This window comes from Streptomyces sp. NPDC002130, from assembly GCF_040296465.1.
GTDB lineage: Bacteria > Actinomycetota > Actinomycetes > Streptomycetales > Streptomycetaceae > Streptomyces.
Window position 1 is genome coordinate 1 of record NZ_JBEOXI010000028.1, and the last position, 49678, is coordinate 49678.

Consider the following 49678-nt stretch of genomic DNA (forward strand, 5'->3'; position numbering starts at 1 on the left):
GAGCGGTCCCGTGTCAACCGGCTGTGGGCCAACGGCTTCGCGGCGGCGATGGACAAGGCCCTGGCCGGCTTCCCGAAGCGGCCGTTGACGAAGAGCAGCCCGTCACTGGTCGCGCCCTCGCCCGCCGCCAGCACGGTGCCGATGAAGATGGTGTGGTCGCCGAACGCGTGCGACTCGGTCAGCTCGCACTCCAGCCACGCCACGGAGTCGTCGAGCAGCGGCGCACCCGTGTGCTCGCCGGGGCGCCAGTCGACGCGCTCGAACTGGGCGGCGCCCAGGGTGCGGCTCTTGTCGGCGAAGTGCCGGGCGAGCGGCTCCTGGTGGGCTCCGAGTATGTTCACGGCGAAGCGCCCGGCCCCGGTGAGCGCGCCGTGCATGACCGCGCTGTGGCCGACGCTGCACAGCACCGACGGGGGGTGGAGGGAGACCGAGCTGAAGGCGTTCGCCGTCATGGCGTGCAGGTGCTCCCCGCCCACGGTGAGGACCGTGACGCCGGTGGCGAAACGGGACATCACCCCCCGCAATCGGTCCGGGCGTACCGGTTCGTGCCCGGAACGCACGGCAGCGTGATCGAGTTCGGCGGACGCGGAATTCATGCCACTCTCCGATGGGTCACGGGACACGTCTGTGCCGTCCGCACGGAAGGGGCAGCCGGCACGATCAACGTAGTCGTGGCGTCTCGCGGTACCTTCATGCGCGGGTAACCGGTGGGCCTTCTGTGACCGGCCGTCACCGATGACCTTTCAATGACCGGACGTTTACCCGCCCATCGGACCCTGAGGGCATGACTGAGACCTCCGCCGCAGCCGCGGAACGCGAACTCGCCGAGCCCTATCTGCGCCAGGTACTCGACACCGCGGGACTGGCGGTGGAATACGTGCGCGCCGAGGGGAACACCCTGTACGTACGGGACGACGACGGCACCGAGTTCCCGGTCGTGGACTTCGCCGGCGGTTACGGCTCGGTGCTTCTCGGCCACCACCACCCCGAGATCACCGCGTACGCCCGGCGGCTGCTCGCCGAACATACACCGGTCCACGCCCAGTTCTCGCGCCACCCGTACGCCAACCGGCTGGCCGCCGAGCTGAACCGCATCATCGCGCGTGAACTCGCCGATGGTGAGCCTTATTACGCCATCTTCGGAAACAGTGGCGCGGAAGCGGTGGAAGCCGCCGTGAAGCACGCCGAACTGGACCGGGGCATGCGCGTGTCCGAACTGCTCGGCTCCGTCGACGCCGAACTCGCCCGGGCGCGGGCCGCGGTGGCCGACGGGTCCGCCACCGTCCACGGGGAGGCGGCCGCTCGCCTCGGAGTCGCCCTCGCCGCCGACGACAACGACACCGTCCGCCTGCTGGAGGCGGCGATCAGGCGCCGCAACGACGAGACCGCCGCTGCCCCGCCGCTGTTCCTCGCCCTGGAGGGCGGCTTCCACGGCAAGCTCGCCGGCAGTGTGCAGCTGACCCACAACGAAGGCTACCGGCTGCCCTTCAAGTCCCTCGGCGCACAGGCGCGGTTCGTCCCGCACGACAGCCCCGAGGACCTGAACGCGGTCTACGCGCGTGAACGCCGGACCCTGCTCGGCCTGAACACGGAGAACGGCAGGGTCACGGTGACGGAGCACGGGTTCCCGGTGTTCTGCGCCTTCCTCGTCGAGCCCATTCAGGGGGAGGGCGGAATTCGCGTCCTGTCCCGCGAGTTCGCCCGGGAGATCCAGGAGTTCTGCGCCCGGATCGACTGCCCCGTCGTCGTCGACGAGATCCAGAGCGGAATGGGCCGCACCGGTGCCCTGCTCGCCGGCTCCCGGATCGGCCTGCGCGGTGATTACTACACCCTGGCCAAGACCCTCGGGGGCGGCATCGCGAAGGCGTCCGTGATGCTGGTGCGCGAAAAGCGCTACCGCCGGGACTTCGAGATCGTGCACAGCTCGACCTTCGCCAAGGACAGTTTCTCCTGCCACATCGCCCTGAAGGTCCTCGAACTGCTGGAGAGGGACGGCGGCGCGGCCTACCGGCAGGCCGAGGAGCGCGGTGCGGCGCTGCGCGCGAAGCTCGACGCGCTGCGGGCGGAATTCCCCGACGTGGTGGAGGACGTACGCGGACACGGGCTGATGCAGGGCCTGGAATTCCGCGACCAGTCCGACGCGTCCTCGCCGGAACTGCGGCAGATCGCGCAGAGCGGCCTGTTCGGCTACTTCCTGGCGGGCCATCTGCTGCGCCGGCACCGGGTGCGGACGTTCCCGACGGCCAGCGCGGTCGGCACGTTGCGTTTTGAACCCTCGATTTTTGTCACAGACGCCGAACTGGAACAGCTGTACGCAGGACTGCGTGACGTGTGCACACTGTTGCGCAAGCAGGCCGGCGACGAACTCACCGCCGCGGGCCGCTGATCGACCCCTGGGTCCGCCGCCTCCCCCCACCGGCGGACTCCCAGGGCACACTCCGGCCGGGTGCCGGCCGCGACCGGGCCGGCCACCAGGGCGGAAGCAGTACGGGAAGCGGACCGCGTCGACGAGCCGTCAGGCGAGACACCGGTCCCGGGTGACGCAGCACGCCGGAGCAAGCGAGACGGGGGAGTTCATGCAGTTCCGCCTACTGGGGCCGCTGGAAGTCGAGCCTGTGGGGGGACCGCCGGGCAGCCTGGTGGACCTCGGCGGGCACCGGCAGCGCGCCGTGCTGGCGTATCTCCTGCTGCAGGCGAACAAGGTGGTGTCCACCAGCCAGATGCTGTCGGCCCTGTGGGCCGACGACGAAGCGCCCATGACCGCGCGCAAGATCCTGCAGAACGCCGTGTGGAAGCTGCGCGGCGTCCTGTCGCGTCCGCCGCGGGACGAGCAGAGTCCCGAGTTGCTGACCCGCGCGCCCGGCTATCTGCTGCGGGTGCCCCAGCAGCGCGTCGACCTGCTCGACTACGAGCAGCGGGTGGTGACGGGCCGGGCGGCCCTGGCGACGGGCGAGGTGGAGCGTGCCCGCCGCTCGCTGGGCGAGGCGCTGGCCCTGTGGCGCGGTCCCGTTCTCTCCGACCTGGTGGAGGAAGGTATCTGCTGGCCGGAGCTGTCGGCCCTGCAGAACCGCCGGCTCGATGTCATGGAGGACCATTTCGAGGCCGCCCTCGCCTGCGGCCGGCACCAGCTGGTCCTGCCCGACCTGGAGAGCCTGGTGGCCGCCGAGCCGCTGCGGGAACGCGCCTCGGGGCAGCTCATGGTGGCCCTGTACCGGTGCGGGCGGCAGGCCGAGGCGCTGGCGGTCTTCGGCCGGGTGCGCACCGCGCTCGTGGAGGGGCTCGGGCTGGAGCCGGGGCGTGAACTGCACCGGCTGCAGCAGGCGATCCTCACGCAGGACGCGATGCTGGAGGTGCCCCGCGCGGTGGGCGGCCGGGAGCCGGTGAACCTCGCCCCGCTCCCCCGGACCGCGGCGGCCCTGCCCGAACCGGCCGCGGACCCCGCCGCCCCGGTGGCCCTCGCACCGGCGGCAGCAGCGTCGGCGTCCACGCGGGCCGAGCACACCGAGCCGCGCACACCTGCCGAACCGTCCCCGCCCGCGAGCCGGGCCCCACGCACCGAACCGTCGACACCCGCGAGCCGGGCCCCGCACCACCGACCGCCCGCACCCGCGAAGCAGGACGCACGCACCGAACCGGCCACGGCCGCCGTCGGGGCCCCACACCACCAACCGGCCACACCCGTCAGCCAGGCCCCGCACCACCGGGCGGCCAAGCCTGCGAACCAGGCCCCACGCAACCGACCGCCCGCACTCGTGAAGCGGGCCGCGTGCTCCGAACCGCCCGTGCGCGTCGAACCGGCCGCGACCGTGGAGCGGGCCGCTCCGGCCACCGAGGTCTCCTCCCCCGGCCGGCGCGAGTCCCGTACCGCCAGCGTGGTCATGTTCCGCTTCGGGCTCGGTGCGGAGCTGGGGCGGGTGCTGGCCGAGGACCGGGACCGGGTGCTCGACGCGCTGACCCAGATCGCCCGGGAGAAGACCGAACTCCACGGCGGCCGGGTCACGGCCGTGCTGGGTTCGACGGTGCTCTCCGTGTTCGCCGAGGGGACGGACCCGGCCGACATCGCCGAGCGCGCCGTCCGCACCGCGGCCGCCGTCCGCGACAGCCTGAGCGTCCCCACCGGCACGCTCGCACCGCCGCAGGCCGCCGTGCGCGGCCTCACCGTGCACGCGGCCGTGGCGTCCGGCGAGGCCCTGCTGCCGCGCCGGCCCTCGGACGACCCGCCGCCGCCCTGGAGCGGCGGCAGGCTCGTCGACACCTGCCGGACGATGCTGGCCCATGTGCAGGCCGGGGAGATCCACGTCTGCGAGGAGACCCACCGGCAGGTCGAGCAGGCGGCGACGTTCCGGCGCGCCTGCGCGTCCGCCCTGGCCCCGTGGGAGTTGCACGCGCTGCACGACGCCGTCACGGACCTGGCGTGGGGCCCGGCGGGAGCCGCCGCCCACGTCAGCGAGCTGGAGCTGATGCACCACACCCTGCTGCACACCCTGCAGCGTTCGACGGCACATCTGATCACGCTCATCGAGGGGTCCGGCCGGGCCCGGACGCGTCTGCTGATGGAGTTCCAGCGCCGGGTCGAGGAGAGTCACGGCGGCCCGGCGCGGGTACTGGCCGGCACGGTTCCCGCGCCGCACGCCGGCTCCGCCCTGTCGGTGCCGGCGGAGGTCCTCGCCGCCTACTGCGGCATCGGCCCCGGCAGTTCCGAGCCCCACACCGCGGCGCTGCTGCGGTCCACGCTCGACCGTCTCGGCGGCGACCCGGCCGTCGCGGCGGACCTGTACGCGCCGCTGGTCCGGCTGCTGTCGCCGCAACGGTCGGCGCACGAGCGGGAGATGCCCGGCGAGATGCTCCGGGCCTGGGGGACGTTCCTGGTGCGGGCGGCGCGCGAGCAGCCCCTGGTGCTGATCTGGGACGACCTCCAGCACGCCGACGACACGCTGCTGGACATGGTGGAGCGGCTGACGCAGACCCACGCGGGTGTGCCGCTGCTCACCGTCGTCGGTGCGGACTCGAGGCTTCCTGACCGGCGGCCGGGCTGGGCCACCGCGCACCCGCGCACGGTGACCCTCAGCCTCAGCCCGCAGACGGGCGACGCGCTGGACCGGCTACTGGAGTCGCTGCTTCCGCCGGTCCGGGAGTCCGAGGTCGCCTGAGCGTTTCCCGCCCGTGCCGGTAAAGCGGATGGCACGGGCGAGGGCGCCCAGCGCCCGTGTGCCGTCCGCGGACCCGTCGGGCAGGACGTCCGCGGCCGATTCGACCAGCAGGGACCCCGCCAGAGCCGCCCAGGGGGCCGTCGTGCCGGCGCGCACCGGTGCGGCGGACCCGGCCTCGCCGAGCACCCGCCGCGCCCAGGCGGTCATCCGGGTCCGTTGCGGCGCGGTGACACCCGGCACGGCCCTCAGTGCCCCACCGAAGCGGGCCAGTATCTCCGCCGTGTGCTCGGTGAGCAGGGCGTCCCGCTGCGCCACGGTGCGCCCGGGCGGGCGGGCGAGGGGCTCGGAGTCGTCCCGCCGCCCGGGCTCGGCCTCCCGGGGCCGGCCGGCCCGGCTCAGCCCTTCGTGCAGGGCCGCGGCGAACCGGGCCCCGACGAAGACGGCCAGCGGGGTGTCCATCTCGCCGGGGCCGGGGGCCCGCCCGGGCCGGGGTGAGGCGTGCGCCGGACGGCGGGTCTGGGGAGCTGCGATGTCCATGCGGACAGCACATCAAGTCCCGTCCACACGCCACCCATTCGCGACTCCTCGAACCGGTCATCACAGGAGCACGGCAAGCCCGGTGCTCCCCCGGCATCTGGAAGTCGCCACCCCGGCGAACACACACCCCGCCGCCCGGACGGGCGCCACCCTGCGAACACAACCCCACGACCGGGACGGCGCCACCCTGCGAACACCCCACGACCGGGACGGCGCCACCCTGCGAACACCCCACGACCGGGACGGCGCCACCCTGCGAACACCTCCCGGCATCCGGACGACGCCACCCCGGCGAACACACACCCCGCCACCCGGACGGGCGCCACCCTGCGAGCACCCCCCGGCATCCGGACGGCGCCACCCCGGCGAACACCCCCTGCACCCGAACGACGCCAACGGGCGATCACACGCCCACCAGGAGGCGCCACCCCGGCCGCCCCGGCCACGCCCACCAGGAGGCGCCACCCCGGCCGGCCCGGCCCTCACACCGCCCGGCGGCCGGGGCGTACCTCGACCGGCTCGGCTGTCTTGCCCCGGAACCCCGCGTGGATCCGGCCGGACGGTCTCGCCCGCTCCTCCTGCCGCCGGGGGCGGCAGTCCGGAAAGGGCAGCGTGCGCCGCGGCAGCGGAGCGGCGGCGGCCGGCTCGCGCGAACTGGACAGGGTCAGCCGGCTGGCGTGTTCGCAGGCGCTGCCCCAGATGGGCCGGCGTCGCAGCAGTTCGGAATGGCCGCACGCGACGACCAGCAGGGCACCCGTGCCCGAGCCGCCCAGCCTCTCCGCCCAGTCCAGCACCGCGTCGTCGGCGAGGTGCAGGTCGTCCAGGCAGAGCACCACGGGGCGGTGCCGTGCCTCGTGCTCGATCACCTCGCCCCAGGCGGCGAGCAGGTCGGCCCCGCGCCCGGGCGGGAGGGGGTGGGGTGCCGGTGCCGGGCACGGCACGCGCAGCAGCCGGGCCGCGTCCACGTCGGAGTCGGCGGCGGAGCGGACCACGGTTCTGATCCGCTGCTCCTGCGGCTCGAGCCGCGCCACGTGCCGCTGTCCCCACGCCTCCGTCAGTGCGGCCGCGACGGCGACGGCGTCGTGGCCGCCCCTCGCAAGGCGCGGCCGTACGACCCGCACCCCGTCGGCGTCGCCCGCGACGCGGTGCTCGAACTGGGCGAGCAGACGGGTCTTGCCTGCCCCGTGATCGCCGAGCACCGTCAGCATGGAGGGCACGCCGTGGTGGCGCGAGTACTCCAGCAGGTTCTCCAGCAGGGCGAGTTCGGGCCGGGGCCGGGTGCCGGTGCCGGGCCCGGCGGGCTCGTCCGGGTGCAGGGCCCGGGCCCTGCGGATGCCGGGGGTGCCGTCGGCGTGGGGCGACTCGTCGTAGCTCACCCACGCGCCGGTGTCGCCGGCCACGTCATCGCTCACGTACAACTCGCCCTCGGGGACACCGTAGAGCAGCCCGTGCGCCTTGTCCAGCAGGGTGCCCACCACCGAGACGGCGGCGTTCGGGTCGTGCGGGTCGTGCCGCACGATCGCCTTGCCGGAGATCACCACGGCCCGCATCACCATGCCCGCCCGCAGGGCCAGTTGTTCACGGGCCGTGAAGGCCGCGCGCACCGCGTTCAGCGACGCCTCGGGGCGTTCGGACCGCAGCCCGAACAGCGCGGCGCACAGCCCGCCCATGGAACCGACGACCGTCCCGGAGCGGTCCTCGACGCTCTCGGTGAGCACGGTGACCGCGTCGTGCAGGGAGGTGTCCAGCTGCTCGCTCCCCATGGCCGCCGCGTCCCCGGCGGACTCCGTGCACACCACGAGCACGCACACGTCCCGCCGCTCGGCGACCGCACCCCCCTCGGCGAAGCCGAAGCCCGTTGCCGAGCCCGGCTGTTCGACGCTGTGCGCGGCACCGACGGACAGGAGGGCGGCCGCCCGCACGGGTTCGGGTGCTCCGGCGTCCGGCCCGGCCGCCCCGGGGGCCACGGCGCCCGGCCCGGACGTCCCCGGAACCCCGGTGTCCGCGGTGATCCGGACGGACGTCCGCGCGGCCCCCGTGTCGCCGGCCGGGTGCCGTCGCGCGGTGCCCGTCCCGGGGGCGACCGGCTCCGGGCGGGTTTCGGTGGGGCAGGCCAGCGCCTGGTCATGGCGCAGGATGCGGTGCTGCAGGGTCTGCAGGGCGGCGGACGGCTCCAGGCCGTACTCCTCCACCAGGGCCAGCCGGACCCTGCTGAACACGCTCAGCGCCTCCGCCTGCCGGCCGCAGCGGTACAGGGCGAGCATCAACTGCCCGCACAGCCGCTCCCGCAGGGGTTCGGCCTCGGCCAGCGAGGTGAGTTCACCCAGCACGGCATGGTGCCGGCCGCACGCGAGCTCCGCCTCGAAGCGGTCCTCCATGGCGTCCAGGCGCAGTTGCCGCAGCGCCGTCAGCTCGGCCCACTCCACGCCCTGTTCGGCCAGATCCGACAAGGCCGATCCGCGCCACTCCGCCAGGGCCTCCCCCAGCAGGTCGGCCGCCTCGGCCGCCTCGCCCGCGTCCAGGCGTGCCCGGCCCGCGGCGACGGCGCGCTCGAAGCGGGTCGCGTCGAGCTGTTCGGGGTCGACGCGCAGGACGTAGCCCGGTGCCCGGGTGAGCAGCCGGGGCGGCTCGTACCCGTCGCCGTCACCGCTCTCCAGCAGGGCCCGCAGCCCCCATACGGCGTTCTGCACCATCTTGCGCGCCGTGACCGGCCTCGCGTCCTCGGGCCACAGGGCGTCCAGGAGCTGACTGGTGGCGACCACCTGGTTGGCGTGGAGGAGCAGCAGTCCGAGGACCGCTCTCTGCTTGACGCCGCCCAGCGGCAGACCGCGCCCGCCGCTCACCACCTCGAGCGGCCCGAGAACCTTGAACTCCACGCCTAACCCCCGTACGTCGAACACCCGTGATCAGTCATGGCAGGCGTCGTTGCCCGCCCGAGCGGCGCTCGCCGAGCGGACGCCGCGCAGTACCACCTCGGCCACGTCGTCGAGCCGCTGGTCCACATAGAAGTGACCGCCGGGAAAGACCCGCACCTCGGTCTCGGCGCGGGTGAACGCCCGCCAGCGGGCCGCCTCCTCGACGGAGACGACCGGGTCGGCGTCGCCGCACAGCACGGTGACCGGCGTGTGCAGCGGCTCCCGGGGTGTCCAGGAGTACGCGGCGAGGGCCGCGTAGTCGGCTCGCAGAGCCGGCAGCACCATTGCCACCAGCTCGGGGTCGTCGAGCAGGGCCACGCCGGTTCCCCCGAGCCGGCGTACGGCGGCCAGGATCGCCTCGTCGTCCGGGAGCACGTCGTGCGGACTGCGCCGCGGTCCCGGTGCCCCCCGGGCCGACAGGAAGAGCCGGCGGGGTGGCCGGGCCCCGCGCTCCTCGAGGATCCGGGCGGTCTCGTAGGCGATCAGCGCGCCCATGCTGTGGCCGAAGAACGCGAGGGGCGCCGCCGTTTCCTCGTCCTGCAGTTTCCGGGCCACGGTCGCGGCGAGTTCCCCGATGTCCGCCACGGGTGTCTCCAGCCGGCGGTCCTGGCGGCCGGGGTACTGCACGGCCCGCACCTCGACGTGCGGCCGGAGCAGCCGGGACAGCGGCAGGTACGCGCTGGCCGCGCCCCCCGCGTGCGGGAAACAGATCAGCCTGAGAGCGTCGGGCTCGGGATCGCCGAAACGTCGGAACCACTGGCCGTCCATCGCGCGTTGCGCTCCTGTCTGATCGTCTGCGGTACGTGGTAGCCGCGCTCCGCCCGGGCCCGGTGCAGCACACCGGCCCACCAGCTGAGGCGGTCGAACATCAGCCGGGCCGAGACGTCCCAGTCGTCGGGGGCGGCCAGGGTGCCGTCGGGCCCGAGGCGCTCCCAGTAGTTGTGGAAGCTCACGGTCTCGTGCACCGGGACGGCGTGGACCTCGCCGAAGACCTGGCGCAGGGCGGCCACCGCGCACAACCCGCTGGAGGGTCCGCCGTAGGAGAGGAATCCGACGGGTTTCGCGTGCCACTCCTCGTCGTACCAGTCGATCGCGTTCTTCAGGGAAGCCGGGAACGTCTGGTTGTGCTCGGGGGTGACCACCACGAACGCGTCGGCCGACTCCAGCCAGGGCGCCAGGTCCTTGACGGCCTGGGGCCGGGGCGCGGACGGGTCGGCGGACATCACGTCGGGCAGCCAGGCCGTGGCGAGGTCTATGACGTCCACGTCGAAGTCGGGTCGCAACCGGGCCCGCGAGGCCAGCCATTCCGCCGCGACGTGCCCGAACCGGCCTTTCCTGATGCTGCCGATGATGATCGCCAGCCGCAGTCGTTCATTCTCGGCCACCTGCCCCCGCCTTCCGCACCAGCGCCGAACCGCATTCCTCGGGGAACCCTGGCATATGCCCCTTCGGATTCGCTTCGGACGACTTCGGAAACGCTGCGGGAAAGCTCTTCGGGGCGGTGGCCGAGGCCTTTTCGTCGCACGTCACGCCGGTCGTCGGCCGGTTACGCTGAGATCATGGAATTCGGGGTGCTGGGGCCGCTGGAGGTGCGCACGGACGAGAGTCGTCTCGTGCGGGTACCCGAAGTCAAGGTGCGCATGCTCCTCGCCGATCTGCTCGCCCACAACGGGCAGGTCGTCCCGGCGGCGCGGCTGATCGAGGACCTGTGGGGCGGCTCGACGTTCACGGCCCGGCCGACGGCGTCGCTCCAGGCCAAAGTCTCCCAGCTGCGGCGGGCGTTGGAGGACGCGGAGGCGGGGGGCCGCGAACTGATCGCGCACCGGCCGCCCGGATACGTCCTGGACATCCCGGCCGGTGCGCTCGACGCCGGGCGGTTCCGCGAACTGGTCGCCCGGGCCAGGTCCGGCGCCGACCCGGTGACGCGGGCGGCGCTGTACACCGAGGCGCTGGCACTGTGGCGGGGCCCCGCCTTCGCCGAGTTCGCGGACCAGCCGTCCGTGCGGCCGACGGCGGCGAGCCTGGAGGAGGAACGCCTGACGGCGGTGGAGGAACACGCCGGGGTGCGGCTGGAGTTGGGCGAGCACAGTCTGCTGGTGGGCGAGTTGACGGAGCTGGTGGAGCACCATCCGCTGCGCGAGGGCCTGCGGGGCGCGCTGATGTGGGCGCTGTACCAGGCGGGGCGCTCCTCCGACGCGCTCGACTGCTTCAACGACCTGCGACGCCGGCTCGACGAGGAGCTGGGGCTGACACCGGGGCCGTCTCTGGAGGCGCTGCGGCAGGCCATCCTGCGCCACGACCCGGTGCTGGCCCGGCCGGAGCCGCCCGCGCCGTCCGCCGCGGTGGTGCAGGCGGGACCGGCACCGACGGGTTCGGCCTCGCCCCTGGTGGGCCGTGAGCAGGACGTCCCGGCGATCCGGGCCCTGCTCTTACAGCGCCGCCTGGTGACGCTCACCGGCCCGGGAGGGGTCGGCAAGACGCGTCTCGCCCAGGCCACGGCGGAGAGTCTGGCGGGCGCGTTCGGCGAGGGCACCTGGCTGGTGGAGCTCGCGGACGCCGGGGGCCTGGAGCGGTTCGCCGGTGCGGAGGCGCTGGCCGAGCAGGTGATGGCGACGCTGGGCATCCGGGAGAACACCTCCGACGACGACGCCAGGGGCCCGGTCGACCGGCTGGCGAACGCGCTGGCCGGGCGGCGGCTGCTGCTCGTGCTGGACAACTGCGAACACGTCGTGGAGGCCGTCGCGCACCTGGCCGGCCTGCTGCTGAGCCGGGCGCCGCACCTGCGCATCCTGACGACCAGCCAGGAACCCCTGCGCACCCGTGACGAGACGGTGTACCCGGTGGCGCCGCTGTCGCTGCCCCCGGAGAATCACCCGGACCTCGACGCTCTGACGAGCGCGGGGGCCGTACGTCTCTTCGTGGACAGGACCAGGGCGACGGACCCGGACTTCGTGCTGGACGCCACCACCGCGCCGCTAGTCGCGGATGTGTGCCGACGCCTCGACGGCATCCCGCTCGCCCTGGAACTGGCCGCCACGCGTGTGCGGTCGCTGGGCATCCGGGAGCTGCACGACCGGCTCGACGACCGTTTCAAGGTGCTCAACAGCGGTTACCGGGACGCCCCTTCACGCCACCGGACGCTGCAGGCCACGCTCGACTGGAGCTGGGGCCTGCTCGACGACCGGGAACGGACCGTGCTGCGCAGGCTGTCGGTGTTCGGTGAGGGGTGCGGGCTGCGGGCCGCCGAGGACGTGTGCTCCGGCGGTGGCGTGTCCTCCGCCGACGTCCTCGACACGCTGAGCCTGCTCGTGGAACGCTCCCTGGCCGTCCGCACGGAAGGGCCGCAGGGTCCGCGCTACCGGCTGCTGGAGTCGGTCGCGGTCTACGCGCGTGACAAGCTCGCCGAGTCCGGTGAGCACGCCGAGACCGCCGCCCGGCACCTGCGCCACTGCGTCCGCCTCGCCGAGCGGGCCCGGCCGCATCTGCACGAGCGGGAGCAGTCCCGCTGGTTCCAGTACCTGGACCTGGAGGCGGCGAACGTGCAGCGCGCACTGGCCGAGGCCGACCGGTCCGGGGCCGCGCAGGAGGCGCTGCGCCTGGTCAACTCGCTGACCTGGTACTGGTACGTCCGTGGCCGGCTGGGCGAGGCCCGCAGGGCGCTGGCGACGGCCCTGGACACGCCGGGCGAGGCCACGCCCGAGGAGCGCGTGGAGGCGGAGTTCTGGTACACGGGCATCCGGCTGCTGCTCGGCGAGCACGACCGGGAGTGCGACGCCCTCCTGGAGGAGGATCCGCCGGAGTCGACCCTGGAGTCGACCAGGGCCCAGTGGTTCCTGGCGCACGCGCAGTGGACGGTGGGGGCGCTGGTCAAGGGCGAGCAGCGGGTCGAGCGGGTGCTGGTCCGCTTCCGCACCCTGCGTGACGCGTGGGGCACCGCCGCCGCGCTGACCACGCGCGCGTGCTTCGCCCTGGCCCGCGGGGACCTGGAGTCGTTGCGCGGCAACGCCGAGGAGGCCCGCGCCCACTTCGCGGAACTGGGCGACCTGTGGGGCCGGCTGAAGACGACGGACGTGCTGGGCAGGCTCGCCGAGATCAACGGCGACTACGATCTCGCCGCCCAGCTGCACCGGGAGAGCCTGCGCATCGCCCAGGCCCTGGAGACCTGGCCGGAGATGTCCACGAAGCTGTCCGGTCTCGGCCGGATCGCCCTGCTCACCCAGCGCTACGACGAGGCCGACGACCTGCACACGCGCGCGCTGCGGATCGCGGTCGGGCAGGGCAACCAGCCGGCCGAGCAGTTCGCCGCGCTGGGCCTCGCGCTGAGCGCCCGCCGCCAGGGCCGGCTGGACGCCGCCGAGGAGTGGCTGCGGCCCTGGCTGGCCTGGAACCGCCGCCGTGGGGACGGCCCCGGTCTCGCGCTGGTCCTGGCCGAACTGGGCTTCATCGCCGAACAGCGCGGCGACGCCGACCGCGCCCTGGCCTGTCACCGGGACGGCCTCGCAGCCGCCGCGACGACCAAGGACCCCCGTTCGGTCGCCCTGGCCCTCGAGGGCCTGGCGGGCGCGTACTCCCTGTCCGGCGCGACGGAACGGGCGACCCGCCTCCTCGGCACGGCGGCGGCGACCCGGGAACGGGCCGGCGCCCCGCACCCCCCGGCGGAGCGGGGGGACGTGGAGCGCATCGCGGCCCGGCTGCGCGCCACGATGGACGAGGAGACGTACACGAGCGAGTTCACCGCCGGCACCCGGCGCACCCATGAGGCGGAAGTCCTGGCGGAGACGCACCCGCGGACACCGTGAGCGGGCAGCCCTCCACCCGGCCCCCTGGGCACGTCGCGATCATCGCGGACGTCCGTCGCCGTCGGCACCGCACCGCGCCCCGCGTGACAGCCGCCGGGAAGCGCTGCGCCACGTCGGTCCGGCCGCTGGATCCTTCATCGATCCATGGCCCTCGGCCGAAGCAGTGGCCGCTCGGAAGGATCCTCCGCCCTCGCGCGAACGGTGCCACACTGGATTGCGTGGCGGAGACGGACCGGCAGCTTGCTCAGCGGCTGGAGCAGGTCATCATGGACCTGCTGGAGCGACGTGCGGCCACTGCTTCGATCTGTCCGTCCGACGCCGCGCGCGAGGTCTACGAAGGCGACGACGGAGGCTGGCGGGCGTTGATGGAACCGGCCCGCCGAGCGGCCTGGCGTCTGGTGGCGGTCGGCAAGGCCGAGGTGACCCAGGCCGGCCGGCCCGTCGCGGAGACCGAAGCCCGCGGACCCATCCGCATCCGTCGCGCGGGGCGGTGACGGCCCGGCTTCGCAGGTGCCGGCCCCGTGGAGATCGGCGGGCAGACGGACGGTCGATCTGCGGTGGAGATCACGGCACACAGACCCGGGAGCGACCGCGCCCGCAGCGATAACCCCGCGATAACAGCGCCTCCTACCTTCTTCACTGTAGGAATGGCCGCACCAGAAGGGGGGTGCCCGATGGAGTTTCTGGTCCTAGGGCCGGTGGAGGCTGTACGGGACGGCGAACGGGTTGCCCTCTCCGGGTCCAAGATTCACACGGTGCTCGCCGCCATGCTGCTGGCGCAGGACCGGGTCGTGTCCGACGCGCGGCTCAGCTCACTGCTGTGGGGCTGGGATCCGCCGGCGACGGCGAGCGCGCAGATCTACACGTACATGTCCCGGCTGCGCAAGCAGTTGGGCGACGAGGCCGAGATCGTACGACGGCCTCCGGGGTACGTGCTGCGCGCTCCCGGCGCCCTGGTCGACCTGGTCGAGTTCCGGCGGCTGGAACGGGACGGTCGGCGGGCGCTGGCGGAACGGCGGTTCGAGGAGGCCTCGGAGTCGCTGCGCCGGGCGCTGCGGCTGTGGCGGGGGCCGGCGCTCGCGAACGTCACCGAGCACCTGCTCGACGCCGAGCTGGCGCCGCTGGAGGAGGAGCGCATGCTCGCCCTGGAGTCCCGGATCGAGGCCGATCTGGAGCTGGGGCGGCACGAGCAGGTGACGGCGGAACTGACCGGGCTGGTCGCCTCGTTCCCGGTGCGGGAGCGGCTGCGAGCCCAGTTGATGACCGCGCTGTACCGGTGCGGCCGGCAGGCGGACGCGCTGCACGTCTACTACGAGGGGCGCGGCGTCCTCGCCGAGCAGCTCGGCATCGACCCCGGCGAGGTGCTCGGATCGACGTACCAGGCCGTGCTGGGCGGAGAGTTGGGGCTCGGGCGGAGTGCCGGAGATCGAGCCGGGCGGACCGGTCCGGTGCCCTCGATGCTGCCGGCCTCCGACGGGGAACTCGTCGGACGGCAGCACGAACTGCGGGCACTGCGGGAGCGGCTGGGGCACGAGGAGCCCGCACAGCGGCGCATCCTGGTGACCGGCATGGCAGGGATAGGCAAGACCGCGCTCGCGGTACGGGCCGCCGCCGAGAACGGGGAGCACTTCCCCGACGGGCTGCTCTTCGCCGAACTCTGCGGCTCGGACGGCGCCCCGCGGGCTCCGCGCGCCGTGCTCGCGCAGTTGCTGCGGGCGCTCGGCGAGGGCGACCCCAACCTGCCCGCGGGCGATCTGGACGAGCTGGTACGGCTGTACCGGACGCGGACCGCCGGCCGGCGGCTGCTGCTGGTGCTGGACAACGTCTCCGGCGACCGGCAGCTCGCTCCGCTGCTGCCGGCCGGGCCGTCCGCCGTCCTCATCACCAGCAGGCGGCGGCTGGCCCGGGTGACGGCGGGCGACACGTTCGCGCTGCCGTTGCTGGACGAGGAGGCGGGCCTCGACCTGCTGGCCGCCCGCGCGGGACGGCAGCGGCTGCTGGAGGACCCGGACCGGGCCGAGGACCTGGTGGCGTACTGCGGCGGGCTGCCGCTGGCGCTGGCCATCGCGGGCGCCCGGCTGGCGGCCCGGCCGCACTGGACGGCGGCCCGGCTGGCCGACCGGCTCGCCGACCCCGCCGCCCGGCTGGCCGAACTCGCCTTCGGCGACCTCGACCTGAGCCGGGTGCTGGGCTCCTCGGTGGAGCAGCTCGGAGCGGTCGAGCGGTCGGTGTTCGGGGCGCTCGGCGCAGCGGACGGTGAGCCGTTCCCCGCGCGGTGGGCCGGGGACCGGCTCGGACTGTCGGAGGACACGGCGGAGAACGCCCTGGAGTCCCTCGTCGACGCCGCGCTCCTCGAACTGTCCGGACTCGACGACCAGGGACGGCCGTTGTACCACTGCCACGAGCTGGTACGGCTGCTCGCGGCGGCGGCCTCGCGGGGACCGCGGGAGCAGCAGTCCGCGCCGGCGCTCGCGGCCCCGCGGGGCATGCCCGTCGCCGGGGCGGGGTGAGCCGGCCGTGTCGCTCTCCCTGTTCCTGTTCGTGTACGTGGCGCTGCCCGTGTGCGTGTGCCTGTACGCGGTCTCCTTCTCGGCGTCGCCCTCGTACGGGGAGTCCGGTGAGCCGGACACGTCACCACGCCCCGCGGGCGCGGGCGCGGGTGAAGCCGGGGCCGGCCGTCAGCAGGGCCGGGGCGATGATCTCCTGGGCGATCCGCCAGGCGTCGGAGACGACGCGCTCGCGCGGGGGCCGCGGGGACTGCGTGACGGCCAGCGCGGTGACCGACCAGACCGCGGCCACGGCTGCGGCCGCGCGGACGTGGGGGGCCGGGCGGGCGGGGCGGATACCGGTGCCCGAGACGTTCATGCGCAGACCGAGTTCGGCGGCCTGGCGGTGCTGCGCGGAACGGGCCGCATCGGCGTCGGCGTGGCTGAACACAGTTGCCGACAGCGGGTGTTCGTAGGCCGCGCGCACCCAGGTGGAGAACCGCAGCCGCTCCCGGTTCTCCCAGCCGCCGGGCGCGGACGGGCCGGGGTCGATCCGCTGGACGGCCTCGGCGAGGGTGTCGAAGTACGCGGCCAGCTCGGCGGCGGACAGGTGACCTGTGTGGGGCCTGGCGAGTGCGGTGTCGAGGTCCGCGGGACGGGCCGGCGGTGCGACGGATTCCGTGGTCATGATGCGTGACGTCCTCTCTCGGAGTGCGGTCGGGACTGCGGCCGGAGCCCGGGGTGCCGGGGGTGGGCCGCCGGGTCACGGGCCGGTGGGCGGGTGGAGGTGGACCGGGCCGCGGGCCGCGGGGCCGGCCGCGCGGGCCAGGGCCACCGCGAGGTGGTCGGAGAGGCGCAGGTCCTCCACCGTCCACTCGGTGGGGCGGCCGATGCCGTGGTGGGTGACGCGCAGCGGGCCGTCCCGGTCCGGGTGGGTCTCCAGCTGGTCCAGTTCCGTGCCGACGAGGCCCACGCCGACCGCCTTGACGACGGCCTCCTTGCGGGTCCAGACCCGGTGGAACGCGGCGTGCCTGGCCGGGCCCGGCGCCATGGCGTCCAGATGGCGCCGCTCGGCCTCGGTCAGTACGGACCCGGCGAACAAGGTCTCGCGCACCGGGCGCAGCGCCTCCGCGTCGACGCCGATGGCGAGACCGGCGCCGACCACGAAGACGCCCCAGCCGGCCGTACGGCTCAGGCTGATCGCCAGCGGGAGCGCGGGGCGCACCAGCAGCGGCGGGCCGTGGTCGTCCGCGCCGCAGCCCGGGCAGCGCCGGTGTCCCAGCCGGGCGGTGGCCGGGGAGATGTCGAGCAGTTCGCCCAGCGCGCGGCGGGCTCCGGCCCGGGTGCGCACGAACTCGGCGGCGTCCCGTTCGGCGAGCATGCCGAGGGCACGCCGGAACTCGTCCGTGCCCAGCAGCGCGAGGTCGGCGGGATCGACCCGCTCGGGGCAGCGCCACCACCACACGTGCGCCTCGCCTCGGGCGATGATCCGGTCGACGGCGGCGGCCGGGTCCGCGCCCGGATCCGCTCCGGCGCGCACGCCGGGGCCGACAACGCCGGGATCCGCGGGGGCGTTGTCGCCGAGGCGGGGGTCCTCCTCGGCGGTACGACCGCCGCCCGGGTGAGCGACGTCGCCGCGGGCGCCGACGTCCGTGCCGGGGTGGGCACTTCCGTCGGCGGTACGGGCCTCGCCGTGGCCGGCATCCTGCCCGGTGGCGCCGGTCTCATGGAGGTCGGCCGCCCGGCCCGACAAGGTGCTCTCAGGGCCGGCGCCGTCCCCGCCGGCCCGGGCCGCCACACTCGACGGCAGGTCCGCACCGGCCGCGAAGTCCGCAGCGGCCGCGTGTTCCGCGCGGCCGCCGGGGACGCGGCCGGGCCGGGGCCGTTCGCCAGGCCGAGTCGCACCCGGCGCACCCTCTTCCCCGGCTGCCGCACCCGGCCCCGTCCTTCCGCTCCCCCGGACCCGCGCAGTGGTACCCGCGGTGGTGCGGGGCTCCTCTTCTGCCCTGCCGGGGGTGTCCGCCCGGCCTCGATCGCGTGGGGGTGTCATGTCCCGCGTCTCCTTTCCGCACCCGTCCGCCGGGGCGACCGGGCTGTTCAGATGTGCTCAGATGCGTACGGTCACTGTTCTCGAGCCTCCTCCCCAGGACTATTGACGGCCTATACCGACGGCCCATAGGGGCGCGATAGGACGGGCTCCCAGAATTGCCGGGGAAATTGCCGACAACCTGAGGAATCTCTCCTATGACTCAGATTCAGATGCTGGGTCCGGCCGCGTCGAACACGGTGACCGGGCTTGAACTCAGCGAACGGGAAAGGGAGCAGCTGGTGGCATTGACCCGCCGGCTGACCGGTCCGGGGCATCCGCTCATCGACAGCTCCGAGTGGCTGGGCGCGGCCCTCGCCGTCTCCTCGTCGATGCCTCGTACGCTGCTGGCCACGCTGCGCGCGTTCCGGCACGATCCGGGTCAGGACGGGGTGCTGCTGCTGCGCAATCTGCCGGTGGTGGCGGGCGATCCGCTGCCGCCGACGCCGAGCGTGCCGAATTCCGTCGAGCGCGTTCCGACGACCGCCGCCTCCGTCATCACCTCGCTGATGCTGCAACTCGGCGAGGTGATCTCTTTCCGGAGCGAGAAGAACGGCGCCCTGGTGCAGAACGTGGTTCCGGTGCCGGGCCGGGAGGAATCCCAGAGCAACGCCGGTTCCGTACTCCTTGAATTGCACGTGGAGAACGCCTTCCACGACAACCGGCCCGATTACGTGGGGCTGCTCTGCATACGGGAGGACCCGACCGGCGACGCGAAACTGTGCACCTCCTCCGTCCGCCGCGCGCTGCCGCTGCTGTCGGAGGAGGTGCGCCGGGTGCTCGCCGAGCCGCGGTTCCTGACCGAGCCGCCGCCGTCGTTCGGCAGCCTCGACAGCGTCCGGTCGGCGCACCCGGTGCTGCTGGGTGACCCGGAGGACCCCAACGTGCTGGTGGACTTCGCCGCCACCCACCCGCTGGACGACGCGGCGAAGGCGGCGATGGCGGAGCTGCGGGAGGCGTTCGTCGAGACGATGACGGCGCACCGGCTGCGGGTCGGTGACTTCGCCGTCGTGGACAACCGGGTCGCGGTGCACGGCCGTACCTCCTTCGTTCCGCGCTACGACGGCGCGGACCGCTGGCTGGAGCGGGTCTACGCGCACCTGGACAACCGCCGTAGCCGGGTGGACCGCAAGGGCGGTGGCGCGGTTCTGGACTAGGACAGGACGGCGACCCACGGCTGAAGGGCCGGCCCCGCGGGGCCGGCCCTTCAGCCGTGGGTGCCGTGGCGGGGTGCCGTCACTGGCGGGAGCCGATGACGTCCGCGGGGCGGCCGGTCAGCGACAGCCGGCCGGGTACGACCGTCGCCAGCAGGGCCAGGGCGCCGGCGAAGCCGAGGACACCCAGGTACATCCACGGGTCGACGGAGGGCGCCGCGGTGCCCGTCATGCCGATGCTGAACGCGGTCAGGACGGCGAAGGCGATGCCGCTGCCGAGCGCCGCAGCGATGATCACCACGACCAGGGACTCGATGCGCAGCATGCCCATGACCTGCCGGCGGGTGGTGCCGACCAGGCGCAGCAGGGCGAACTCGCGGAAGCGGTCGGAGACCGACATGGCGAGCGTGTTGACCACGGCGATCGCGGTGAACGCGATGATCAGCCCCATGGCGACGTAGTTGACCTCGGCGTTGGACTGCTGCACCTCGGCCTGGAGGTCCTCGACCTGGCCGCGGTCCAGGACGCCGACGCCCGGGTACGCGCCGACGGCCTTCTGCAGCTGCTCTCGGCCCGCCGTGCCGTCGTCGGCGGTCTGGACGAGGACGGACGAGGCGAGCGGGTTGTCGACGTGCCGCGCGACCAGGTCGTGGGCCATGGTCAGGTCGCCGAAGCCGAGTCCGCGGGCGTAGACGGCGGCCACCTTCAAGGTGACGACGGTGCCGTCACCGAGGGTGATCTTGAGGGAGTCGCCGGGCTTCTTGCCGAGGTGGTCGGCGGCGACCTCGCTGAGCGCGACGCTGCGCGTGCCGAAACCGGCCAGTGTTCCCTCGCTGACGTCCGGGTCCCAGTTCTTCCGCAGGCCGTCCGTGGACACGCCCTGCGAGGGGTACTTGTCGAGGCCGACGCGGACGGTCGTACGGACCACCTCGGTGATCGCGGTGACGCCGGGGGTGCCGCGCAGCGCGTCGGCGGCCTGCTCGGGCACGCCGGGGCCGGAGGAGGCGACGACCCAGTCGGCCCGGTTGCCGTCCTCGGCCTGGGCCGAGGCGGCGTCGCCCATCGTGGTCTGCACGAACAGCACCGTGCAGGCCATGCCGATGAGCAGGGCCAGCGGGGTGATCGCGGACGCCATCCGCTTGGTGTTGGCGCGGACGTTGGCCGTGGCGAGGTGGCCGGCGACGCGCGAGGCGCGCAGCGGGACGCCCAGGACCGCGACGGCCAGCCGGGCGATGACCGGGCCGAGCAGGGACACCGCGACCGCCAGCACCACGACGGTCAGGAACGTCACCGGCGTGGACGCCGGCTCGGTCTTCAGCACGCTCAGTACGGCCAGCAGCACGACCCCGCCGGCCAGGGTGAGCGCTCCGGCGAGGAAGCGGCCCCACGCGAAGCCGGTCCGCTCCATGGCGGATTCGGCGAGCGCCTCGGCGGGCCGGATACGGGCGGTGCGGCGGGCGGAGATGCGGGCCGCGGCCCAGGCGCCCAGCAGGGCGGCGCCGACGGCGGCGGCGAACGGGAAGAAGCTGAAGGTGACCTGCAGGGTGTCGGGGATGGTGCCGAAGCCGACGAACTTGTGGTGCAGCCAGTACGCGATCGGCAGTCCGGCGACGGCGCCGAGCACCCCGGCGAGCAGACCCACGATCAGGGCCTCGCGGCCGATCAGCTGTCGTACCTGCTTGGGGGTGGCGGCGATGGCGCGCAGCAGGGCCAGTTCGCGGTAGCGCTGCTGGATGGAGAGGGCGAAGGTGCCCACGACCACGAGGATCGCGACCAGCAGCGAGGTGCCGCCGATGGCGCCGCCCATGGAGACGAGCTTGATGCGGGCCTTCGCCGCGTCCAGGAACTCGACCGGGCCGCGGTCGCCGCCGGTGACGACCTGGGCGGTGGTGCCGTCCAGTGCCTTCTTCACCTGGTCCGCCAGTTCGGCGGTGCCGACGCCCTTCGCGGGCAGCACGCCGACCGCGGTGATCTGGCCGTCGCGGCCGGAGAGCCGCTGGGCCTCGGGGGTGGAGAAGAACAGCGAGGTCTGCTGCTTCAGGTCGCCGCCGGCGGGTGCCGCGATGCCGCTGACGGTGTAGGTGCGGGGGGCGTCGGTCGACTGCACGGTGAGCTTCGAGCCCGTCTTCAGGCCGGTACGGCCGGCGAGTTCGCGGTCCACGACGACGTCGGCGGCGGACGCGGGCGCGGCGCCGTCGACCAGCGTGAACGGGGTGAGGGCGGCCGAGGCCCAGGCGTGCCCGTAGGAGGGCTTGCCGTCGACGCCCTCGACGACGCGGCCTTCGGGGCTGACCGCGTAGGCGGGGAAGGTGATCTCGGGTACGACGGCCCGGGCGCCGGGCACCTTCTCCAGCGCTGTGACGGTGGAGCCGGGCAGCCAGACGCGTTCGGCGAGCGGCTTCGCCTTGTGCTTGGTCTTGGTCTTGCCCTTCTTCTTCTTGACGGTGGCCTGGTGGACGTTCTGGTCGCCGCCGACGATCACCGGGGCGGCGGCGTAGCGCTCGGTGCCGATGGTGCCGCGCAGGCCGGTCTCCAGGAGGATGCCGCACGCGGTGACCAGGGCCGCGGCGCACATCAGCGCCAGGAAGGCGCCGATGAATCCGCCCTTGCGGGACCTGAGTGTCTGGAAGGCGTAACGCAGCATCAGGCCCACGCTCCCAGGTGCGTCATCCGGTCCGCGACGCGCTCGGCGGTGGGGGCGTGCATACGGTCGGCCAGGCGGCCGTCGGCCAGGAACAGGACGGTGTCGGCGTACGAGGCGGCGACGGGGTCGTGGGTGACCATGACGACCGTCTGGCCGGTGTCGTCCACGCAGGACCGCAGCAGCGAGAGGATCTCCTTCGCCGTGACGGTGTCCAGGGCGCCGGTCGGTTCGTCGCCGAAGATGACGTCGGGGCGGGTGATCAGGGCGCGGGCGATGGCCACACGCTGCTGCTGGCCGCCGGAGAGTTCCGCGGGGCGGTGGCCGGCCCGGCCGCCGAGGCCGACGCGGGCGAGGATCTCCTCCAGCCACCGCTTGTCCAGGCGCTCGCCGGCCAGCCGCAGGGGCAGCTCGACGTTCTGGCGTACGGAGAGGGACGAGATCAGGTTGAACGCCTGGAAGACGAAGCCGATGCGCTGGCGGCGCAGCTTGGTCAGCTGGGTCTCGTTCATCCCTCCGAGCTCTGTGTCACCGATCCAGGCGCGGCCGGAGGTCGGCTTGTCGAGGCCGGCCGCGCAGTGCAGGAAGGTCGACTTGCCGGAGCCGGACGGGCCCATGACCGCGGTGAACGAGCCGCGCTCGATGCCCACGGAAACGCCGTCGAGGGCCCGGACGCCACGGCCGTTCCTGCCGTAGACCTTGCTGACCTCGTCCAGCCGCAGGGCGTGGCTCCGGGTGACGGTGCCGCTGCGCGGCTCGGTGTTGGTCCTCTCGGTCATCATGCGTGACCAGTCCTCTCCATCCATCGTCGCGTGGGGCGGTGAGCGCCTCCGCCGACAGCGGAAGTGCATCGGATCGAATCTGGCCCTGCGATCTATATCGGCCCTATGGGAAGGGCCCGTACGGGTGGATCGGGGCATGAGTTCCAGCCGATGACGCGGTAGATCGTCCGAAAGGGGGCGGGTGCGGCGGCTGGGGCTCGGGCCGGACGGACCGGCAGCGGCGGCCGCCACCGCGTACGTCCGTACCGCCCGCGGCGTCCGCGATCCGGCCCCGCGCCCCGCACCGGGCGCCTCACCGGGGGCGCCGGCTCGGTCCGGGTGGCCGGGCGGCCGGGGCCGGGACCGGCTGCGGCGCCCAGCCGGTGGCGGCCTTCGGCCGGACCGGTGGGCGCCGTTGCGGGGGTCGGCCGCGTTCCCGTCAGGTGCGGCGTCGGGTCCAGCGCAGGATCAGCGTTGCTGTCACTGCCGCGGCGCTTGTCGTGTAGGCGGCCACCACCCAGAGGGCCGGGGGCCGGCCCGCTGTGAGGCCGTGGATCATGGCGGCGGCCCAGGCGGCGTAGGAGGCTCCGTGGAGGAAGCGGAACGGGCGGATCCAGCGGCGTCGCGCGAAGATGCCGCGCCAGATGCCGGTGGCGAGGGCGAGCAGGAAGAGGTGGCAGGCGAGGGTGCCCAGGCCGACCAGGGCGTCGCCGCTGCCCCAGCCGAGCGCGGCGGCCGCGGCGTCCACCCGGCCGCCCGCCACCTTCACGCCGATGTGGGTCAGCAGCGCGCCGACGCCCACCGCGCCGAGCGCGCGGTGCAGGCGCTGCGCGTGCGTGCGGACCGGGGGCGGCAGCAGTCCGCGCAGGGCGGTGGCCAGGCCGAGCACGACGGCCGCGGACAGGGCGACCAGGGCGACGACGCCGGCCATCCGGTCCAGGAAGTCGCGCAGGGCGCCCGCGGCGAGTACGCCGGTCAGCAGGGCGGCACCGGCCGCGGCGAGTCCGCCGCCGATCAGAGCGGCGCCGGGGGACGGGGTGTGCGGGGGGCCCTTGCGGGCCGGCGGGGGTTCGGGGGGCGGGGTCAGGACCGGGGTGCCGGTGCCGATGGTGTGGGTCATCGTTTCTCCCTCGCGGGGATGCCGACCGGGACGGTTCCCGGCCTCCGCCGGGGAGGGCCGGGGGCCGGGAACCGTGGTGCCCCGGGAGCCGGGGGACGCTCCCCGGGGCGGGCCGTACCGACGGGTCGATACGGGGGTCAGGCGGGCGGATGGACGTGGACCGGGCCCAGCGGGCCGGCGGACGGGCGGGACAGGGAGGCCGACCAGGGACCCGGCAGGTGCAGGTCCTCGACGTGCCAGGTCGTGGTGCGCTCGCGGTGCACGTGGCGCACGGTCAGCGGGCCGTCCGCGGACGGGTTCACGTCCAGGGTGTTCAGCGGCATGCCCATCAGGCCCAGGCCGACCGCCTTGACGACCGCCTCCTTCCGGGTCCAGGCCCGGTGGAAGGTTCTGGTGCGTTCCGGGCCCTCGGCGAAGGAAAAGACCTGTTCTCGTTCGTTCGGCGTGAGGACCAGTTCCGCCAGTGCCGCGGACTCCACCGTGCGGTACGCCTCCACGTCGACGCCCACCCAGTTGCCCGCCCGGACCGCCAGCACACCGCAGCCGGTGGTGCGGGACAGGCTGACCGCGAGCGGGACGGGCGGCCGGACGACCGCGGGCGGACCGTGTTCGGCGTCGCCGCAGCCGGGGCAGATGCGCCGGCCGAAGCGGACGGACTGCGGGGCCACGCCCAGCAGTTCCGCCACCGCCCGGCGCGCGCCGGCCCGGGTGGTCGTGAAGGCCGCCGCGTCCCGCGCCGCGTGGAAGCGGCGGGCACGGGCCCGTTCCGCCTCGTCCAGCAGCGCGAAGTCGACCGGGTCCACGGCCTGGTTCAGCGGCCACCACCACACGTGTGCCGCACCGTTCTCCCCCAGCCGCGCCACCACCGCGCGTGCCGTCTCCGGCACGTACACGTCGCTGATGTCCGCCGCGTGATCGATGTGCGCGGCGGCCGGGGCCGATAGCGATGCCATCTCTCCTCCTCTCTTCTCGTCACGGCCGGTCTCAGGCCAGTCCGTTGAGGCGCAGGAGGAGATCCTTCACCTCGGTGGCGTGGTAGCGGTCCCGTTCCTGGACCGGGTCGGAGCACAGCAGCAGCGGCCCGTCCCGGTCGTCCGAGGGCAGCCGTCCGTGGCTGCCCCTGACCAGCCCGGGATCGAGTGGCACCACGGTCAGCGGTGCGCGCATCCCGGCCTTCTTCCGCAGCACGGTCAGTGCCGCCTTCGCCCTCACCGCCGGGATCGACGGGTCGAAGAAGAGCTCGGCGGGGTCGTAGCCCGGCTTGCGGTGGATGTCGACGCCGCGCGCGAAGTCGGGTGCGCGGGCGTCGTCGAGCCAGTAGTAGTAGGTGAACCAGGCGTCCGGTTCCGAGACCGCCACCAGCTCCCCGGAGTTGGGGTGGTCGATGCCGTGGTCGGCCTGCTGGGTGCGGTCCCAGATCTCGTCGACACCGTCCAGTGCCTTCAGCACGTCCCGCACCCGCGGAACGTCGGCGGGGTCGGCCACGTAGACGTGCGCGGCCTGGTGGTCGGCGACGGCGAACGCCCGCGAGGTGTGCGGGTCGAGGTACTCCATGCCGCGCTGGGTGTACACCGAGAGCAGTCCCTCGCGGCGCAGAGCCCGGTTGATGTCGACGGGCCGGCTCACCGCGGTGATGCCGTACTCGCTCAGCGCGACCACCGTCGTGCCGCGCTCCCGCAGATCGGCGAGGAGCGGGGCGAGGGCCGCGTCGGTCTCCCGGGCGGCGCGGACGGCCTGCGGGCTGTCGGGGCCGTACCGCTGGAGGTCGTAGTCGAGGTGCGGGACGTAGACGAAGGTGAGGTCGGGGCGGCGGCGGTCGACGACGTACCGGGCGGCGCCCGCGACCCAGCGCGTGGAGGCGATCGACGCGGTCGGGCCCCAGTACTGGAAGAGCGGGAAGTCGCCCTGTGCGACGGTGAGTTCGTCGCGCAGGGAGGCCGGGACGGTGTAGCAGTCCGGGGACTTGCGGCCGTCGTGGTGGTAGACGGGGCGGGGGGTGAGGACGGTGTCGACGTCGGCGCCCATCGCCCACCACCAGCACAGGTAGGCGGTGGAGTGCTCCGGGTCGCGGCGGCGGGCCGCCTGCCAGACCTTCTCGCCGTGCACCAGCCCGTTGTGCTGGCGCCACATCATGACCTCGCCCTGGTCGCGGTGGTACCAGCCGTTGGCCACCGCCCCGTGCTCGCGCGGCAGCGCCCCCGTGGTCAGGGTGGCCTGCACGGTCGCGGTGACGGCCGGGAAGACGGTGTCCAGGCGGGCGGTGAAGCCCTGTTCGCCGACCGCGCGCACGTGCGGCATCTCGTCGAGCAGCCGCCGGGTCAGGCCGACCGTGCACAGTACGGCGACCTGCCGGCCCGTCCGGTCGCCGGTCACGACGTCACCTGCGTGAGCCCCAGGGCCAGCAACTCGTCGCGCATCCACGTCAGTTCGGCGGCCAGTCCGGTCACGAGGGCGTCGTCGTGGTGGCCGGGCAGCACGGACCAGGTGTAGGTCTCCACCTCGACGTGGTCGGTGACCGCCCGCTCCCCCGCGAACAGCGTCCGCAGGGTCTCACGCAGCACCTCGCGGGTGCCGGCCAGCGGCGGCGGGGGCTCCTGGTGCAGGGGCACGTGGTAGTGGATGCGCCAGGGCGCCCGGCCCGGCAGCGCGCCGGCGAGCGCGCCCCCGAGGTCGTCGCAGGCCAGCAGCGCCCCGCCCGGGCCCGCCTCCCTGGTCTGGTGCAGGAACCGCCGCTCCGCGAAGGGTGCGAGCACCTCGCGTACGGAGTCCTGGGCGGGGTCGGGGACCTCCAGCGCGGTGGAGGCCTGGAGCTTGACCACCGGGATGCCCGCCTCGCGCAGCCGGGCCAGCGCGGCGGCCGGTTCCTCGTGGGCGACGGCGAGGTGGCAGGCGTCGAGGCAGACGCCGATCCACTGCGGGTCGGTGCCGGCCAGCACGTCGACGGCCTGCTCGGTGGTCTCCGCCACGCAGCCGGGCTCCGGTTCGATGCCGACCCGTACGGTCTTGCCGGTATCGGCGGCGATCTGCTTCAACCCCTCAGCGAGCGCGTCCAGTTGCCTGGCCGCGGTGGCGCGCTGCGCCGAGGTCCACACGGTGCGCCAGGCCAGCGGCAGGGTGGAGATCGAGCCGCGTGAAGTGCCGTCGGGCAGCAGTCCGGCGAGTACCCGGGCCAGGTTCAGCGTGTACTCCAGGCGGGCCGGTTCCGACCAGTCCGGGTAGTACACGGCCCGTTTGACGACGGGAGCGTGGAAGCCGCGGTAGGGAAAGCCGTTGAGGGTGACCGTCTCCAGGCCGCGGGTGCTCAGCTCGCGGCGCAGCCGGGCCACGCCGGCCGGGTCGGCGGCGAGCGCGCCGGCCGTCTCGGCGGGCAGCCACAGGCCGATGCCGATCAGCCGGGCACCGGCGGCGACGCGCACCGGTTCGGCGTAGGCGGCGAGCTGGCCGACGATGCCGTCGAGGGTCTCGGCGGGGTGCACATTGGTGCAGTACGCCAGGTGGACGGTGCTGCCGTCGGGGTGTCGGAAGCGCATGAGGATCCTCAGCTCCCGCCGCGTGCGACGGAGTTGCCGGCGAACAGGCCGGCGGCCTGGGTCTCGTTGTATCCGTCGAGGTCCAGCCGGCCCGACTGCCCGTAGAAGCTGACGGGGTTGCGCCACAGGACCCGGTCCACGTCGTCCTCGTCGAAGCCCGCGGCGAGCATCGCATCGGCGGTGGCACGCGTCAGCAACGGGTCGCTGTGGCCCCAGTCGGCCGCCGAGTTGACGAGCACGCGCTCGGTGCCGAACCGTTTCAGGACGGCGACCATGCGCTCGGCGGTCATCTTGGTGTCGGGGTAGATGGAGAAGCCCATCCAGCAGCCGCTGTCGGCGACCTCGCCGACGGTGATCTCGTTGAGGTGGTCCAGGACGACCAGGGCCGGGTCGATGCCGGAGGCGCGGACCACGTCCAGGGAACGCCGGGTGCCGCCCGCCTTGTCGCGGTGCGGGGTGTGCACCAGGGCGGGCAGGCCGTGCTCCGCGGCGAGTTCCAGCTGCCGGGAGAAGGCGAGTTCCTCCGCGTCGGTGACGGTGTCGTAGCCGATCTCGCCGACCGCGACCACACCGTCCTTGGCGAGGTAGCGCGGCAGCAGGTCGAGGACCGGCAGGCAGCGCGGGTCGTTGGCCTCCTTGGGGTTCAGGCCGATCGTGCAGTAGTGGCGGATGCCGAACTGGGCGGCCCGGTAGGGCTCCCAGCCCAGCAGCGAGTCGAAGTAGTCGGTGAAGCTCGCCGGGTGGGTGCGGGGCTGGCCGAGCCAGAACGCGGGCTCCACCAGGGCCCGGACGCCCGCGGCGTGCATCGCCTTGTAGTCGTCCGTCGTACGGGACGTCATGTGGATGTGGGGATCGAAGATGCGCATGGCCGTGGCTTCCGCTCGGGGTGGGTGGGGTCAGGCGTCGTACGGGGCTCGGTCCGCGGCGGCGGACGCGGCTTCCTGCGTCGCGACGAGCCACAGGTCGGCCGGTACGGTCCGGCCGGCGGCGCGCCGTTCGGCGGCGAACCCCTGTGCCATGCGGGCGAGTTCGGCGTCACGGCGTTCGTGCAGCCCTGCGACCCGGTGCAGCGGGATCCCGGTGAACAGGCACTTCAGTACTGCCTGGCGCCAGCGGTACTGGTCCAGGTGGACGCGCGCGTACGGGCCGAGCGCGGCCGAGATCAGCCGGGTGTCGTTGGTGCGCAGTGCGTCGTCGGTGAGGGCCAGGCCGGCGGCGCCGATGCGCAGGAACGGCAGGGCGCGCAGGACGCCCCGGCGCTCGGCGGCGTCGCCGCCGTGGTAGCGGGCGGCCGCCTCCGCGGCCAGGTCGCCGCCCTGCGCCGGCAGCCGCAGCAGCAGGACGGTACGGATGCCGTCCTCCACGCTCCAGCCGGCCCAGCCGGGCAGCGGGCCGCGTCCGTAGTACCGGCCGGCCGCGGGGAAGCGGGTGTCCAGGGCGGCGGCGCCCTGTTCGGCGACGGCGGCGGTGTCCCGGACGAAACGGTTCCGCTGGTCCGCGGAGAGGACGGAGAGCAGGGACTCCTTCAGCGTGCGCACGGTCAGGGCGTCGTGGACGGCCCCGGGCGCCTGCGTCAGTGTGGGTGCGGTCATGTCGGTGTGACCTCCTTCGAGAGGTGTGCGGGCGCACGCGGAGTGCGGGGCGCGGGTACGGCGGTTCGGGCCGCCGCGGCGCGCAGGAACTCGATGCTGTGGCGGGCCGTCGCGGTCGCGGCGTGGCTGTGCCGGGGCAGTTCCACGGAGACCAGGCCGCGGTAGCGGGCCGCGCGCAGCGCGTCGAGGACCGGCGGGAAGTCGATCTCCCCCGCCCCGAACGGCAGGTGCTCGTGCACGCCCCGCCGCATGTCCTCGATCTGCACGTGGGCCAGCGAGTCGGCTGCCAGCTCGACGCACCGAGGCTCCGGGTACGGCTCCAGGCACCGGCAGTGCCCGATGTCCAGGGTCAGCCCCAGCCGGTCCGGTGCGCCCAGTGCCCGCCACAGCCTGCGGTACCCGGCCAGGTCGGCGACGAGCATGCCCGGCTCCGGCTCGAACGCGAGCCGGACCCCGGCCCGCTCGGCGTCGGTGAGAGCCGTCGCACAGCCCTCCTCCAGCCGCCGCCACGCCTCGTCCCGGGTGGTGCCGGGGTCGGGCGTGCCGCTCCAGAAGTGCACGGCCTCGGCGCCCAGTTCGGCCCCGATGACGATCGCTCGCCGCAGCAGCTCCTGCCGGGCGGCCCGCCCCTCGGGCTCGGCGCTCAGCAGCGTCGGCCGGTGCTTGCGCATCGGGTCGAGCAGATAGCGCGCCCCGGTCTCCACGACCACGGCCAGCCCGGCCCGCCGGATCGCCCGCCCCGCGTCCCGGACGCGGGCCGCCAGGCCAGGAGCGTACGGGTCGAGGTGCTGGTGGTCGAGGGTGAGCGAGACGCCGTCGTACCCGAGGTCGGCGAGGACCGCGAGGGCGTCGGTGAGCCGGTGATCGGCGAAGCCGTTGGTGCCGTAGGCGAAGCGGAGGGGCTCCGCCTGTGCCGGGTGGGTGCCGGGCCCGTGGCCCTGGGGGGCTGTCATGTCGGGGACACCTTCCTGGCGAGGCGGGCCGCCTGGGGGAGGACCGCGGCGAGCAGGGCGGCGAGGTTCGGAGAGCCGGTGCGCGAGACGAGGGCGGCCTGGAGGGGCAGGAGGGCGTGGATGCCGGCGCCGACCGCGGCCCGGGTCCGCGCGGCGTCCGGGTCGCGCAGGGCGGCCCACTGGACGCGGGCGCAGGTCACCGCGTAGACGGTGGCGGTCAGGACGGTCACGGCGATGGAGCGGCCGGGCAGCCCTGGCACGTCGGTGCCGGTGCCGAGGCCGGAGCGCGCAGCGGAGCCGACGAGGTGACGCGCCACGGCGGACGTGATGGCCGGCGGGCCGCTCGACGCCTGCCGCGCCGCAGTGGACGCCGAGTTCGGAAGCCGACGCCCGGGAACTCGTAAGGTGCCGGCCGTCGCCGCCAGGGTCACCGCCGCCGTCGCCGCCAGGGACAGCAGGGGCTCGCGGCCCGCCGTGCCGTTCACCTCGTGCCGGCTGAGCCGGGTCAGCGCCCAGGTGTGGGCGCCGACCGTGGCCGCGGCGCGCAGCGCGGGACCGGCCGGCGAGGGGCCGGTGCCGTGCAACACGTCGAGGGCACGGGCCGCCGCCATCGCGACGGGTCCCAGCGGGGTGTGCTTCAGGCCGAGGTCGTACGCCCACACGGTGGCCGCGAGCGGCAGGGTCCGGCGCAGCAGGACGCGGCGGCCACCGGCGAGCGCGCCCAGGCCGAGGCCCGCGGCGGTGAGCCCGCCGGCGATGCCCAGGGCGGCCCCGGCGCTGATCCGCCCGGACGGCACCGGTCGTTCGGGGCGTTCGCGGGCGTCCTCCTCGCGGTCGGCCCAGTCGTTGAGAGCCATGCCGGCCCAGTACAGGCTGACGGAGGAGGCGGCCAGGAGCAGGGTTCGCCCGCCCACCGGGCGGCCTGCGCTGAGCGCGCCGGCCAGGACGTCGCCGGGCACGGTGAGCGCGGCGGGCGCCCGCACCAGCTCGGCGACCGCGGTGGCGTGCTGCCGGACCGCGACGGAACGGGGCCGGTACCCGGTGTCGTACCGGGAGCGGGGCGGACCGGAGGGGGTCTCCCGCGCCGTCCGGAACGCCGTCGCCGCCGCCCGGGCCGCCGCGCGGCACGCCGTGAGCGTGTCGCGGGCGCCGCGGGTCAGTTCCCGCAGGGTACGACGGCGGGGACCCGGCTGCCGGGGTGCCGGGGCGCCGGACGCGTCGGCGGCCGGCGGCGGAGCGGTCGTGGTGGTCATCGCGCCACCTCGGACCGGCGCGCCGGCTCGGCGGAGGTGGCCGCCCACTGGGTCAGGGCTCCGTACTGCAGGGTCAGGTTGTGCTCAGCGGAGGCCGCCGGGTCCTTGAAGAAGAAGCCGAGCGCGGGCAGCGCCCCGCTCTCCCCGCGGCGGCGGGCCAGCGCGGCGAGCCGGACCAGGTCGAGGACGAGCGGCGCCGCCAGCGCCGAGTCGCAGCCCTGCCAGGTGAACTGGAGGGTCATGCGCACGCCGAGGAACCCCTCGAAGGTGATGTGGTCCCAGGCGGTCTTCCACTCCCCCAGCTCCGGCACGTTGTCGATGTGCACGACGCCTTCGACGGCGTGTCCGACGGTCTCCTCCAGGGCGCGCTGCTTGGACTCGGTCTTGCTGCGCGCGGCGGCGGGGTCGGCGAGGGTGGCACCGTCGCCACCGCCGAGCAGGTTGGTGCCGGACCAGGAGCGCAGCCGGAGCGCGCGCTGCGTGAACATCGGCGCCAGGGCGCTCTTGACCAGCGTCTCGCCGGTCTTGCCGTCGCGGCCCGCGTGCGGGACCCCGTGCAGCCGCGCGAGTTCCTCCAGGGCGGGCAGCGCGGCACCGGCGGAGGGGGTGAAGTTGACGTAGGCGCAGCCGGCGTGGAAGGCGGCGTAGGCGTACAGGGAGCTGGGCGGCAGCAGGCCGGTGCTGGCGGCGAGGGCCTTGTCGAGGTCGGCGAGGTCGAGGAAGGCGGGGTCGGGCTCGGGCAGCGGCTCGGTGGAGCAGACGTTGACGACGACGACCTGCTCCAGGCCGTGCCGCGTGCGGAAGTCGTCGATGTCGGCCGCGAGGCGGCGCGCGGTGGTGTACTGGGGCTCGTCGGGCAGCGGCGAGCCGTCGCGTATCGCGGCGTCGGCCGCCTCCAGGGCGGGTCGCACCGCGGCGACGAGAGGGGCGGGCAGGACGCCCGCGTGGGCCAGTTCGCCCGCCCTCACCGTCAGCGGCACGTCGACGACGTCGTGGCCGCCGAAGACGAGGTCGGCGAGGTCCGGCAGGCCGGCGCCTGCGAAGTCGGAGGACTCGGTGACGCATCCGGTGGCGGAGGCGAGGCCCGCTGCGATGGCGGCCACGCCCGCGACGGCGGTGGTCGCGACCGAGCCTCGGGCGCCGACCAGCCAGACGCCGATACGGGGAGAGGATCCGAGGGAGCGGGCAGTGTCCTGCATGGTGAGCGTGCCTCCTGCGCTGGGACGGGGCTGAGCCGGGTCGAGACGGGGGCCGGTGGGGGCGCCGCGGAGGGCGCCCCTGCCCGGTTGTGTCTGTGTATGCCGCTGCTTGCCGCTACTTGCCGAGGTCGACCGGGAAGGGCCAGACGTCGAAGGCCTTGTCCAGCTCGGCGCGGTCGCGGCACATCCACTTGGCGGTGACGCGGCGGACGGTGCGCTTCGGCAGGTGCGGGTTGTCGTTGCGGTCCGTGATCGGCTGGGCCAGCGACTGCAGCTCCCAGGCGACGCCGACGAGCCGGTTGATGTGGGTCCAGTAGTGCGGCTTGATGCCGAGGAGCGCGAAGCCGGCCAGGAACGGGTGCCAGCGGTGGTAGGCGTGGGTGGGCGACGGCGGCGTGTAGTTCATCATGTGGACCTTCTGGCCGTCCGGGCGGCGCGGGTCGAACAGCGTGCCCTGGCCGTACTCCTGGAAGGCGAAGAGCAGTCCGCGCGGGTCGCGGCCGTAGAACTGGTCGTAGACCTTGATCTGTTCGCGCGAGATGACCTCGAAGGCGGCCTTGTTCGGCTTGATCAGCTCCACGAAGCTGCGCGGGTAGCGGCCGCTCTTGCGGGTCTCGACCCAGGCGTCGTAGGTCTTGGTGAAGCCGCCGAACGGCTCGACGATGGCGTAGACCGCGTCCGACATCTCCTGGGACGGGGTGTAGTACGACATCTCGTCGTACTGGTACCAGAACTCGTTCGCCCAGCGGTCGCCGACCATGCCCGGGACCTCCGGCAGGGAGGGCCTGCGTCGGCGGCCGTGGGCCTCGGCGGGCGTGGCGCCGATGAGAGACGCCGTGGCGGCTGCTCCGGCGACGCCGAGGGCGGCCCGCAGCGCACTCCTGCGGTCCAGGGTGTTGAGCGTCATGCGCGTTCTCCTTACATGGGGCGGAAGGGGCGGATTCACGGGGTGTTTCGGGCGGGGATGCGGGCCGGTGGCCCAGTTGCTTTGCGTGCTACGACTCTCGCGTACGGCCCTATCGGCGACCTATACCGGAAAACGGCAGGTCAGGGCCGGTTTCCGGGCGGGTCTCAGGGACGCTTCCGGGAGGTGTTCCCGGGACCGTCGGCGAAGGATTCCGGCTCGGGGAACGGCGCCTTGCGGAGGCCGGGCGAGGCCAGCGCCACCAGTGCCGTGAGCGCCATCACGGCACTGAGGGCGAGGGCGGTGTGCAGTGCGCCCGTGGACTCCAGGAGGAAGCCGGCGGCGACCGGCCCGGCCGCCATGGCGCCCGATCCCACCAGGTTCGCCAGGGAGTTGGCGCGACCGCGCAGCTGGTCGGGCGCGGCCCGGACGAGCAGGACCCCGCCGGCGACGTTGAAGACGCCGCCGACGTAGCCGCTCGCCGCGAACAGGGCGCCGAGCAGGACTGGGGTGTTCAAGGCGGCGGCCACCGGCACCATGAAGGCGGTCCAGGCGAGCAGTCCGCCCAGGACCAGGGTGCGCAGCGGGAACCGGGTGCTCCACCAGCCGCCGGTGATCGCGCCGACGAGCCCGCCGGCGCCGCTGAGCGAGAGCACCAGGCCGACTTCGAAGGGGGTGCCGTGCCGTTCCTGGATGCCCGCCATCACGGCCAGGTTGAGGCCCTGGAAGAGGACGTTGGTGACGGCGACGGCGGTCATCACGGCCCGCAGGAAGGGCTGCCGCCACATCCACACCAGGCCCTCGCGGATCTCGGTGCCGAGCCGGGCCGGCGGTCCGGTGCGTTTCTGCTGGAGTTTGCCTCGCACCCCGAACAGGCAGATGACGGCGGCGAGTTGGCTGACGGCGGCGGCCGCGTAGGGCAGCGAGGCGCCGAGCGCGACGAGTCCGCTGCCGAGCGGCTGCCCGGCGATGGCGGCACCGCGGGTGCGGGCCTCGTTGCCGGTGAGCGCGGCGGGCAGCTGTTCGCGTGGGACGACGGCCGGCACGGCCGCCCGTTCGGCGAGCTGGTGCAGCACCCCGAGGGTGCCCTCGGCGAACGCGGCGACCAGCAGCGCCCACAGCCAGGTGCGTCCGCTGAGCAGCAGCGCGGTCACCGCGACGGCGATCAGGGCCTGCCCGAGCCCGGCGCCGATCATGATGCGCCGCCGATCGTAGCGGTCGACGAGCACCCCGCCCGGCAGCTGCATCAGCAGCATGGGCAGCAGCAGCGCGGTGCCGACCAGTCCGGCGTCCCCGGGCGATCCGGTGGCCCACAGCACGGTCAGCGGATACGCCACGGCGGTCGCCCGCCCGGCCAGCAGCGACAGCCCGGCGCCGCCCCACAGCAGGGTGAAGTCCCGGTTGCGGCGCAGCGGCAGGTGGGGCGCGGACCCGTCGGGCGCCGGCTCCGGTGCGGTCCCCGGTGCCGGCTCGGACGCCTCGGTGACCGTACCCACCCCGCTCTCGCTCCCGTCGCGCGTCTCTTCCGTCATCAGCCACGGCACTTCCGAGGGGTCCGTGGCCGGACGCGTGCCGCCGCTCACCGGACGGCAGCGATCTCGGGAACTCGGGCCGTCAGCGGGGCGCACACGTGCTCCAGGACCGCCATCGCGCTGTGCATCTTGTTGGTGGCCTGCGCGAAGGCGATGCTCGCCGGGCCGTCCAGGACGTCCGCCGTGACCTCCTCGCCGCGGTGGGCCGGCAGGTCGTGCATGAAGACGGCGCGGGGCGAGCCGTCCCACAGCCACGGGCCGACCTGGAACGGCGCGAAGATCTTCCGCCAGTCCGCGTCCGGCTTGCTGGTGCCGGTGGTCTGCCAGCGGGTGGTGTAGATGACGTCGTACGCCCCCGCGAGGGCGGCCATGTCGTGCCGCTCGGTGATCCGGGCGCCGCTGCGGGCGGCGTGGGCCGCGGTCCGCGCGGCGACGGACGCGGTGAGCCCGTAGCCGGGCGGAGTGCGCAGGTCGAGGTGGACGCCGGGGTAGCGGCCGAGGGCCAGGGCGAGGGCGGCCGCGGTGTTGTTGCCCTCGCCTGCGTAGAGGACGCGCAGGCCGTCGATGCGGCCGAAGTGCCGCAGCAGGGTGGTCAGGTCGGTCAGCGCCTGGGTGGGGTGCTCCTCGGCGCTCATGGCGTTGACGACGGCCATCCGGTGCTGGCTCGCCCAGCCGCGCAGTTCCTCCTCCGGTCCCGCGGTGCGGGCCACCAGCACGTCGAGCATGCCGGACAGCACCCGGCCGGTGTCCTCGGTGGTCTCGCCGGTGTTGAGCTGGAGGTCGCCGGGCCCGTAGGAGACGAGGGAGGCGCCCAGGCGCAGCGCGCCGGAGGAGAAGGCGGTCCGGGTGCGGGTGGAGGTCTTGGCGAAGTAGACCCCGGTGACCCGGCCGTCCAGCGGGCGGACCGGGTCGGCGAGGCCGGCGGAGAACGCTGCGCCGCGTGCGACGACGCGGTGCAGTTCGTGGTCGGTGAGGTCGTCGACGGAGATGAGGTGGCGCACGTGGCGCACGTCCCGGGGGACTTCCATGGATCAGCCTTCCCTAGCTGGTTGCGGAGTGGTCCAGGGCGGCGGCGAGCCGCGCGACGGTGTGGTGGCGCAGGGCCGTGGCCAGGTCGAGGGCGAGGCCCGCGCGGCGGGCGGCGACCAGCAGCGGCGGCATGAGCAGCGAGTCGCCGCCCAGTTCGCGGAAGTCGTCGTCGACGCCGACCCGTTCGAGGCCGAGCACCTCGGCCCAGACCGCGGCGAGCCGCCGTTCGGTGGCGGTGCGCGGTGCCGCGTACGGTGCCGCGCCCGCGCCGGTCGCCTCGCGGGCCACGACGGCGGCCCGGTCGCGTTTGCCGTGGGGGGTGAGCGGCAGGGCGGCGACGACCTCGACGGTGGCCGGGACGAGCGCGGCGGGCAGGAGGGCGCGCAGCCGGTCCCGGAGCGCGGCGACCTCGAGGGTGCGGCCCTCGGCGGGCACCACCCAGGCGGCGAGCCGCTTCCCGCCGTCGGCGGCCGGGACGGCCGTGACCAGCGCTTCCCGTACGGCCGGGTCGGCGGTGAGGGCGGCCTCGGCCTCGCCTGGCTCCACCCGGTGGCCGCGGATCTTGACCTGGCTGTCGGTGCGGCCCGCGAACTCCAGCAGCCCGCCCGGCAGTCGCCGGGCCAGGTCGCCGGTGCGGTAGAGGCGGCTGCCGGGCAGTCCGTACGGGTCGGGCCGGAAGGCGAGCGCGGTCAGGTCGGGACGGCCGCCGTAGCCGCGGGCGAGTCCGTCGCCGCCGAGGAACACCTCGCCGGTGACGCCGTCGGGCACGGGCCGCAGCTCCGCGTCGAGCACGCGGACCAGGACGCCGGGCAGCGGGGCGCCGAGCGGGACCAGGGCCCGCGCGGACCGGGCGCGCACGGGGCCGTAGGTGGCGGCGACGGTGGCCTCGGTGGGCCCGTACTCGGCGCCGAGGGCCATGCCCCCGCCGCCGGCGCGGATCCGGGCGGCGACCCGGTCGGCCTGCGCGGTGGGGTAGGCGTCCCCGGCGCAGACCGCGAGTGCGGCCAGCCCGGCCAGTTCCCGGTCGGTCAGCTGGTGTTCCAGCAGCGTCAGATGGCCCGGGGTCAGGCCGACGAACGCGTACGGCGCGCCGCGCAGCAGCAGCGGCCCGAACTCGGCGGTGCCGTACTTCTGCGGCAGCACCCGTACCGGCTGCCCGGTCATCAGCGGCGCGTACAGCGCGGGCATCCCGAGGTCGAAGCCGGCCGGGGTGAACCAGGGCGCTCCGCCGCGGCCGGCCTCGGTGTACTGCCGTACGGCCCAGTCGAGGTAGTGCGCGAGGGCCCGGTGGGAGACCTCGACGGCCTTGGGGGTGCCGGTGGAGCCGGAGGTGTGCAGGACGTAGGCGAGCCGGTCCGGGTCGTGCCGCAGGCCGAGCGGCGAGCCGTCGCCCTCGTGGGCGGCGTCCTCGGCGAGCAGTACGTCCGCGAGGGGCAGCCGGAAGAGGTACGAGCGCTGGGTGACGGCGATCCGCGGCGCGGTCCCGGCGAGCCGGGCGTCCGGCGCGCACGGGTCGAGGGGCACCTGCACGGCGCCCGCCTTCCACACGCCGAGCAGGGCGGCGACGAGGTCCGGGCCGCGGTCGAGCAGCACCGCCACCCGGGTCTCGGCGCCGGCGCCGAGGGCGAGCAGCCGGCGGGCGATCCGGTTGGCGCGGGCGTCGAGCTCGCCGTAAGTGAGGCGGAAGTCCTCTCCGTGCAGGGCGGTGGCCGCCGGGGTGCGGGCGGCCTGCGCCTCGAAGGCGCCGAGGACGTCGGCGGGGGTCTCGGGGTGGGGCAGGGCGGGCGCCTTGAGGCGGGCGCTTTCGTACCGGTCGGGGAAGGCGCCGGTGCTGTCGCCGTCGGCGCCCGCGCGGGCCATCTCGGTGAGCACCGCGCGGTACAGCCCGGCCAGCCGGTCGGCGGCGGACCGGGAGAGGGTGCGGGTGCGGGAGGCGAGGGAGAGGTGGCCGCGGACGGGGGTGCCGACGACGAGGGGGAACTCGTTGGGGCTGTCGTCGCGACTGGCCATGATGTCGATCAGCTCGGTGTCGACCTGGTGGAAGTCCAGGTAGTGGAAGAGCACGTCGATCAGGTGGGCCTCGCCGCCGGGCACCCGCATCGCGGGCATCGGGTAGCGGCGGTGCGGCCACAGCGCGACCTCGTGCGCGAAGACCTGCCGGGCCAGTTCGCCCCAGGTGCGGGCGGTCCGCTCGTAGGGGAAGGGCACCGAGTTGAGGTACATGCCGGAGACGGTCTCGGCGCCGGCCTCCTCGGGCCGGGCGTCGGCGACCATGCCGCCGCGGAAGGCGGCGGAGCGGGTCAGCAGCGACAGCACCTTGCTGTGCGCGGCGTGCAGCACGCTCTTGTACGGCACCTCGGCGGCGGTCGCCAGGGCGCGCAGGCCGGGTTCCAGGTCGGTCAGCGGCAGGTCGATGCGATAGCGCTCGTCGGGTCCCGCGGGGTCGCCCGCCCAGCCGGGCGGCACGGTGAACTTGTCGTGTCCCTCGACGATCCCGCGCCAGAACTCCTGGTCGGCCGGGTCGTCGAGGGCGCGCAGCTCACCGGCGATGAAGTCGGCGTAGCGGACGGCGGGCGCGGGCGGCGCGGGGGCGGGCTCGCCGCCGGTGCGCAGGGCGCGGTAGGCGCGGAGCATCTCCATCAGCTGGGAGTGGTAGCTCCAGCCCTCGATGACGGGGTGGCACTCGGTGATCGACAGCCACCAGCTCTCGTCGTCCAGGAGGTGCACGGCCATCCGCATCAGCGGTGCCCGGGTCAGGTCGAACAGCTCGGCCCGGTCCCGGTCGGCGAAGTCCCACAGCGCCTTCTGCCGGGCGTCCTCGGGGAGGTGGCGCAGGTCCTCGTGGACGACGGGCATGCGGGCGGCGGCGTGCACCAGCTGGAGCGGCTGGGAGTACCCGGCCAGGGCGAAGGAGGTGCGCATCACCTCGTGCCGCTCGACGATCAGGTCGGCGGCCCGCTGGAACGCGGCCGGATCGAAGGGGAGTTCGTCGCGGATCCGGAAGGAGGTGATGTTGTGGTAGCGGTTCTCGCCGCTGCCGCCGTGCATCTCGACGAGCATCCCGGCCTGGATGCGCGAGACCGGGTAGGCGTCGGTGACGTCGGCGGGCAGCTCCGCCCGGTCGGCGGCGTCGATCAGCGCGAACCGGGCGACGGTCCGGGGCGCGTCGGCGGCCGGGGCGCCGCTGCGGGCAACGGCCGTGGCCAGGCGTTCGACGGTCCGGTGCTCGAAGACGTCGCGGACGCTGGTCTCCCAGCCGGCCGCGCGCAGCGCCCCGACCAGTCCGACCGCGCGCAGCGAATCGCCGCCCAGGTCGAAGAAGTTGTCGCGCACCCCGACGGTGTCCAGGCCGAGCACCCGCGCCCATACGGCGGCCATGGCCCGCTCGGCGTCGGTGCGGGCCTCGACGTGGGCGCCGACGGCCGTGGCGGCGCGGCCGGGCGCGGGCAGCGCGCGGCGGTCGAGCTTGCCGTTGCCGGTCAGCGGCAGCGCGTCCAGGGTCAGGTAGGCGGAGGGCAGCATGTACGGCGGCAGGGACGTGCCGAGGTGTGCGCGCATTCCGGCCGGGCCGAGGTCGTCGGCGCCGGTGCCGGGTGCCGGTACGAGGTAGGCGACGAGCTGCTTGTCGCCGGGGGTGTCCTCGCGGACGATCGCGACGGCCTCGGCGACGGCCGGGTGCGCGGTGAGCGCGGTCTCTATCTCTCCCAACTCGATGCGGTAGCCGCGCAGTTTGACCTGGTGGTCGACGCGGGCGAGGAAGTCGAGGTTGCCGTCGGGCAGCACCCGGGCCAGGTCGCCGGAGCGGTAGAGGCGGCTGCCGGGCGGGCCGTAGGGGTCGGGCACGAACCGCTCGGCGGTCAGGTCGGGCCGGCCGGCGTACCCGCGTGCCAGTCCGGTGCCGCCGATCCACACCTCGCCGGGGACGCCGGTGGGAAGCGGGCGCAGCCGGTCGTCCAGGACGTACATCGTGGTGTGCGGGACGGCCCGGCCGATGGGGACCAGCTCGGTGGCGACCGGTCCTTCGAGGAAATAGGCGGAGTTGCCGACGGTGATCTCGGTGGGCCCGTACTCGGCGGCCAGCCGGGTGCCGCCCTCACCCGCCGCCGTCGCCCACCGTTCGGCGAGCCGGGCGGTGAAGGAGTCACCGGCGGCGATGACGAGTCCGGCCAGGCCGCGCACCTGGTCCGGGCTCAACTGCTCCACCAGCAGGTTGAGGTGGCCGGGGGTGAGCTTGATGAAGGCGTACGGTCCTCCTGCCGCGAGCAGGCCGCCGAGGTCGGCGGTGTCGAAGTCCTGCGGCAGCAGGTGCACCGGCTGCCCGGTCATCAGCGGCGTGTACAGGTCGGGCACGCCCAGGTCGAAGGCGATGGAGGAGAACAGCGGCGCTCCCCCGGTGCCCGCGCTCGCGTACGCCTGGACCGTCCAGCCCAGATAATTGGCGAGGCCGCGGTGGCTGATCAGGACGCCCTTGGGGCGCCCGGTGGAGCCGGAGGTGTAGATGACGTAGGCGAGCCGGTCGAGGTCGTGGGCGGTGGGCAGCTCGGCGTCGGCCGTCTCCAGCGCGGCCCGTTCGGCCGGGTCGTCGACGACGACCGTGCGGACGCCGGTCAGACGGCCGGTGTACCGGGTCTCGGTGACGGCCAGGGCGGTCGCGGTCTCCGTCAGCATGTGGGCGACGCGGTCGTCCGGGTGGGCCGGGTCGACCGGGAGGTAGGCGGCGCCCGCCCGCCAGATGCCCAGCAACGCGGCGACCAGGTCGGGGCCGCGGTCGAGGAGGACGGCGACGACGGCCTCGGGACCGGCGCCCAGCTCGGTGAGGCGGCGGGCGAACCGGTCGGCCCGGGCGTCGAGTTCGGCGTAGGTCACGGTGGTGCCGGCGTGCCGCAGTGCGGGCGCGTCCGGGGTGGCCGCCATCTGGGCGGCGATCGTCTCGAAGACCGGGCGCAGGGCGGCGAGTTCGAGCGGGCGGTCGGTGCCCACGGGGGCGGCCGGGCCGTCGAGGAGCAGGGCGCGCTCGGCGGCGTCCAGGACGTCGAGGTCGGCGACCGGGGTGCCGGGGGCCCGGGCGATCGCCGCGAGCAGGGTCCGGTAGTGGCGGGTGATCCGCTCGGCGGTGGCCGCGTCGAAGAGCGCGGTGGCGTACTCCAGGCTGCCGTGGAGGGTGCCGTCCGGCCGTTCGGCCAGGTGCAGGGTGAGGTCGAAGCGCGAGACGCGGCTCTCGGCCGGTACGGGCGCGACGGTCACGCCGGGCAGCTCGGGGCCCTCGGGGCCGCCCTCGCCGGAGACGAGGTCGAACATGACCTGGAAGACGGGGGTGGTGGACAGGTCCCGCTCCGGCTCCACCTCGTCGGCGATCCGGTCGAAGGGGGTGCCCTGGTGGTCGAAGGCGGCCGGCACGGCGGTACGGCTGTCGGCGAGGAAGCGGCGGAACGGCGTCCCGGGCCGCCAGGCGGCGCGCAGCGCCAGGGTGTTGTAGGCGTAGCCGGCCATCCGGCGCAGCTCGGGCCGGGTACGGCCGGAGGAGGCGGTGCCGACGCACACGTCGGTGGTGCCGGCGTAGCGGCCGAGCAGCAGCTGCCAGGCACCGAGCAGGACCATGAAAGCGGTGGCACCCTCGTCGCGGGCGAGTTCGCGCAGGCTCTGGGCGACCGGTGCGGGCACCTCGAAGCGCGTCATGGCGCCGGCGCCGTCGCGGACGGCGGGCCGGGGCCGGTCGGTGGGCAGCCCGAGCGGGGTGAGCCCGGCCAGCCGCTCCCGCCACCAGGCCAGGTCGGCGGCCGCGGCCGGTGAGCCGTTCCGCTCGGTGAGCCACGCCGCGTAGTCGGCGTACTGGATGGTCGGCTCGGGCAGCGCACCCGCCGGGTCGCGGCCCTCGACGGCGGCGGTGTACAGGGCCGAGAGCTCGGACAGCAGCAGCGGTCTGGTCATCGCGTCACAGGCGATGTGGTGCACCACCGCGACCAGCACGTGGTCGTCCGCGGCGAGCCGCAGCAGCCGTACGCGCAGCGGCTGCTGCGCCGCGAGGTCGATGGGCCGGGCCGCCTGTTCCTCCGCGAAGGCGACGGCGCGGCCGTCGGCGTCGGCGTCGGCGTCGGCGTGACCGTCGCCGTCGCCGCCCTGGACGACGGCGAAGTCCGCCGGGCCGGCCGGGTCGATCACCTGGCGGGGTTCGGTGCCGTCGAGGACGTACCGGGTGCGCAGGATCTCGTGGCGGGCGGCCAGCGTGTCGAAGGCGCGGCGCAGGGCGCCCGTGTCGAGGGCGCCGCGCAGCCGGTACACCATCGGCAGCAGGTACTCGGGGCTGTCCGGGTCGAGCTGGTGCAGGAACCACAGGCTGCGCTGTCCGGCGGAGAGGACGAGGGGTTCCGAGCGGTCGGCGCGGGGTATTCCGGCCGGGACCGCGCGGCGGCCTCCGGCGCGGGCGGCCAGCCGGCGGCGCAGCAGTTCGGCCGCCAGCTCTTCCCGGTTCGGTGCGGTGGGTGCGGTCACGGCTGGTACTCCCGGTGGGCGAGGGCCAGTTCGGCCTCGGTGAGCGATTCGATCTCGGCGCGTACGGCCTCTTCCACGGCGGTGGCGAGGCCCCGCACGGTTGGCCGCTCGAAGACGGCGCTCAGCGGCAGTTCGACGTCGAACTCCTCCTGGACGCGGGCGATCACGCGGGCCGCACGGACCGAGTTGCCGCCGATGCGGAAGAAGCCCTGGCGGGCGCCGACCGGCCGGGCGGCGCCGTCGCCGAACAGCACCTCGGACCAGATCGCGGCGAGGGCCTCCTCGACCGGTCCCTCGGGCGCGCTGTACGGCTCGTCGGCGAGCGCGCCGGCCAGGTCGGGCACGGGCAGCGCGGTGGTGTCGACCTTGTTGTGCCGGGTCAGCGGCAGCCGTTCCAGGCCCACCAGCAAGGCGGGCAGCATGTAGTCGGGCAGCCGGCGGGCGCAGTGGTCGAGCAGTTCGCCGTCGGTGACCGGCCCGGCGTCCGGGGCGGGCGTCCAGTAGCCGACCAGGGCGGCCTCGGGACCGGAGCCGTGCACGGTGACGTACGCCTGGGCGACGGCCGGGTGCTCGACGAGGACGCCCTGCACCTCGCCGGTCTCCACCCTGCGACCGCGGATCTTGACCTGGCCGTCGGCGCGGCCCGCGAACTCCAGGGTGCCGTCGGGCCGCATCCGGGCCCGGTCGCCGGTGCGGTACAGCCGCGCCCCGGCGGGACCGTACGGGTCGGGCACGAAGGCGGCGGCGGTCAGGCCGGGGCGGCCGTGGTAGCCGCGGGCGAGTCCGTCGCCGCCGACGCACAGTTCGCCGGTGACGCCGTACGGCACGGGCTGGAGACGGTCGTCGAGGACGTACGCCGTCACGTGCGGGTAGGGGCGGCCGACGGGCACACCGGTGGCGGTGTCGTCGGCGTCCCAGCGGGTGGCGGCGATGGTGGTCTCGGTCAGCCCGTACTCGTTGATGAACCGCATCAGGCGGCGCGAGAGTTCGCGGGCCAGCGCGGGCGGGCAGGGTTCGCCGCCGGTCTGGCCGACGATCGGGCGGCGGCCGAGCCCCGCGTCCAGCAGCAGCTGCCAGTGCGTCGGGGCCACCTGGAGGTGGCTGACCTCGTGTTCGTCGATCAGCCGCAGCTGGGCGGCGTGGTCGCGTTGCTCCTGTTCCCGGGCGAGCACCAGCCGGCCCCCGGCCATCAGCGGCATGAACAGTTCGGTGCAGGAGATGTCGAAGGTGACCTGGGCCAGTGCCAGCCAGGCGTCGTCCGGGCCCTGGCCGAAGTCCAGATGGGCCTGGGAGGCGCGCAGCATGGTGAGCAGCGAGCCGTGCTCGACGGCGACGCCCTTGGGCCGTCCGGTGGAGCCCGAGGTGTACATGAGGTAGGCGAGGCGGGATGGGTCGTCGGGGGCCGCCGGGACGGGCTGCGCGGACGCGGCGGCGGTCCGCGTGGTCTCCACGACCGTGCCCACGTCCACCACCCGGCCGTCGAAGCGGCCCGTGAACCGGGCGGCGTACGTGCCGTCGGTGACCAGGACCGTCGCCGCCGCGTCCGCCAGGACGTGCGCGGTGCGCTCGTCCGGGGCGGCCGGGTCCAGCGGCACGTAGGCGGCGCCCGCCCGCCAGGCGCCGAGGAACGCGGCGACCAGGTCGGGGGTGCGGCCGAGCAGGACGGCGACCACCGAGCCCTCGCCGGCGCCCGCGTCCCGCAGCCGGGCGGCGAAGGCCTCGGCGCGGCGCTCCAGCCGCTCGTACGTCCACCTCTCGCCGCCGCACACGACCGCGGTGTCCTGCGGCGCGCGCCGGGCCGCCGCGGCGATGGCCGCGTCGACGGTCTGCTCGGGTCCGGTGACCGTGCCGGGCTCCGGCCGGCCCGGACCGCGGCCGAGCAGCTCGGCGCGGAGCGGCGGGGGCAGCAGGTCGACGTCGGCCAGCCGGCGGTCCGGGTCGGCGGTGACCGACTCCAGCAGCCGGATCCAGCAGTCGGCCAGCCGCTCGACGGTGGCCGCGTCGAACAGGGCGGTGGCGTACTCGGCGAGGCCGAGCAGCGAGCCGTCGGGGCGGCGCTGGAGCACGAAGGTCAGGTCGGTGCGGGCGGTGCGCCAGGCCCCGCGGAAGGCGGCCACGTCACCGGCGTCGACCGCGGTGCCGGTGCGGCCCTCCTCGTGGACGTCGAACATCACCTGGTAGAGCGGGGTGCGTGCGGGGTCGCGGGTGTCGTCCAGCTCCGCCACCAGCCGGTCGAACGGCAGCTCCTGGTGGGCGAAGGCCGTACGGGCGGTGTCGCGGACCCGGACCAGCGCCTGCCTGAACGGTGTACCGGCAGGCGCGTCGCAGCGCAGCACCAGCGTGTTGAGGAAGTAGCCCGCCACCTCGGCGACCTCGTCGCCGTGCCGTCCGGCGACCGGCACCCCGACCGGGACGTCCCAGCTGCCGCTGAACCGGGCCACCAGCGCGGCGAACGCGGTCAGCAGGGTCTGCTGCAAGGTGGCCCCGCAGCTGCGGCCGAGCGCGGCGACCTGCTCGGCGAGCGGGGCCGGCACGGTGAAGACGTGCGCGGCGCCGGCCGCGTCCCGGGTGGCCGGGCGGGGCCGGTCGGCGGGCAGGTCGACCGGCGTGATGCCGTCCAGGGTGTCCTTCCAGTGGGCGAGTTCGGACTTGAGGAAGGTGTCGGTCAGCCGGGCGCGCCGGTGGACGGCGTGGTCGGCGTACTGGACGGGCAGAGCGGGCAGGTGTGCGTCGGTGCCGGTGTGCAGGGCCTCGGCGAGCGCCTTGAGGTCGCGCTCCAGGACGACGGAGGTCCAGCCGTCGCAGGCGATGTGGTGGATGCTCAGCAGCAGCGTCAGGGTGCCCCGGCCGCGCACCGCGAGGGCCCGGCGCACCGGCCCCCGCGCCAGGTCGAAGGGGACGGCGAACTCGGCCGCCACCAGCGCGTTCAGCTCGTCCGCGGTGTCGGCGCGGGCGAAGCGGACGTCCCACTCGGCCGGCAGGTCGGCGCGTTGCACCGGCTCGGTGCCGCGCAGCAGGTAGCGGGTGCGCAGGATCTCGTGGCGGGCGGCGAGCGCGCTGAGCGCCCCGCGTACGACCGTGTCGTCGTACTCGGCGGGCAGGGTGAGGAAGACCGGCGCGTTCCACTCGGCGCTGCCGGGGCGCAGCCGGTCCAGCAGCCACATGCTCTGCTGGCCGGGCGACAGCGGCAGGCCGTGCGGGTCGCGGGCGACCGGGGTCACGGAGCGCTGCGCCGGGGGCACGGCGGTGTCGTCCGCCGCCCGGCCGGCGGTGAGCAGCGCGGCCTGCTGCTCCACGGTGGTGGCGGTCAGCAGGGCGGTCGCCGGGATGTGCCGTCCGGCGGCTTGGGACAGGCCGGCCGCGAGCCGGTTCAGCATCAGCGAGGACCCGCCGAGCTGGAAGAAGTCGTGGTCGGCGCCGATCTCGGCGGCCGGGGTGCCGGTCAGCCTCGTCCACTCCTCGGCGACGACCCGTTCGGCGGGGGTGCGGACCGGGATGTGCGCGGTCTCGGCGGCGGCGGTCGCCGGGTCGGGCAGCGCGGACCGGTCGATCTTGCCGTTGGGGGTGAGCGGGAACTCGGTGACCGGCACGTAGGCGGTCGGCACCAGCGGCTCCGGCAGCGAGTGGCGCAGGAAGGCGCGCAGCTCCTGCGCGCCGAGCGGCTCGCCGCGCGACTGCACCCAGGCGACCAGCCGGTGTCCTCCGCGGCCGTCGGGCACGCCGGCGGCGACGGCGGCCCGCACCCAGGGGTGGGCCGCGAGCGCGGCCTCGACCTCGCCGGGCTCGATCCGGACGCCGTTGACCTTGACCTGGTGGTCCAGGCGGCCCAGGTACTCCAGGACGCCGTCGGCGCGCCAGCGCGCCCGGTCGCCGGTGCGGTAGAGGCGGGCACCCGCCCGGTGCGGGTCGGGCACGAAGCGCTCGGCGCTCTGGTCGGGGCGGCCGAGGTAGCCGAGGGCGAGACCGACGCCGCCCGCGTGCAGTTCGCCGGGGACGCCGACGGGCACCGGGCGCCCGGCCCGGTCCAGGACGAGAACGCGCATGTTGCCGATGGGCCGCCCGATCGGCAGGGCGCCGGTGTCCTGCGCCGGGTCCCAGCGGTGCTCGGTGATGTCGACGGACGCCTCGGTGGGCCCGTAGGTGTTCCAGATCTCCGCCCGGGGCGCCCGGTCGTGCAGGGCACGGCACAGCTCGGCGTGGAGCGGCTCTCCGGCGCTGAAGAGGAGGCGCAGGGCGCCGGCGCGTTCCCAGCCGGGCTCCTCGACGAGGCGGCGGTAGACGGACGGAACGCCCTGCAGAATCGTCACGCCGCCGTCGATTACGGCCCGCAGCAGGGCGGCCGGGTCGCGCTCGGCACCTTCGGGGGCGAGCACCACGGCGCCGCCCGCGATCAGCGGGGCGAACAGTTCGAGCCCGGCGGCGTCGAAGCCGACGGTCGTCTTCAGCAGCATCCGGTCGCCCGCGCCCACCCCGTGCCGGTGCGTCAGCCAGCGCACCCGGTTGGCGATTCCGCCGTGCGGCACGAGCACGCCCTTGGGGCGGCCGGTGGAGCCGGAGGTGTGCAGGACGTAGGCGGGTCGGTCGGCGGCGTCGGCCGCGAACTGCACTCCCTCGTGGTGCAGTTCGCCCCCGGCGCTCTCGATGCCCTGGATGTCCTCGACGGTCAGCGTGCGGACGGTGCCGGGCAGGCTGTCCACGGTGGCCCGCTCGGCGAGGACGACCGGGTCCCCGGTGTCCGCCAGGACCGCCGTCAGGCGGGCCGCCGGGTGGTGCGGGTCCAGCGGCACGTACGCGGCGCCTGCCAGCCAGACGCCGAGGAACGCGGCGACCAGCTCCGGGCCGCGGCGCAGGCACACCCCGGCGAAGTCGCCGGGACGCACCCCGGCCGACCGCAGCCCGGCCGCGAACCGGTCGGCGAGCGCGGCCAGTTCGGCATAGGTGACGGCGGTGCCGTCGGCGCGGACGACCGCGGCTGCGTCCGGGGTGCGGGCGGCCTGGGCGCGGAACAGCGGGGGTATCAGCAGATGGCCGGGGACACGTCCCGACTTCGCAGGCTCGTTCACGATCTCTCCTCCATCGGGATCGGCGGTGCGGATCAGCTGCCGGCGCCGGCCTCGGCCATGCGCAGGCGCAGGCTCAGCGGGCGCATGTCGGTCCACAGGGCGTTGATGCGCTCCAGGCACTCCTCTCGGCTGCCCTCGGTGCCCTCGGCGTGCCAGCCGGCGGGCAGGGCGCGGTCGGCCCACCAGATCGAGTACTGCTCCTCGTCGTTGAGCACGACGCGGTACACGCTTTCGTCGCTCATGTGTTCAGCCATGGGGTGTCCCTTCTGGACGGTGAGGTGTGGCCCATGGTCGAACGCAGCGCTATCGGGCGTTTATCGGCCACCTATACGCTCCGCTGAGACACCGTGGACAGGGGCGAGCCCCCGGCGCCGAGGGGCGCCGGGGGCTCGTGGTTGCCGTGGACTTCTCGCCGGCGAGCGATCAGGCGGCGTTGCTGTGCAGGTTGTTGTTGTTGACGTTCAGGTCGGCCTCGACGTCGTTGGCGAGGATCCACGCCACATCGGCGGCCTGGTTGTTGACGTTGCGGTTGTTGTTCGAGTCGGTGTTGCCGGAGTTGTTGGTCATGGAGGGGTTCCTCTTCTCTGTTGTGGTGGGCTGTCCGTCCCGTGAACCCAGCTGCACACGGGTCGTGTGCGGCCGGCGGGTCGCTTCATAGCGGCGGAGCGCGGCGGCGATGCCCGCGGCTCCTGATGCCTCCTCCTTGAGGCAGATCGCGAGTGCCACCCCGTCCTCGATGGCCTGGTTGGCTCCCTGTCCGTGGTGCGGGAGCATCGGGTGGGCCGCGTCGCCGAGCAGCGTGGTGCGGGCGGTGCTCCACCGCTCCAGCGGTGCCCGGTCGTACAGCGCCCAGCGGCGCACCTCCCGCGCCGCGCCGACGAGGGCCCGCACCTGCGGCGCCCATCCGGCCAGCGTCGCGTCGAGGTCGGCGGGCCCGGCCGCGCTCGTCCAGGACTCGTCGAGTCCCTCGGGCGCAGGGGCGACGGCGACGTAGGTGAACTGCCGTCCGCCGCGGACCGGATAGAGCAGTACGCGCCCGGCGGGGCCCGCGAACATGTACATCTGCGCGGGGTCGAGGTCCGGCAGCTCGGCCGCGTCCACCAGACCCCGCAGCGCGCAGTTGCCGGAGTACACGGGCCGCTCGGGGCCGGCCAGCCGACGGCGGACCAGGGAGTGCACGCCGTCCGCGCCGATCAGAGCGGAGGCCCGGGTGACCGTGCCCCCCGCGAACCGGAGCGTGACGCCCTTGGCGCCCTCCTCGTAGCCGGTCAGCTCGCGCCCGGTGTGCACCCGCTCGGCGGGCAGCAGCGAGGCCAGCATCCGGTGCAGGTCGCCGCGGTGCACCGTCAGGTAGGGGGCCCCGAATCGCTCCTCCCAGGCGGCGCCCATCTCCTGCCGCGCCACCGTGGAGCCGTCGTGGAAGGCGCGGACCTCCAGCGCCTCGGGCCGCACCGCCTTCCGGGCGAGCTGTTCGGTCAGTCCCATGCGGGTCAGCAGCCGGGTGCCGTTGGGGCCGAGGTGCATGCCGACGCCCTGTTCGCGCAGGGTGTCGCCCCGCTCGTAGACGTGGACGTCGATGCCGCGGCGGTGCAGGGCAGCGGCGGCGGTGAGCCCGCCGATGCCCGCGCCGATCACCGCGATCGTGGTGGTGGTCATCGGTGGTCCCATGCCTTCTCGAAGGAATCGAAGGAGTTGAAGGAGTTGAAGCTGTTGAAGTCGTCGAAGGCGCCGGTCTCGCCGGAGCCGAGGGCGAGCACGGCGTCCAGGTCGGCGTCGGCGGCCAGTTCGACATCGGTGATCCGGGCGTCCGGGTCCCGTACGGCGGCCGTGAGCATCCGCTCGTAGCCGTCCGCGAACCGCTCGACGGTCGTCCGGTCCAGGACGTCGGTGTCGTAGGAGAAGACCGCGGTCACGCCCTCGGGGGTCTGCTCGATGCGCAGCAGCAGGTCCAGCTGGCCCTCCTGCTGCGGCACGTCGATCAGGGCGATGTCGAGACCGGCGTACGGGATGGCACGGCCGACCGCCTGTCCCGGCGGCACGTTGGGCACCGGCGGTTCCATGCGGTCCATGTGGACCAGGAACAGCGCGGCGCGGAACAGGGTGGCCTGCGGGAAGGCCAGGCCGCACGGGTAGCGCACGCCCAGCATGCCCCGCATGATCCGCTCGCCGGCCTGCGCGGCGGCGTCCCGGAAGGTGACGCCGGGCCCGAACTCGGCTCGCACCGGGATGGTGTTGAGGAAGCAGCCGATCACGTCCCGCTGACCGCGGCCGGAGCGGCTGGAGGCGGGCACCCCGAGCAGGAAGTCGTCCTGCCCGGTCCAGCGGTGGGTCAGCGACTGGAACACGGCCAGCAGGTACGCGAAGGGTGTCACGCCCGCCGTGCCCGCCGCCGCGCCGATCCCGTCGGCGGCCTCGGGGGCGAGCCGCCGGACGACGGTGTCGCCGCGCAGCGAGCGCACCCGGGGGCGCGGCCGGTCCAGCGGCA

The 49678-nt window shown here is 74.6% G+C and carries 32 protein-coding genes; 6 read left to right on the forward strand and 26 right to left on the reverse strand.

Annotation, left to right across the window (positions count from 1 at the left end):
* Positions 1-596: flavin reductase family protein (locus ABT116_RS07745; protein ID WP_351629342.1), on the reverse strand; the 596-nt coding region annotated here is incomplete at its 3' end.
* A gap of 188 nt (positions 597-784) precedes the next feature.
* On the opposite strand from ABT116_RS07745, the gene ABT116_RS07750 reads away from it, so the two are divergent.
* Both ABT116_RS07750 and ABT116_RS07755 read left to right on the forward strand, forming a co-directional pair.
* Positions 785-2386 carry an aspartate aminotransferase family protein gene (locus ABT116_RS07750; RefSeq protein ID WP_351629345.1) on the forward strand — a complete coding sequence of 534 codons (1602 nt, stop codon included), beginning with the start codon at positions 785-787 and terminating at the stop codon, positions 2384-2386.
* A 190-nt stretch (positions 2387-2576) separates the two neighbouring features.
* Positions 2577-5150 (forward strand): BTAD domain-containing putative transcriptional regulator, encoded by a 2574-nt coding sequence (locus ABT116_RS07755; protein ID WP_351629347.1) that lies wholly within the window; start codon positions 2577-2579, stop codon positions 5148-5150.
* Here ABT116_RS07755 and ABT116_RS07760 read toward each other — a convergent pair.
* The 4 genes from ABT116_RS07760 to ABT116_RS07775 all read right to left on the reverse strand — a co-directional run bounded on the left by ABT116_RS07760 (position 5103) and on the right by ABT116_RS07775 (position 9987).
* Positions 5103-5687 carry a hypothetical protein gene (locus tag ABT116_RS07760; protein WP_351629350.1) on the reverse strand — a complete coding sequence of 195 codons (585 nt, stop codon included), beginning with the start codon at positions 5685-5687 and terminating at the stop codon, positions 5103-5105. The two genes, ABT116_RS07755 and ABT116_RS07760, sit on opposite strands and share 48 nt — an antisense overlap.
* A gap of 482 nt (positions 5688-6169) precedes the next feature.
* Positions 6170-8563, reverse strand: coding sequence for an AfsR/SARP family transcriptional regulator (locus tag ABT116_RS07765; protein WP_351629352.1), 2394 nt, complete (start codon positions 8561-8563; stop codon positions 6170-6172).
* 30 nt (positions 8564-8593) lie between these two features.
* Positions 8594-9370, reverse strand: coding sequence for a thioesterase II family protein (locus tag ABT116_RS07770; protein ID WP_351629354.1), 777 nt, complete (start codon positions 9368-9370; stop codon positions 8594-8596).
* Positions 9313-9987 (reverse strand): NADPH-dependent FMN reductase, encoded by a 675-nt coding sequence (locus ABT116_RS07775; RefSeq protein WP_351629357.1) that lies wholly within the window; start codon positions 9985-9987, stop codon positions 9313-9315. Before ABT116_RS07775 ends, ABT116_RS07770 begins: the two co-directional genes overlap by 58 nt.
* Positions 9988-10161: 174 nt before the next feature.
* On the opposite strand from ABT116_RS07775, the gene ABT116_RS07780 reads away from it, so the two are divergent.
* The 3 genes from ABT116_RS07780 (at position 10162) to ABT116_RS07790 (ending at position 15911) form a co-directional block, all read left to right on the forward strand.
* A complete protein-coding gene (locus tag ABT116_RS07780; protein ID WP_351629359.1) occupies positions 10162-13401 on the forward strand; it encodes an AfsR/SARP family transcriptional regulator in 3240 nt (1079 codons plus the stop codon).
* A gap of 218 nt (positions 13402-13619) precedes the next feature.
* Positions 13620-13895 carry a DUF3253 domain-containing protein gene (locus ABT116_RS07785; protein WP_351629362.1) on the forward strand — a complete coding sequence of 92 codons (276 nt, stop codon included), beginning with the start codon at positions 13620-13622 and terminating at the stop codon, positions 13893-13895.
* Between the two features lie 180 nt (positions 13896-14075).
* The gene (locus ABT116_RS07790) at positions 14076-15911 is read left to right on the forward strand and encodes an AfsR/SARP family transcriptional regulator (RefSeq protein ID WP_351629365.1); all 1836 of its coding nucleotides are present in this window, start codon (positions 14076-14078) and stop codon (positions 15909-15911) included.
* A gap of 121 nt (positions 15912-16032) precedes the next feature.
* Here ABT116_RS07790 and ABT116_RS07795 read toward each other — a convergent pair whose 3' ends face one another.
* Positions 16033-16575 (reverse strand): hypothetical protein, encoded by a 543-nt coding sequence (locus ABT116_RS07795; RefSeq protein ID WP_351629367.1) that lies wholly within the window; start codon positions 16573-16575, stop codon positions 16033-16035.
* A 75-nt stretch (positions 16576-16650) separates the two neighbouring features.
* On the reverse strand, positions 16651-17937 hold the full coding sequence (locus tag ABT116_RS07800) for a 4'-phosphopantetheinyl transferase family protein (RefSeq protein ID WP_351629370.1): 1287 nt from the start codon (positions 17935-17937) through the stop codon (positions 16651-16653).
* Between the two features lie 194 nt (positions 17938-18131).
* On the opposite strand from ABT116_RS07800, the gene ABT116_RS07805 reads away from it, so the two are divergent.
* Complete coding sequence (locus tag ABT116_RS07805; protein ID WP_502983837.1) at positions 18132-19130, forward strand: TauD/TfdA family dioxygenase; 999 nt, start codon at positions 18132-18134, stop codon at positions 19128-19130.
* 79 nt (positions 19131-19209) lie between these two features.
* Here the strand turns inward: ABT116_RS07805 and ABT116_RS07810 are convergent, their stop codons facing one another.
* The 19 genes from ABT116_RS07810 to ABT116_RS07900 all read right to left on the reverse strand — a co-directional run.
* Positions 19210-21771: an FtsX-like permease family protein gene (locus ABT116_RS07810; RefSeq protein ID WP_351629372.1), complete on the reverse strand. Its 2562-nt coding sequence runs from the start codon at positions 21769-21771 to the stop codon at positions 19210-19212.
* Positions 21771-22550: an ABC transporter ATP-binding protein gene (locus tag ABT116_RS07815; protein ID WP_104781330.1), complete on the reverse strand. Its 780-nt coding sequence runs from the start codon at positions 22548-22550 to the stop codon at positions 21771-21773. Before ABT116_RS07815 ends, ABT116_RS07810 begins: the two co-directional genes overlap by 1 nt.
* A 418-nt stretch (positions 22551-22968) precedes the next feature.
* Positions 22969-23649 carry a ferric reductase-like transmembrane domain-containing protein gene (locus tag ABT116_RS07820; RefSeq protein ID WP_351629374.1) on the reverse strand — a complete coding sequence of 227 codons (681 nt, stop codon included), beginning with the start codon at positions 23647-23649 and terminating at the stop codon, positions 22969-22971.
* 137 nt (positions 23650-23786) lie between these two features.
* Positions 23787-24602, reverse strand: coding sequence for a 4'-phosphopantetheinyl transferase family protein (locus tag ABT116_RS07825; RefSeq protein WP_351629377.1), 816 nt, complete (start codon positions 24600-24602; stop codon positions 23787-23789).
* 31 nt (positions 24603-24633) lie between these two features.
* Positions 24634-26022: an alkaline phosphatase family protein gene (locus ABT116_RS07830; RefSeq protein WP_351629379.1), complete on the reverse strand. Its 1389-nt coding sequence runs from the start codon at positions 26020-26022 to the stop codon at positions 24634-24636.
* A complete protein-coding gene (gene eboE / locus ABT116_RS07835; protein ID WP_351629382.1) occupies positions 26019-27179 on the reverse strand; it encodes a metabolite traffic protein EboE in 1161 nt (386 codons plus the stop codon). Before eboE ends, ABT116_RS07830 begins: the two co-directional genes overlap by 4 nt.
* 8 nt (positions 27180-27187) lie before the next feature.
* Positions 27188-28045 carry a TatD family hydrolase gene (locus ABT116_RS07840; protein ID WP_351629384.1) on the reverse strand — a complete coding sequence of 286 codons (858 nt, stop codon included), beginning with the start codon at positions 28043-28045 and terminating at the stop codon, positions 27188-27190.
* Between the two features lie 30 nt (positions 28046-28075).
* Positions 28076-28771, reverse strand: a complete 696-nt coding sequence (locus ABT116_RS07845) for an EboA domain-containing protein (protein ID WP_351629387.1) — start codon at positions 28769-28771, stop codon at positions 28076-28078.
* Positions 28768-29724, reverse strand: coding sequence for a sugar phosphate isomerase/epimerase family protein (locus tag ABT116_RS07850; protein WP_351629389.1), 957 nt, complete (start codon positions 29722-29724; stop codon positions 28768-28770). Before ABT116_RS07850 ends, ABT116_RS07845 begins: the two co-directional genes overlap by 4 nt.
* Positions 29721-30977, reverse strand: coding sequence for an SCO3242 family prenyltransferase (locus ABT116_RS07855; protein WP_351629391.1), 1257 nt, complete (start codon positions 30975-30977; stop codon positions 29721-29723). Before ABT116_RS07855 ends, ABT116_RS07850 begins: the two co-directional genes overlap by 4 nt.
* On the reverse strand, positions 30974-32176 hold the full coding sequence (locus tag ABT116_RS07860) for an inositol-3-phosphate synthase (RefSeq protein WP_351629393.1): 1203 nt from the start codon (positions 32174-32176) through the stop codon (positions 30974-30976). Before ABT116_RS07860 ends, ABT116_RS07855 begins: the two co-directional genes overlap by 4 nt.
* Before the next feature lie 115 nt (positions 32177-32291).
* Complete coding sequence (locus tag ABT116_RS07865) at positions 32292-33083, reverse strand: Tat pathway signal sequence domain protein (RefSeq protein ID WP_351629396.1); 792 nt, start codon at positions 33081-33083, stop codon at positions 32292-32294.
* 164 nt (positions 33084-33247) lie between these two features.
* On the reverse strand, positions 33248-34612 hold the full coding sequence (locus ABT116_RS07870) for an MFS transporter (RefSeq protein ID WP_351629399.1): 1365 nt from the start codon (positions 34610-34612) through the stop codon (positions 33248-33250).
* A gap of 47 nt (positions 34613-34659) precedes the next feature.
* Entirely contained in the window at positions 34660-35640 is a 981-nt protein-coding gene (locus ABT116_RS07875) for an ornithine carbamoyltransferase (RefSeq protein ID WP_351629402.1), read from the reverse strand.
* A 13-nt stretch (positions 35641-35653) separates the two neighbouring features.
* Positions 35654-42130: a non-ribosomal peptide synthetase gene (locus ABT116_RS07880; protein ID WP_351629405.1), complete on the reverse strand. Its 6477-nt coding sequence runs from the start codon at positions 42128-42130 to the stop codon at positions 35654-35656.
* Entirely contained in the window at positions 42127-47193 is a 5067-nt protein-coding gene (locus ABT116_RS07885; protein WP_351629412.1) for a non-ribosomal peptide synthetase, read from the reverse strand. The genes ABT116_RS07880 and ABT116_RS07885 overlap by 4 nt, the downstream gene beginning before the upstream one ends.
* 32 nt (positions 47194-47225) lie before the next feature.
* On the reverse strand, positions 47226-47435 hold the full coding sequence (locus ABT116_RS07890; RefSeq protein WP_502983838.1) for an MbtH family protein: 210 nt from the start codon (positions 47433-47435) through the stop codon (positions 47226-47228).
* Between the two features lie 181 nt (positions 47436-47616).
* Positions 47617-48849 carry an FAD-dependent monooxygenase gene (locus ABT116_RS07895; RefSeq protein ID WP_351629417.1) on the reverse strand — a complete coding sequence of 411 codons (1233 nt, stop codon included), beginning with the start codon at positions 48847-48849 and terminating at the stop codon, positions 47617-47619.
* Positions 48846-49678, reverse strand: an 833-nt coding sequence (locus tag ABT116_RS07900; protein WP_351629420.1) for a condensation domain-containing protein, incomplete at its 5' end; no start/stop codon positions are given. The genes ABT116_RS07900 and ABT116_RS07895, both read right to left, overlap by 4 nt.

Bases quoted from the DNA above. Each gene is read 5' to 3' on its own strand.
- ABT116_RS07750 (WP_351629345.1), top strand. From the start codon at position 785: ATGACTGAGACCTCCGCCGCAGCCGCGGAACGCGAACTCGCCGAGCCC.
- ABT116_RS07755 (WP_351629347.1), top strand. From the start codon at position 2,577: ATGCAGTTCCGCCTACTGGGGCCGCTGGAAGTCGAGCCTGTGGGGGGA.
- ABT116_RS07760 (WP_351629350.1), bottom strand. From the start codon at position 5,687: ATGGACATCGCAGCTCCCCAGACCCGCCGTCCGGCGCACGCCTCACCC.
- ABT116_RS07770 (WP_351629354.1), bottom strand. From the start codon at position 9,370: ATGGACGGCCAGTGGTTCCGACGTTTCGGCGATCCCGAGCCCGACGCT.
- ABT116_RS07780 (WP_351629359.1), top strand. From the start codon at position 10,162: ATGGAATTCGGGGTGCTGGGGCCGCTGGAGGTGCGCACGGACGAGAGT.
- ABT116_RS07790 (WP_351629365.1), top strand. From the start codon at position 14,076: ATGGAGTTTCTGGTCCTAGGGCCGGTGGAGGCTGTACGGGACGGCGAA.
- ABT116_RS07795 (WP_351629367.1), bottom strand. From the start codon at position 16,575: ATGACCACGGAATCCGTCGCACCGCCGGCCCGTCCCGCGGACCTCGAC.
- ABT116_RS07800 (WP_351629370.1), bottom strand. From the start codon at position 17,937: ATGACACCCCCACGCGATCGAGGCCGGGCGGACACCCCCGGCAGGGCA.
- ABT116_RS07805 (WP_502983837.1), top strand. From the start codon at position 18,132: ATGACTCAGATTCAGATGCTGGGTCCGGCCGCGTCGAACACGGTGACC.
- ABT116_RS07810 (WP_351629372.1), bottom strand. From the start codon at position 21,771: ATGCTGCGTTACGCCTTCCAGACACTCAGGTCCCGCAAGGGCGGATTC.
- ABT116_RS07815 (WP_104781330.1), bottom strand. From the start codon at position 22,550: ATGATGACCGAGAGGACCAACACCGAGCCGCGCAGCGGCACCGTCACC.
- ABT116_RS07820 (WP_351629374.1), bottom strand. From the start codon at position 23,649: ATGACCCACACCATCGGCACCGGCACCCCGGTCCTGACCCCGCCCCCC.
- ABT116_RS07825 (WP_351629377.1), bottom strand. From the start codon at position 24,602: ATGGCATCGCTATCGGCCCCGGCCGCCGCGCACATCGATCACGCGGCG.
- eboE (WP_351629382.1), bottom strand. From the start codon at position 27,179: ATGCGCTTCCGACACCCCGACGGCAGCACCGTCCACCTGGCGTACTGC.
- ABT116_RS07840 (WP_351629384.1), bottom strand. From the start codon at position 28,045: ATGCGCATCTTCGATCCCCACATCCACATGACGTCCCGTACGACGGAC.
- ABT116_RS07845 (WP_351629387.1), bottom strand. From the start codon at position 28,771: ATGACCGCACCCACACTGACGCAGGCGCCCGGGGCCGTCCACGACGCC.
- ABT116_RS07850 (WP_351629389.1), bottom strand. From the start codon at position 29,724: ATGACAGCCCCCCAGGGCCACGGGCCCGGCACCCACCCGGCACAGGCG.
- ABT116_RS07855 (WP_351629391.1), bottom strand. From the start codon at position 30,977: ATGACCACCACGACCGCTCCGCCGCCGGCCGCCGACGCGTCCGGCGCC.
- ABT116_RS07860 (WP_351629393.1), bottom strand. From the start codon at position 32,176: ATGCAGGACACTGCCCGCTCCCTCGGATCCTCTCCCCGTATCGGCGTC.
- ABT116_RS07865 (WP_351629396.1), bottom strand. From the start codon at position 33,083: ATGACGCTCAACACCCTGGACCGCAGGAGTGCGCTGCGGGCCGCCCTC.
- ABT116_RS07870 (WP_351629399.1), bottom strand. From the start codon at position 34,612: ATGACGGAAGAGACGCGCGACGGGAGCGAGAGCGGGGTGGGTACGGTC.
- ABT116_RS07875 (WP_351629402.1), bottom strand. From the start codon at position 35,640: ATGGAAGTCCCCCGGGACGTGCGCCACGTGCGCCACCTCATCTCCGTC.
- ABT116_RS07890 (WP_502983838.1), bottom strand. From the start codon at position 47,435: ATGAGCGACGAAAGCGTGTACCGCGTCGTGCTCAACGACGAGGAGCAG.
- ABT116_RS07895 (WP_351629417.1), bottom strand. From the start codon at position 48,849: ATGACCACCACCACGATCGCGGTGATCGGCGCGGGCATCGGCGGGCTC.